Raw genomic sequence first — 43,235 nt, 5'->3', positions numbered from 1 at the left:
ATGGACAATGCCGATAAGAAATTGGAAATCGGCCTTGAATCGATTTATGATCGAATTCGAAGACCGATTAAAAGATGTTATTTAAAACTGGCAGTTACACAAAATGTGTTACAGGGTCCTCCGACTTCATTATTACCAATAACAACCCGCGCGGGCTAATTACTTTGCGCCCTTTCGATTACAGGCAAATTTTCTTTCAGCCATCCATTCATATCACCATCTAGGTGAACGAGCTTAAAACCATCTTTTTTAAGTGCGTCGATAAACAGCCCTGCTCTGCGCCCTGAGCGGCAGTACACCACAAGATGCTGTTCTTTAAGGGTGTTTAGCAGTGATGAATGTTCAGAAATCGCATTATGTGGAATATTAATTGCGCCTTTTAGGTGACCGGCATTATATTCTTCTTCACTTCTTACATCGATAATCGTATAAGAATTCGCAGACATCTGGTTTATTAACAACTCGTTTGGCGTGATAGATTGCTGTGCAAAGGTATCTACTGATATAAAAATCAAAGCAATTATTAAGTATCTCAGCCACATAGTAGCCTCCTTTTTAGTTACAATACGTTGATACTAGATCAGCAGCTTTAATCTTTACAACGGCCTTGCTTTTTCAACCCTGGTAGACATTTTTTAGAGGAACTTGGGCTATCTGCATCAGTGCTATCTTTTGTACTGACTTGCACTTCTAGTCTTGTACTTCACCTTCTACACGAGTGAGCTTACAACCACTCATTAAAAACACTAACCCCAGCACTAAAAAAACAGTTTTCATTTGCTCTACCTTTTCTAAAATTTATGACCATTGTCTGATACTAGCAGACAAGATTTTTTTCGCTCAATATTATGTAGATAGAACTGAACCAACTATTAAGTTTATGTATTTAATTAGACTTTCGACAGCCTACGAGAGGAGTAGTGTTTTAAAAGCCAGCAGTATTAACACAACACCACCAAAGAACTCTGCTTTATTTTCTAACCAAGTGCCACTTTTGTGACCTATTAGTACGCCTAACCAACTAAACCCAAACGTTACAACGCCAATTATTGCACAAGCAAAAAATGGGTTTTGATTAGACAGTGTTAATGAAAAACCTGCAGCCATCGCATCAATACTTGTTGCTATTGCAAGCATTAACATCACTCTATCGGTAATGTTTTTGATATCATCCTCTATTCCTTCAGATACCGACTCGTAAATCATCTTCGCGCCTATCAGCAGCAATAATACAAATGCTATCCAATGCGCATATCCATCAACGAAACCAAGCGCTCCTTTACCACCTAAATAGCCGATAAGAGGCATCAGCCCCTGAAAAACACCAAAGTAAATGGCAGCTTTTAGCGCTAAACCGGTAATATGCTGTTTTTCCTTCGAGCCAAGCCCGATAGAGACAGCAAATGCATCCATACTCAGCGCAATTGCCAATACTAATACTTCTAACATCAACCTAACTCTCTGTTGTTCAAATTATGACTCATCGCCAAATATGCAGTGATCATAGCAATATTTATAAAGTATCAGTAACGCATACAGTTCAATTAACAAAGAAAGCGGTTTAATAGCGCCTTAAACCACTTTGTTTCATTATTCACAAAAGCTGTAACGCCTTTTTATCTCAACAACTTCGACTATGTATGATGTGTACCATTTGTCTCTACCCATTTGCTGGGCAACACTGTGTTGACTATCCTGATGCCACCTTTGAATGTCTTCTTGCGAATTCCAATAAGAAATTGCAATTTCTTGCTCCCCTTCAGTCACCGCGATAAAGTCTTGGCAGTTGTATTTACTAAATGCCAAATCACGCATCAGTCCCACCGTTTTTGAATATTCAGCATCTTGCACACCCGTTTTAGCCTTAAATATCACTGCAAACATCAAATTTCTCCTATCATTAATAAAAATTCCCACTACTACGCGCGATGACAATTTATCAACGAGTTAATGTCGCAATGTAATAGTAATCAACACAACTAACCCGACGTTCAAACTCAAAGCACGTTTGCATATGAACTCCCACAATAATGGCACCAATGGACTTTGTGAAACTCGGTTTAGCCTGTTTAGAGAAAGAAACTAAACGACCATGTTTCTTGTATCAGTGGTGACAAAAAGTTTTGTGCGCCAACATATAAGGTTAATCAAGTAGTGATTTTGGCTATTACTGCTCCGTTGTAAATATGGACGTTGATCTACCAGCATTTTACATAACATAAGTGTTTTTGATAGCAGCGTTATGATTTATATGGATTAAACGTAACTTTTTGAAAAAAAGATAAAGCATAATTGAGCAGTTATTAAAGATCTGCTGACGTTGATGGCGACGGCTTTAGGGCCAAAATGGTGGTCATCAACACACCGTGAGGTAGCACGATTTGACTTCGAAGGCGCTAAAGGTGGTTCTGTTTCTTTAAACAACGCCTATGACGTTTAAAAGAGCGCCTCTAATACAGTAATTAAAGCGCACTGCGTTACACTAGCTTAACCACCGTTGTTTCGTAATATTCTATCTTGTCACTTACACTTATCTGGTTTTGTTCAATAACAATATCCCAATGTAAGCTTCTACTTAACGCCTCGCTGAGGGAATCAACAAAGTCAGCCTCCAATTGGAAAATACTCATATTATCAACATAGCTTAAGCGTTCACGTACAGAATCAAACCATTGAGGACTCTCTTTGATAAGTAATACAAGCTTTTGAGATTGCTTAGCAATGCGAACAATGTCATCTAAATCCATCTCGCCTGCGTACAAAGCAACGGTAATATAACCATGCTCATCTTCTAGCCAAACATCGGGTTTTTGCTTTTCAGCAAAGCTATTTAGATGTGCGTTTTGTTCATATGATAAGGCGCAATAACCCAAAAGCTTTAACACAAAATGCTCTAAGGTTTCTGCTTTTTGCAATGCTGTTGTAAACACTTCTTGATGATTTGCATGGTGAAACAAGTCAGCCACATTCAATCGTGCTTTAAAAACAAACGGTTTGCTCATAATAAGTACCCAAGTTTACGTTCCCTCTAACTATAGGAGTTATGATCGCATTATCAAAAAAAATTAAAGTTATAATATAACATTATTGAAAGCGAAGTTTAGTGGTGTTATATTATAACAACACTTAACAATAACTCTTTACTAGAAGTCGAAAATTATGATCAAGCAGTCCCTTTTAAGTAGTGCCATTATTTCCGCTTTATTTTCCTCGTACGCAATTGCTGGCGAGATAAAAGGCAAAGTGGTTGATCACAATAACCAACCCGTAAGCGGTGCAAAACTTCATTTGCACGGTAAGTCTCAATCTATCAGTACAGATAAAAACGGCCTTTTTTCAATTTCTGTTGATACCGATTCTCAACTTCATATATCAAAAAATAATTACCTAGATGAGCGTATTCAAATAAGCGAAGACAGTGGTTTTGTTAGCGTTACACTAAAGCCGAGCGCCGTTGAGAGCATTGTTGTATTTGCCTCGGCACTGCACAAAAACAATGTTGAAATGGCAGCCCCAGTCTCAGTACTAGGTGGTGATGAGTTAAAGAACTCAGCTAAGCCTACCTTAGGAGAAACCCTAAAAGGCTTGCCAGGTATTAACGCCAGTTACTTTGGACCGGTCGCATCAAGCCCAATTATTCGAGGCTTGGACGGTCCTCGCGTAAAGGTTATGCAAAATGGTTTAGATAGCAGCGATGCATCGCGTGTTGGCCCAGATCACGCAAACAGCAACGACAGTTTATCGGCTCAACAAATTGAGGTGTTACGTGGTCCTGCAACTTTACTATATGGTTCGGGTGCTATTGGTGGTGTGGTAAACGTTGTTGATAACCGCATTCCAAGCGATATTTTAGAGTCAATCAATGGCGCCGCCGAGTATAGTCATGACAGTGTATCTAATACTAATACTTATGCCGCTTTACTAGAGACGGGCAACAACGGTTTTAATTTCCATTTTGATGGTGTCAGCCGCAAAGGTGGAGATTACGACACGCCTAACTTCACTTTACCCAGCGATGAACATCACGAAGATGAAAGCGCCGAAGAGCATGAGGAACATGCTGAAATTGCAAGCAAGGTCGACAACACCTTTATCGACTCACAACAATTTAATTTAGGCACCAGTTTTGTAAATGAACATTTAACTGTAGGCCTTTCTTACGGTCGCATAGATACCGACTATGGCGTGCCTGCTCACAGTCACGCCCATCACGAAGATGAACACGATGAGCATGAGGAAGAAGCGCATGATGAGCATGACGAGGCTCATCATGAACACGCTGACGAAGGCAGCGTCTTTGCACGAGTAAAGCAAGACCGCTGGCAAGCTTTGTTTAACTACGCTCTCCATAACCAATGGGTCGAATCAGTAAGCGTACGTGCAGGTTTTACCGACTATCAACACAGTGAGATAGAAGGCGATATTGTTGGTACAACATTTAGCAATGAGTCAAAAGAGCTTCGAGCAAGCCTTGAACATAAGCTAGGACAGTGGCACGGCATTTTTGGCTACCACTATAGCAATAGCGATTACAAAGCGCAGGGCGAAGAAGCATTCACGCCAGCAACCAAAACCACCTCTCACGCCCTTTATTTACTAGAAGAGCGTGCTTTTGGTGACTTTACATTAGAGTTAGGTGCTCGCATCGAAGACTACCAGCTCAGTAGCAAGGTTACAGAGCAAGCGCATCATCATGGTCATGATGAAGACCACGCTGAGGATGAACATGAACAGACTGAGTCTGAAATCGCCTACCAACTTGATATGACCAACATCAGCGCCTCTATCGGTGGGGTCTATCAGTTTACCGATGGTCACAATGTCGCTTTAAACGTATCTCGTTCAGAGCGCGCACCACTGACAGCTGAATTGCTCTCAAATGGTGTGCACATTGCTACAGGTACTTATGAGCTTGGCTTAGGATATCACTTTGAAGACGGTGAAGTGCATTTTGAACCTAATGACATAAAGCAAGAGACCGCGACTAACATTGATTTGAGCCTTCGCCGCTTTATTGGAGATTTTGGCTACACAATCAACGTATTTTATAACGATATCGAAAATTACTATTATCAAAAAAATACCGGTTTGATGTTTAGTGAAGCGCACGGTATCGAGGTGTCTGATCATGACCATGAAGGTGCTCTCCCCGTGTTTCAGTTTACGAGTCAAGATGCACGACTCTATGGTTTTGAGTTAGATGCGCACTACAGCATTAACGACAAAAATCGCGTGAAGGTTTTTGCCGACACACTAACCGCTGAGCTAAAAAACAATGCTGCGCTACCACGCATTCCAAGCAATAAGCTTGGTGTTAAATATGAGTATTCACACAACGGTTTCACTAGCAACTTTACCGTTACTCGCTACAACAAACAAAGCGATATCACCAGTTTCGAGACTACAACTGCTGGGTATACCTTGGTAGACGCAAGTATGCAGTATGACTTTACACAAAGTGATATCGATTTTGTTGCTTACCTCAATCTTGATAATCTAACAGATGAACTTGGTTTTGTTCACAGCTCCTTCATTAAAGAGCAAGCTCCACTACCGGGTCGTAACATCAAGTTGGGTATTCGCGCTTACTTCTAACGCTCCAATGCAATACTAGGAAGCTTGTTGTTTTTCCTAGTATTGCATTTTCCTCTTTCTGTAATTCTTTGTAATAGCATTTGTAACAATTAATAACTATTATTTTACATTTATTATTGCAAGGAAAACCAATGAGCAAGTTACGTCTAGCGGCTGCGTTAAGCGCTGTCGGCCTTATCACCGTTGTCGGCTGCAGCACAAATCAGCATAACGCCCAACCAGATCCCATTTCTATTACGCCGGAGCAAGGCGAAGTACCTAAACGAACATGGTTAGATCAAGGATGGAGCCAGCAAATCAGTGAAAGCTTTTGGTTTACCAACCAAGGCTCGCAAATTATTCCTTATAATTGGTTTGTTTGGCTTGAACAAGCCGATAGCACGCAGCTATTTCGCCACACGGAACATATGGAGTCTCTACGCTACTTGCCAAGCAAAGCAAGCGAAAAGAATCCAGGAGGCCTTCCTATTGGGTTTGCTTTGCACAGCAACCAGACGACCGGCGAAAACTGGGTAGGTATGACGTGCGCGGCTTGCCATACAAATCAGCTAGACTACAAAGGCACAAAAATACTCATTGATGGTGCCCCTACTTTAGCAAACTTTGTGTTGTTTTTTGACCGCCTCGTAGCTGCACTCAATAAAACGCTAAACGACGATGATAAGTTTGAACGTTTCGCAAAAAATGTATTAGGATCAAGCTACAACACCACAAGCAAAAATGATTTAAAAGCGCGATTGCAGAGCGTTGCATTACAAACAGCACAACGCCAAGTAGTTAACTCCCTACCCAATGACTATCCACAAGATTTCACCAGCTATGCGCGACTAGATGCATTTGGCAACATACAAAACGCGGGTACCGCATTTGCACTCAATGATTTAAGCAATAAAAATACTCCTACGGGTCCTGTGTCATACCCATTTCTTTGGGGTACCCACCAATCTGATGTGGTGCAATGGAATGCATCTGCACCAAATACGCCTATCATAGGGCCATTGGTACGAAATATTGGTGAAGTGGTAGGTGTATTTGGTGAGTTAGAAATAAAAGAGGCGCCATTTTGGCAGCGCCTTTGGGGTAAACACTTTAGATATAGCTCAACGGTGGACATGATTGGCCTTGGCAACTTAGAGTCATGGGTTAAAACACTTAAGTCTCCGCAGTGGCCAATTCAATACTTTCCGGCTATCGATACTGAAAAAGCGGCCAAGGGAGAACTTATCTACCAACAACAATGCGCTAGCTGCCACCAAGTCATTCCGCGCGATAAAGAACATTTAGATTATGTCGCAAACCAAACGCTCATTAGTGAACTTGGTACAGATCCCACCACCGCCTATAACGCGTCATGTCATATGGCAAAAACACTGATTTTAGAGGGCACAAAAGAGCGCATTCTAATCGGCTCAACCTTTCAAGAAGTAGATAATGCAATAGATATCCCAGTAAATGGCGTTGTAGGGCTGGTATTAAAAGACCTCCCTCTAGCGCTCAAAGCCGGTAATATTCCTGAGCGAACTGACGCTAACGGCAATAAGATAAGCGTGGTCAAAGAGCTAGAGACTTTGATAGTACAACACCTCAAAAAACGCGGAGAAAAAGCGGATGAAGCAGAAACCGACTGTGTTGACGGCACACTAGACGGCGGCGTTTATAAAGGCAGACCACTTAACGGTATTTGGGCAACAGCCCCCTACTTACACAATGGCTCAGTGCCCAACTTATATGAGTTGATGAAAAAACCAGAGCAACGCGTTAAGGAGTTTTGGGTTGGAAGCCGTGAGTTTGATCCAGTCAACGTCGGATTTAATACTGCGCAAGGTCTCAATAAGTTCAGAGTCAACGCGAGCAACGGTAAAATTATGGCAGGTAATTCCAACTTAGGCCACGCTTATGGTACTGACTTGAGTGAAGAGCAAAAATGGCAAGTGATTGAGTATATGAAAACACTTTAGTAATTGGATTGAGGGCACCTAAGTGGGTGCCCTTTATAATCGCTTGTTATTGCACTCGATAAATCTCTAAATCGTCAAAATGTATCTCTGCATCAACTTTCCAATTAGAAGAGTACAAGTAAATTTGAAGCGTATGATCAGCACTTTGTGGTGCGTCAAATTTTAGTGTCACATGCTGCCAATCAGTTGCAGAAAAGACGGAATTAGCAATCACCTTTTTAGCTGTAGCATCGTAAATCATCACTCTGCCGTTCGCTTGCCCTGAAAATACGCGCCCCATCACAGATAATCTATATTTCGCGTTGGGCTCATAAGCAAATTCTTTTAGCGCTACTTGCCAGCCATAACTAGGGTCGTTCTTTACGATTAGACCCATGCTACCTGAATGTGCCGCTTGATTGCTCAAAAGTGCCGTCTTCGGGTTTGACTGCCAATAACGCCAACCTGATGGCAACGTTTGTTCCGCCGGGTTATCAAACTCCTGTGCATATACGATATAGCCTTTGAGCAGTTGTGCAATTGCGCCCATATAATAACGTTGGCTTACACCGACAATACTATCAAAGTCGCCTTCCAAGATGGTACGAGCTGAATGATGAATATACGGGCTGAACTGAGCTAATTGCATCCACCATCGCAAAGAGTTATTCGGTGCTTTGCTATAACAGTTATTCACACGCAGGCTAAACGAACCGCAATCGCTGATCATAAATTTCGCCGTATTGGCAAAATAACCCATCTCCTGCTCATCAAATCCAATCCCAGCATGATAACTACTAACAGCCGCTGCTATATCAAGATTACCATGGCTAGTGTCTTCACTTGAGGTCCAATCAAAGCCATCGGCAATCGTATCGTTTGCCATCAACATATTCCAATAGCTCCATTGATAACGGTAACTAGGATTGCCATTCGCATCTGTATAAGGTGCTTGTTTAAGCTGGCTTTTAAAACTCAAGATTAGATCACGCGCTAAACCGACATATTCTTGGTCAATATTCGGGATTTGGGATAGTTCCGCATAAGCACGCTGTATAGCAAGATATTGATTGTGTGGTAAAGACTGAGCCGGTTTGCGGCTTGAAGAATCATCGGCAAAACGGTAAACACGATATCCACTAAGCGTGGGTTTTAAATCTTTTTGCCACTTAGGGAATAACTGAGCTGTCAGAAAGTCATAATATGTAAGCGCATCATTATAGTAGCGCTCAGGCATTTTATTTAGTCGCGCTAGCTTTACAAACTTCGCCAAGGGCGCTGCTATCATACCGTCATGTACAACATACTCAGCAGCGGCCTTTACATTAATGTCATCAAAATGAACTGTACATTGTTTTATATGTTCCGACGCGTAAAGGCGAACCTGCACATCATGCGCGTTGTTTACCGGCGTTACAAACTCCCCTTGATATGTGTGATATTGCGTTGAGTCAACATCAGTAGTTGCGAGTATCTTCTTTGTCGTAAAATCATAAACTTGAAATTGCCCTTTCACAGCTGAATCACAGTTTTCGATTTTCGCAGTAAAAGAATAGTGATAGCGCCGATTAGAATCATACTCTTTGCTTGCTTTATAAAGATTAACAAGGGGTGTTTGCAAAACTTGCCAACCTCCTGAAGGTGGCGCTGTTTTTACTGTGAACCCAGCTTGGCCAGATACCTTTTCCGCAGTATTTCTATAAGCAGTTAATGAACTGGATTGCCATCTATGCCAGCCCTTTGGCAACGTTGCGTCACCGCTATCTACCAGCTCTGCGCCAATGTTTTCTACACCATCGTTAGAATACCTATTGGTGCTCCAGCCTTTATAGCCATCAAGCCCGAGACCTGCGTCATCTTTAGAGTTATTTATGACCATCGAAGCTCGTTGATTAAACACATCAAGATATTGACTATCACCTGTGGCTTGGTACATCTCGATCAAAGCGTCCAAATAGTAGCTTTCTGCCCATGCTAAACTAGCCGAGTCTATGAAGCCTTTTGAATATTGCGCCTGATACTGGTTGCTTATCAAATCAAACTTTGCGTTCCATTGCTGCGAATCATAGTGAGCAGATACGTAGCTCGAGGCAACGAAACAAGCAGGTAACAAGCCGAGTTTAAATATGCATTTCATAGCATTCCTTTTATATGTTTACATAGACGTACAGCAATTATCCTAGCTGCACGCTAGCACTTATTGTGGATATCGGTTTAATTAATAAAATGGGTACATGATAAGTTGAATCCATAATAAATACAACACCTTGCAATTTAAACTAAATCTGTGTCATTTAAGAAATTATTGATGATTATATAATATCCCGACCTTGAATAATCTGTAACAAAATCAGTTTATGATTAGCTTGATGGTGTTGATACTAAAGCCTCAAATCATAACAAAAATGGCACCCTCCCACTTTGATCATACCTATCTGCTTCTTACTAGTGACCAAAGTAAAGCTTGAGTATATATTGCATGACTTCTTCTTAAAACTAACTAATCAATGCACCAAAATTATACTTTCGACGTGTAGCTGCGGCTTCAGCACCTGTTATATCAAAAATAACTTAGTTGCTCTGCTCTTTTTGAGTAATGTTACTATCTGTACCTAGTGCAAATTTATTAACAACACTGCTGATGCCAAATGAGTTTAAAGCTATTCATGTGTGGGCTGTCAATTACAGAAAGCTTATATAACTCAAATAGTTTATTGGTTAAATAAAACAAAAAAAGCCGCGGCCTTTCGGCACACGGCTTTAACAACCAGAATTTTGTTGCTCTTATTATAATGCAGCTTCTAGCTCTGGTAGCACATCGAATAAATCAGCTACTAGGCCATAATCGGCAACTTGGAAAATTGGCGCATCTGGGTCTTTATTGATGGCCACAATCACTTTGGAATCTTTCATACCCGCTAGGTGTTGGATCGCGCCACTAATACCTACGGCAATATACAAATCCGGAGCAACGATTTTACCCGTTTGACCCACTTGCATATCGTTTGGAACGAAGCCAGCATCCACAGCGGCACGCGACGCACCAATTGCAGCGCCTAACTTATCTGCAATACCGTTAAGTAATGCGAAGTTTTCGCCGTTTTGCATACCACGACCACCAGAAATAACCACTGGTGCGGCGTTAAGTTCTGGACGCTCTGATTCTGTTTGCTCAACGCTTACAAAAGCACTTAACGCGTTGTCCATGCTCAGAGACAAGTTTTCAACTTCACATGCGCCCTGCTCGACTTGTGCGTCAAATGCGCTTGCTCGAACCGTGATCACTTTTTGCGACTCATTAGATTTAACCGTTGCAATGGCATTACCTGCATAAATCGGGCGCTTAAACGTGTCGGCGTCAACTACGCCCACAATCTCAGAAACTTGTGATTTATCTAACAATGCACTCACGCGTGGCAACGTATTTTTACCCGTTGTTGAAGCACTCGCTAAAATGTGACTGTAGCTTGATGCTAACTCGACGATTAAGTCGGCGGTGTTTTCTGCTAGTTGGTGCTCAAACGCAGCGCTATCAGCAACACGTACTTTATTAACGCCGGCAATCAATGCCGCGCTGTTGGCAACATCAGCCACATTATGGCCCGCTACTAATACTTCTACATCACCACCGATAGCAACGGCAGCATTGACAACTTTTGCGGTCTCAGGCTTTAGTTGACCATGTTCATGCTCTGCAATAACTAATACGCTCATGAGATCACCTTTGCTTCAGTTTTTAATTTGGTTACTAGCTCTTCAACACTCTCAACAATGACACCCGCTTCACGCTTAGCTGGCTCTTCAACTTTAACCAGTTCGATGCGCGGCGCAAGATCAACACCTAGGCTGTCTGCTGCAATCACATCTAGTGGTTTGCGCTTGGCTTTCATGATGTTTGGTAGCGATGCGTAACGTGGCTCATTTAAACGTAAGTCGGTTGTAACAATGGCTGGTAGAGTTAACGATACCGTTTGCAAACCACCATCTACTTCACGAGTTACTTGCGCTTTACCAGCTTCAATAACCACTTTTGACGCAAATGTACCTTGGCTGCGTTTTGTAAGTGCCGCCAACATTTGACCTGTTTGGTTGTTATCTGAATCAATTGACTGTTTACCTAGAATAACCAGCTCAGGCTGCTCTTGCTCAACTAATTTGGCAAGCAGTTTAGCAACATGCAAAGACTCAAGTTTAGCGTCAGTTTCAATATGAATGGCTCTGTCAGCACCCAGTGCTAATGCGGTACGAAGCTGCTCTTGGCATGCTTTATCACCGATAGATACGGCTATCACTTCACTGGCTGTACCCGCTTCTTTTAAACGGATAGCCTCTTCAACAGCAATTTCGCAAAATGGGTTCATTGCCATTTTAACGTTCGTTAAATCAACATCACTGTTGTCTGGCTTAACTCTTGCCTTGACGTTGTAGTCAATCACACGTTTGATTGGCACAAGTACTTTCATGGTTACTCCATCATCTGGTTATTCTTAAAGCTAACGTCTACGTCAACATATTTATTTTATAGAATCAGACTACTTCCTGTTGACGTAAACGTCAACCTAAAATAACCTTACTTTAACGTAATAAAAACTAAAACCTCTTTTTAGTTAATACACCGTCAAATATAGTGAGGTTAAAATGGTTGAACGCGAAACCATGGAATTCGATGTTGTGGTTGTTGGCGCTGGCCCTGCTGGGCTGTCATGCGCAATCCGACTAGCACAACAGGCACAGCAACAAGAAAAAGAACTCATGATCTGTGTCGTTGAAAAAGGCTCTGAAGTTGGCGCACATATTTTATCTGGTGCTGTTTTTGAAACCAAAGCATTAGATGAACTACTACCCGATTGGCAAGAAAAAGGCGCACCAATCACCACGCAAGTTACGCAAGACGACATTTATCTATTTAAAAGTAACGATAAAGCCACCAGCATTCCACATATCGCGGTGCCAAAAACATTTAAAAACCATGGCAACTACATTGTCTCGATGGGCAACGTATGTCGCTGGCTAGCCGAGCAAGCAGAACAATTAGGCGTAGAGATATTCCCAGGCTTTAGTGCTCATTCACTGATTGTGGAAGATAACGAAGTTAAGGGGATTATCACCGGCGATATGGGCGTTGATAAAGACGGCCAACCTAAAGATAGCTATATGCCAGGAATGGAGCTGCGTGCTAAGTACACGGTATTTGCAGAGGGCTGTCGTGGTCACTTAGGCAAACAACTTATTAAACAGTTTGCGCTTGATAAAGACGCAACACCGCAGCATTACGGCATTGGCTTTAAAGAAATTTGGCAAATCGACCCTGCCAAACACAAAGAAGGCACTGTGGTACATGGTACAGGCTGGCCACTTGAAAACGATACCCATGGTGGGTCGTTTATGTATCACGCCGAAAACAATCAGGTGGTGGTTGGCCTTATCATCGACTTAAATTACAGCAACCCGTATTTGAGCCCCTTTGATGAGTTTCAACGCATGAAGCATCACCCCGTGTTTGCTCAAGTGTTAGAGGGCGGTGAACGTATCGCTTATGGCGCTCGTGCAATTGCCAAAGGTGGGTTCCACAGTTTACCTAAAATGCATTTCCCAGGTGGCCTATTGGTAGGCTGTGATGCAGGTACGCTTAATTTTGCCAAAATCAAAGGTAATCACACTGCGATGAAGTCAGGCATGTTAGCTGCTGACTGCATTATAGAAGCGTTGAGTTCAGAACAACCTGCTGCGGATTTAACCAGCTTTGCTGATAAATTTAAATCAAGCTGGCTATACGATGAGCTGTATCAGTCTCGTAATTTTGGCCCTGCCATTCACAAGTTTGGCCGAATTTTAGGTGGCGCATACAACACCCTAGATCAAAATATCTTTTCTGGGTCTTTGCCATTTACGTTCAAAGACGAGCACCATGATTATGCGACGTTAAAGCCGGCTTCTGAATGCCAAACCATCGGCTACCCAAAACCTGATGGCAAATTGAGCTTCGACAAGCTGTCGTCGGTGTTTTTATCTAATACCAACCACGAAGAATCGCAGCCGTGCCATTTGCAATTGGCCGATGCCAGTATTCCTATTAACGTCAACCTTGAAAAATACGCCGAGCCTGCCCTGCGCTACTGCCCTGCTGGCGTGTATGAGGTGAACGAGAACGAGCAAGGTGAAAAGCAGTTTGTGATTAACGCACAAAACTGCGTTCACTGTAAAACCTGTGATATTAAAGATCCAAGCCAAAACATTACTTGGGTAACACCAGAAGGTGCCGGCGGTCCTAATTATCCAAATATGTAACTTTACTAAAGTGTATCCAACCTAAATTGCAGGGGCCTATGGCCCCTTTTTACTCTGCCTATCCGAAGACCAGCAAAAATCTAAATATTGCATATACTTAATCAAAAGTCGCAAATAAAGAGCACTAAGCTATGAGTGGACACTCAGAAGTGGTATTTAGATTTTTAGCAGAGCCCACCGATGTAAACTTTGGCGGTAAAGTACACGGTGGCATTGTTATGAAATGGATAGATCAGGCGGGTTATGCCTGTGCCGCTGGTTGGAGTGGCAGCTACTGCGTCACCGTTTCTGTAGCTGGCGTAAGATTCAAACGCCCTATTCTAGTTGGCCAAATCGTTGAAGTATCAGCGCAAATTGCCCATACAGGCAAAACCAGCATGCAGATATTTATTCGTGTACGCTGCGGTGACCCACAAAAGCAATCCTTAGTTGAAAGTAACCACTGTATTATCAGCTTTATTGCTATGGATAAAGCCGGCTACCCAGTACCTGTGCCGCAATTTAAACCAAAAACAGAAGAGCAAAAAAAACTTGAGTTATACGCGATAAAAATGAAAGAAATCGCCATTGAAACCGAGTCTTTATTGCAGCGCACGATTGAAGATTAAACCTTAGGTTAACTTCACACCGCCTATAACCCGTTGAGCGTAGATAAACAGGCCCATACGCGCTACAATCGCGGCCGCCTTTATTTAAAGTAGTGACATAACAACAGTGCAAAGCTATCAAATTCAACCTATTGGCTATATCCAATCGCCTTATAAACAAAAATTTGCTATTCCACGCCAACCTAGGCTTGTACCACAAGCAAAAGCAAAGCTGGTATTTTGCGAAGACTTTAGTCGAGAAGAATTTGTTCGTGGTATTGAAGAATTTAGTCACCTATGGCTGTTGTTTCGTTTTCACGAAACAGCAGATAAAGGTTACTCAGCACTGGTTCGCCCACCTCGCTTGGGCGGTAACGAACGCAAAGGGGTATTTGCCACCCGCGCCACATTTCGCCCAAACGCTATAGGTATGAGTGCAGTAAAACTTGAAGGGGTAGAATATAAAAATGGCCAATTGGCCCTGTTGCTCTCTGGCATAGACTTGCTAGATGGCACGCCAATTGTTGATATCAAACCATATTTACCCTACTCCGACGCAATGACGGATGCCAGTGCAGGTTTTGCAGATACACGTCCCCAAACGCCTATGACTGTTGAGTTTAGTGAACAAGCAAATGATTTCATTGCAAAGCAAACGCAATATCCGGATCTGCAAGAATTCATCACCAATGTGCTCAAGCAAGACCCGCGTCCTGCCTATAAAAAACAAAAGCAACAAACCCAGTTTTACGGCATGAGCTTGTACGAATTCAATATTCGTTGGCAAGTTGACGAACAACACAATAAAGTGATTGAGATAACCCACGAATAAACACTTTGTGTAGCGCCCTAGCGCTGATAAACTACGCGCTAGACTTTTGAAAAACAATTACATTACGAACGGAACCATCATGCGTACCAGTCAATATATTTTGGCGACATTAAAAGAAACGCCATCAGATGCTGAAATTATCAGCCACCAGTTAATGTTACGTGCGGGTATGATCCGCAAACTGGCTTCAGGTTTATACACTTGGCTGCCATCTGGATTAAAAGTGCTACGCAAAGTAGAGCAAGTTGTGCGTGAAGAAATGGACAAAGCAGGTGCAATTGAAATGCTCATGCCTGTTATCCAACCTGCCGATCTTTGGCAAGAATCTGGCCGTTGGGAACAGTTTGGTCCTGAGCTGCTTCGCATCACCGATAGACACAACCGACCGTTCGCTCTTGGCCCAACACACGAAGAAGTTATCACCGACTTAGTACGCAAAGAGATCAGCAGCTATAAGCAGTTACCTTTAACGTTGTACCAAGTACAAACAAAAGTACGTGACGAAGTACGCCCACGTTTTGGTGTAATGCGCGCACGTGAATTCACCATGAAAGATGCTTATTCTTTCCATATGACTGAAGCGTGTTTAGCCGAAACTTATCAGCGCATGCACAAAGCGTATTGTAATGTGTTTGAGCGTTTGGGACTTGATTATCGCCCAGTTATCGCTGACACAGGTTCAATTGGTGGCAGCGTGTCACACGAATTCCACGTATTAGCAGAGTCTGGTGAAGATGCAATCGCGTTTAGCACTGAAAGTGATTACGCTGCAAACATCGAAAAAGCGGAAGCACTCGCACCGACTGAAGCACGCCCTGAGCCAAGTAAAGAGTTAAACACTTTTGCAACTCCAGACGCTAAAACCATTGCAGACCTAAAAGCCAAACACGGTGTTAAACCACACCGCGGCGTTAAAACACTTATTGTTTATGGTACGCCAGATGAAAACGAACAACGCGGTTTAGTTGCTTTGATCCTACGTGGTGACCATGAACTTAACGAGTTAAAAGCAGAAAAGCACCCACTGGTAGACTCACCGCTTGAAATGGCCAAAGAAGAAGATATTTTTGCAGCCATTGGTGCTCACCCAGGCTCGCTTGGCCCTGTTGGCCTTAACATGCCTATTATCGTGGATAGAAGCGCTGCGGTTATGGCTGACTTTGTTGCAGGTGCAAACAAAGACGGCGAACACTACAGCGGCATCAACTGGGACAGAGATGTTAGCAACTATGAAGTATTTGACCTGCGCAACGTGGTTGAAGGCGATCCAAGTCCTTGTGGTAAAGGCACGCTACAAATCAAACGCGGTATTGAAGTGGGCCATATTTTCCAATTAGGCACTAAATACTCGCAAGCAATGAATGCCGGGGTGCTTGGCGAAAACGGTAAAAACCAAATTATGACCATGGGGTGTTATGGTATTGGTGTATCTCGTATAGTCGCGGCAGCAATTGAGCAAAACAACGATGACCACGGTATCAAGTGGACTACTGCACTTGCACCATTTGAGCTTGCGATAGTGCCAATGAACATGCACAAGTCTCATCGTATTCCTGACATTGCAGAGCGCTTGTACAGCGAATTTAAGCAAGCTGGTATCGACGTGTTGTTTGATGACCGTAAAGAGCGCCCTGGTGTTATGTTCAACGACATGGAGCTGCTTGGTGTACCGTACACACTTGTTATCGGTGAACGCAACTTAGATAACAACCAAGTAGAGCTTAAAAACCGCCGTACAGGTGAACAGCTGATGCTTGATATCGATGAAGCTGTAGCAGTAATTACAGCTCAGATCCGTGGCTAATTAAATAATACAACTTGATAGCGTTAAGTTCGATCGTACAGATCGCTTAACGCTATTTTCGTTGCCCTTCATTCCAGTCCTTTAGTAAAAACCCCCAAAGAAACTTGTCGCCATGTACAATATTGTTTTGCTCATTGTTTTAATAATCACGTACCTTTTTTATAAATACAAAAGCCTGAGTTATCACAAACATTTCGAGAAAAAGTTTAAGGCCTCTAACCTATCAATTGAAAAAGATACCATATCAACTAGAACTCGCCGCTCAGAAGGGTTCGAACCAGCGCGCTTAGAAGTAGACAACGACGGTATTCACTTGGAAGTGTTTGAACAGGATAAGCGTAGTTTTGCCCATTTGAGTTACGACCTTTATTTTCACTTCCAAAGTGAAGAAATCCATATTGAACATAGTTTTACACTATCGGGGGTGATACCTTCATTAGGGGATGGTTTGACCTGCGTAGATTCAAATAACCTACTTAGTCTAATACCGATCACACCCACAGCTATCCGACACTATATTTCATTCAAATTACTAAAAGAATGGCTCCTGATATTTTCCGACTACAAGCAACTCGAAGAATCGGGTTTATTTGTAGCGACACAACAATTACTCGAAAACGTGGGTGAGATTTACGATATTGAATACTACGATTGATATCCGCTCCCTATCAATAGCTTAATCTAATCATTGGCGTGTAATCTCTCGTAATTGTCAAGGGCAACAATTTGGTCCATCTTTTCTAAACGTTTACCCTTCGATTCTTCAGTCAATTCTATTGGAAATGATACTTCTCTTTTAGACATGACTGAATAGCGTTAGTGGTAATTTAGCAAAGAAAATAAGGAGCATATCATGTCAAGCGAATTACAAAAGTCGTCAGTCAGACCCTATCCAGAGTGGCGCGAGGGTGAACCTAAGAAAGCACAATTTGGTGTATTGCAAAAACTTCACGGCACATGGGTGAACTGGAAAGATGGACCAACCGGATTACACACCACTTGTATGCCCTCTCCAGGCACCTCTTCAGAAACTATTTTCGGTGTGTTTCACTTTAAGTCCCAAGAATATCGTGAACAGCTCACCTTCACACAAGTTAACGCCCCCGTTCGTAATCGCGCAGGATCTAACGAGCAGTTTAACGGTCCAGTTAAATATGAAACGGCCATTATTGATAATGATGGCGAACTACAACATTTTGAGAATGGCATGTATCTTTGGCTAGGTGACAACACTATGCCTTGGGAAGATAACGGCCAGTATCAAAACCCCCACTCTTTGTTCCAACATCCTTCTAGCTTAGAGTCAGTCGAAGAAGATGGCGGCGCACCAGTCATTGGGCCAAATGAGTTAGGCCCACAGTTTGTGCCTCCGCATTCCATATCTCGCTCTGGCGTGATCCCACACGGTACAACAATCCACATAACAGGAGGTGTGACCGAAAGTTGCTCTAAAGCAAAAGCCCCAAAAATTGCTGACCTTTGGGAACCACAATACCTTTCTATATCTCCCACAATGGGGCTAGACCCACAAAGAGATTTCAAGGATGCGACACTTAAAAACAAACCTGAGTGGACAAACGAAACACGCGAAGAACTTGGTCTTAATAGCGCTCAAGCCTATTTTTTGCGTATCTTTAACTACAATAAGTTCGGCGCACAATACCCTTACACTGTACAACCTAACCTGAAGTTAAGTGAATTTAACAAAACCGTTAAGTTTAAATCGTACGACCTAATTGAACTAGACTCACGCCATGATACAGGTGTTCAAGGTGCCACTGTTAATAACGTGATGATTGAGCGGTATTGTCGAGTTGTAAGAATGCGTTATCGCATGTGGCTTGAAGACGTTGAAATAGACGATTGGGAAAACGAAGGCAAGACCAAAACAATTCAACAGTTACAATATGAACAAATTGTCGACTTTGAATTTATGTTTGGCTCAAGCGGTGAAACAACATTGTGGCCCCATATTCAGGTAAATACGCTTCGCCGTATTGAAGATATAAAACCAGATGAGCGTCTTCCAGCAATTAAACTACCTGAAGAATCTGATAAAAAAGTCTCAGATAAACCTAGATCAAAAGTATACAAAATGAATCATAAACGCGATTAGGCAACTTGCCTGAAAATTATGCCAGTTTAATTGTGAACTGGCATATTATTATTGTCTGTACTTTTCCTTTATTGTTATTTGAGACTATACGAATCATATTCGCTAAGCAGACAAGCTCAATTTAATGCTTGATGTACTATTTTTATCTCCCACATACCAAACACTATTCTGATCGCCATAATAGGCACGCTGTTTAGTCTTATTTGCCATGTGCCAAAAAATAATGCCGATAACACCTGCACATAACTCTAGTACTACGGAAGAAAACTCATTAGCTGGCCAAATAGATAGACTTGGCAAGCACAGTGCGAAGAGTGAAGTTGCGGGTAGCGACAAACAGAGCACCGCTATCAGTCTTTGTGATACGACAGCCGTTTGACTCATCCCGAATAGAAATGAGGCAAGTAAAGTCAAAATAAAGCAACTGTAATACACCCACATATAAATTTGGTTGATGTTTAGGCTTGTAAGAACAATCCACTTAGTGAGCGCAAATGAGGTAGCAACACCGAGTATCGACCCCATCGCAACACCTACCGTTAACTTACCCATAAAGCGACTGGATTTTGATTGTACTGGCAGTGTTTGTTGACGACGTTTTTCGATCCAAAGTAAATTCCCAGTATAAAACAACACTGCGCCCAAAATACCCATAATAAAATATGCCCAGCGCCCTAGTTCTCCACCGTAACTTCCAAAATGCAAACCAAACATAGTGGTAACTATGTCACCCCAAATACCCTGATCGCCGTTTGTGATACTGCTTGTCGTTACTTCAAAGGTATATGGGTTCATAAACAAGAAATCAGACTTAGGGCCACGCAACATATGTTGATCGCTGACTAACTGGATTGATGCTGAAGGCATTTTACTGTTCAATCGGCTAAGATTTATCTCTGTGATTTGATGATCGGGTGCGTAAACCTTAGCTCTAGCCATAATCTCATTTAAGCTAGGTAAGTTATCAACTTTAAACTCAACTGTGGCGGGCATTTGGCGAGCAAATAATGGCTTATCACCATAAATTTTAACTAACCCGGCATAAAAAAAGTCATGAAACGCGAACACAATCACCGTGACCGCAATAACAATGTGAAATGGTAGGCTTGTTATACCGATAAGGTTATGTGTATCCAACCAAAAGCGAGAAGCGCCTTTATTCGTCCTCAATGCGAAAAAACTTTTCGTCAAACTCGGTAACAAAAGTATTAGTCCTGATACCAAAGCAAGAAAATATAAAATTGCCGCTACCCCTAGCACGTATACACCAAAATGATCGTGCCCAACTTCGCCAACTAGGCCGGCGCTGCGATGCAGGTAATCAACCAAAGACGATAACTCATTGATACCTCTAGTATGTGAGATAAGTTCTTCAGTGCTGTTAAAGCTAGCATGCCACAGCTGATCGTCTAAGCGCAGCTCTCTAGGATTACCTTGTTGATACCAAGTGACTGGTGAATGCCCCTGTTCAAAACTTATCTTAACGTCATTTTGAGATTCGGGATACTTTGCAAATACAGCTCGTATTAACGCATCATATTGCTCACTTTGAACTTGAGGTAAATGGACTGTCGGTGGGGTTGCCCACTTATCAATGTGAGGCGCAAACATAGTGATAGCCCCAGCAAAAAAGCCAATAAATAGCAGTAAACCTGCGGTGATCCCTGTCCAAGTATGAATATATTGGTAAGCTCGCAATATATCAGAACGAATTTTCATGATATTCCCCTTGCAACTATCAGCATGATAAAAACCACCAGTGTGGCACTTCCCAACCAAAGTACAGCCTGTTTAGCACTATTAAACATATAAACAAAACTAAATATCAGTAACCAAATTGGTGTGATAAGCCACATGCTAAACTGAGTGCGCCATAACAACCGCTCATTACTAAGAGATTGGCTTAAGCTATCAGCTCCTATCCAAGCGAAAAGACCTACTAGAGCAAAACTTAACCCCAGACCTAACACTAAGCCAGTTATGGTCTTGCCCAGCCACTGTGACTTAAATTTTTTTTGCTTAAAAACACTGTTCATTGAGATTTACCAAAAAGAAGTAACGCTGTTAAGGGAATTAAAGCAGTGAGCACCATCACAGATATCAAGTATGAAAAAACAACAGCTGAGCCTACAAACAACAAGAACGCGCATAACGCAGCCAGTAACAAGAAAACGTAGCCAATTTTTTTTGCATTAGAAGACAAAGGTTTGTTCAGCAAATGTTGATGTTTATTAGCGCAGTACAAAATAGCTAATCCTGCGACTAGCAGAACAATAAATAGCAAAGCTAACACGATAAAAACTCCATTTCTCAATCAATTACAAATTAAAAATGCAGCCTAGATTATAACGAATGTTTTCGTTACAGCAACACAAAAAGAAATTGATATGATAATCGCTTTTATTTACATTGTGTGAATATTTTAATTCCTCGCTTTTTTAACCAACAAACAAGGACTAACATGGTAAACAAGCTTTATACCAAAAAGTCATTATTAACAATCTGTATCAGTTGCGCCTTTTCCTCTTCCCTTAGCTACGCAGACGTTAGTAAGAAAAACCTCGAATCTATCGAAACCATCGTTGTAATGGGTGAGAAAACACATCGTTCTCTAAAAGATACGGCCTCTTCCGTTGCTGTTATTGACGAATCCCAGTTACAAGACCTAACGCACTTAAGCTTAAGCAGTGCGGTCGCAGAAATAGCCAACGTTGTTGTTTTGCCAGGCGCAAAACCCGACATTCGCGGTGTTTCGGGTAATGGTTCAGCGTCGGGCTTCAATGGCGTATCGGGTGGTGCTAAAGCACGTGTATCAACCCTGATTGATGGCATCTCTGAACCTTTTATGGCCGATCTAACTGGTGATACAGGTATGTGGGATATTGAGCAAATTGAGGTTCTCCGAGGCCCACAATCAACCAGCCACGGTAAAAACAGTATAGGCGGCACTATGTTTATCAAAACCAAAGACCCCTCCTTTGATTGGCAAGGCGCGGGACGAGTTGCATATCGTAACCAAGATCGCTATGTCGATACATCGGTTATGGCATCGGGACCTTTGATTGATAATGAACTGGCTTTTAGAGTAACTGTACAACGTGTTGATGGTGATGATTATGACAACAGTGTTGAGTACGATAGTAATCCGGCTCGCTTTGACTTAAACGAATTGAACACTCAAAAAACGCGTTTTAAGCTGTTGTGGCAACCTAGCCAATATAGTGGCTTCAAAGCGTTGCTCAGCCACGCTGTCAGCAAGGAAAAAGGTAATACTGGGCGCACATACTATATCGCTGATGATCCTTGGGCATTTGTGCCAGTGTGGGAGCGTTACATGAATACCGATTCCCATACGACTAGCCTTAAACTAAATTATCAGTTAAATAACAAGCTAGACTACGAAGTACTGATGTCTACAATGGACTACGATTGGGGCTTTGATTCCTATGAAGCTAATCCAGCTCGTGACCAAGTCATGAAAATGTCTGAAGACAATAGCAGTGTTGATTTAAAACTAAATTATACAGATAACACTGTGTCAGGTTTTGTCGGTCTCGCTTACTTTGATCGGGAACAAAACTATCACAGCGAGAGTTCATTTTCATATTTTGGTGATGATAGTAGTGAGTCTAAATCAATTTATGGGGAACTAAGCTACCGCCCCTACTCGCCTTTTACGGTGACCGTCGGTGGCCGTATTGAGAAAGAATCTCAGCAACGTAGTTTTAACCGACAAGTTAAACAAGAATTGAGTAAATCAGATCTGGATAGAGATAAAACCATTCGTTTACCAAAGTTTGTGTTGCAGTACCATATCAACGAAAACAGTACAGCATCAATAAGCGCACGACGTGGCTATAATTCTGGTGGTGGTGCCCTAATATGGGAAACGGGTGAATATTACTACTACGACTCAGAGACAGTAAACACCTATGAGCTTGGTATTCGCTCGGCGATTAATAAAGATATTAATTTAAGCGCTAACGTTTTCTATAACAATTACAGCAATTACCAAGCTGTTGGTGTACTTAGAAAAATCTCAAACATGGACAAAGTGATCACCTACGGCACGGAGTTTGAGCTGTCTGCAATGCTAACCAACGACCTGCAAATAAAAACAGGGTTGGGCTTATTACGTAGTGAAATAAAAGACAACTCTGTCCAGTACGCTGCTTATAACTGTAAAGAGCTTAGCTCGGCTCCTGGTTATACCGCGAATGTCGCTTTGACTTATTGGGTTACAGATCAGTTGAACATGCGTTTTAGTACCGTCAAAGTAGACGAATACTTCACAGAGATAGGAAACACTCAAGAGCGTGTAGCGGGTAATTACACGATATCACGTATCCAAGCCGAATATGAGATAGACAATTGGCTGTTTTCAGCATTTATCAATAATGTTTTTGATGAAAAAGCTTTTAATTACGTTGAACCTGCTGGACGCCATTACGAGCATGGTTACGTTGGCGTCATCGACCCGAAAAACATGGGTGCATCCATCACCTACCGTTATTAAATGCCAAGGGTAAACGTCACGTTTACCCTCTTTTTAAACGTTTAATCTCCCATCAACTAGCGTACATCGCAACACATAGCTGAAAAACCTAGTTAAGGGCGCAACATCCACCTCATCACGCACTTCTGGCTCATGCTTAATAACACCGGAATTAGCTCATATTAATGCTCGTAGTGTTACACTAAATGCCCTTTGTTAATGTAGTTACATAAAACAAAATTGTAACATGATGACAATAAAGACATGCAATGCTACTCATCAATAGACAAAATCAAATCTGACATTTCGCTTTCATCAATTTTTAAATAATCGAGGATATCCTCTTGTACCGCTTGCCACTCTGGGTCTTCTTTGTCAGGGTTAGCTTTTAAAAAAGCAACATGCCTCGCTACTTTCAAAATGCTCAATAACCCCAACCCAGTACTATCGAGTTCTCCAGAACTAAAAATCCCCTCCACGTCATGCATATAATAGATCACATAGACCATGACCTTGGGTAAGCCCCACTGAGCTGCCAATAACGAACCTATGGTTGCATGGTTGGTTTTGTACTGTGCCATTTCTTGTGTAGCAGCATGATCCCAGCCACTTTCATCAGCTAAAGCAATGATATTTTCATAATCATCAAAATGCTGATTAAGGATTGGCACGCCAACAAAATGGAATAAACCGAGCATATAAGCATGGTTAGCCAATGATGGTTTTTGCAGCGCATTGGCGAGCACTGAGGCATATTGGGCTATTTCAGTTTGTTCCTCCCAGAAGTTGCTCATCGCACTGTTGTGTCCAACCGTTGATTTCAATGCGACCGCTTTGACCAGTGGCACGAGTCTCTTCAAACCAAGAGTCATAATTGCTTGATCAATAGACTCAATTTCTCTATTACGACGAAATGCTGCAGAATTTACAACTTGCAGCACCGCCGCAGAAATCCCAACGTCTGCATGCAAGATATTAGCGATCGCACTTATATTAGGCTCTGGTTTTTTGGTCTCTTGAGAGAATTGGATCAGCACTTCAGGACGAGGCGGGATCGACACATTCTTCAGTATGCTTTTTTCTTCTTTAGTTAAAGTGATCGCCATTGACAGATACCGTCACAACGAAAAAAAACACCATAAATAATGTATAGCCAACACTGGTTAAACCGTCACTCTTTATTTTCGACATTTCGTTTGGGCCACATGAACACATTCAAAATAGCCAGACAATAAAGCAGCTAATCAAACATGCTCAAGTCTATAGATTGTTTATTGAGCTTCATAATTACAAAAAACGCAACTATTGTATCATATCAATTAAGGATAAAGCATACTGAAAATCGAATTCGAGCAAATCAAGTTCATCACTAAAATGTGATTAAACAATGCAAATAGCAAAACATAAAGCCTCGAAATGCGATTATTGTTTCGCACATATCCAGTATTGATAGAGCAGTGTCTGACTCTTATCTGCAATTAAGTCGATATAGTATGCAGGTGCATTGTTTTGAATCTGTGTTGTGTTACTTGTCGCGCAGGCAACTACTAAAAGGCTTAATAGTGATACAGGTATTGTTTTACGCATGCTAAATCCTTGCTGCTTTGTTGCAAGTAGATATCGTTATTCTAACTTAAGCGTTAACTTAGCTAAAATGATGTACAACATACAGCATAAGGTAAGAGAGTAATTTCAGTGCTAACTGTTGCTGGATTCATTTTAAATAATAACCTTCTCTAATATGTCGTATAAATGTAATGGTTTGTTCATCTAAGCGCATTAGTTTAGTTTTTATTACGCTTGAGGCCACGGACTATGACTACAACGTACTACCCGAGTATTTGGATCTCGGATGTTCATCTAGGCTACAAGGATTGCAAAGCCGACTACTTGCTAGATTTTTTAAACAGCACACGCTGTGATGTACTCTATCTGGTGGGCGACATTGTTGATTTGTGGTCAATGAAGCGTCAATTTTATTGGCAACCTTCCCATTACAAAGTGCTTGAATGTATCCAAGCTAAAGCCGAATCAGGTACACGTGTTGTGTACATTCCTGGTAACCACGATGAAACGTTTCGCAGCTACGTAGGTAAAAGCCTCTTTAACGTAGAAGTGCACAAAACCTTTATTCATACCACCTCACTGGGTAAGAAGTTTTTGCTGCTGCATGGCGATGATTTTGATTCAGCTACGCGCTATAACAAACTAATAAGTATTGCAGGCGATGCAGCTTACGACTTTTTGCTATTTTTAAATCGCTGGACGAACCGTATACGCCGCCTGTATGGGGGCCACTATTGGTCATTAGCATCTTGGCTTAAAAATCGTGTACACAAAGCCCGTGAAGCCATTAGTGCATTTGAGTCTGCGGCAATTCATGAAGCGAAAAAGCAAGGAGTAGATGGCATCATTTGTGGCCATATTCACCAACCTGCCATCAAAGTGCAAGATGGCATCGTATATTGCAATGATGGTGACTGGATTGAGAATTGTACCGCGCTGGTCGAAGGTCAAAACGGCCGAATTGAGTTATTGCATTGGTCAGACATTCAGCACGTTATCAATGTGGTTGAGCTTGATAAAATAAAAACCACAGGCAAAGCTAAAGCGGCATAATAGTTCGCGCATATTTTCAGTAAATATAATAAAAGCGCGATACTTTAAAAATCACATCGCGCTTTTTATCTACCATCTAAGCTATCTAAATAACACGGTTTCTTTAGAAAACCACCTAACACAAAATGCTAGCAATAGCGCAGCAAGGCCAATCGAGGTTAACACAATCATAGTTAGCAAGCCGTAATCTACCGTGCCTTTAACAATTTCTTTAATTGCCAATGCAACATTAGTCACTGGAATGAGTGCTGTTTTTGCGTTGAGTACCATATTTGGCATCAATGAAATAACGATTGGCAAAAACACCCCCATACTCAAAGGAGCCATATAGTTTTGCGCCTCTTTGAAAGTACGAGCGTAGATAGAAATCGCCAAAACCAAAGACGAAAAGATAGCCGCTATGGGCACCAACAGCGCAAATATCAACATAAAATCAACGCTCGTCACGCTCGAAAACGCTGACTTTATGGTATCAAGCTCCACAAAACTAATCGCAACCGATACCCAAATAGCCATACTCAGCACAGTGACTGTGGCACAGGCTAAAGAACTGAGCAATACCGTTAAAAACTTGCCCAACACCAATTGCGTGCGTGTAACTGGCGTTAATAATAACGTCTCTAACGTGCCTCGCTCTTTTTCGCCCGCGCCAAGGTCAATAGCTGGATAGCTCGCGCCCATAAGCACAAGAGGGATCAATAAATAGGGAATAAAGGCTCCAAGTTTTTCGCCAAGGTTTTCTCGCCTATCTGCCGTATCTACTTTGCTAACCAAGATCGGCTGCAACATTGCCGCTTGCTTTTGTTTGTCTACCCCCAATGCAATCAAGGCTTGTTCACGCAACGAGTCGGATAATTCATTCGCTATTGATTTAAGTCTGTCGTATATAAAGTTAATACTTTGCGCATCATTAAAGACCACTTGCCAACTTGCTTGCTCACCGCGCTCTAGCGTTTGAGTCGGATCTGCATCTAAAAATATCCCCACATCAATCGCACCACTTTGCACCGCTTGCTTTAATTCATCGATAGTCGAAAACTGTTGTTCTCCATCATATTTTTTAAAGCTTTTATGGTAAAAAACCCGCTCAGCAAATTGTGCGCTATGTTGCTCATTGACGATGTAATAGGTATGCACTTTTTGCTCGGCTTTGAGCGCAGCCTGCGAACCTAAAAATGCAACTAGCCCCATGAGCACAGGAAATATCAGCATAGGGAGGGCTAACACAAAAAACAGCGTTTTTCGGTCTCTAACAAGCTCTAATAGCTCCTTCTTAAATACCTCAAACATGCGCAGCTCCTTGTAACAGATTCATAAAGGCTTGGTTTAGCTCATCGCTCTTCCCTTGTGTTTTGAACTGCGCCACGCTGTCGTCAAAACAACTCACCCCTTTATCAATCACACAAATTCTATCGCACAGCAGTGCAACTTCGTCCAAGTGATGGGTTGAGAAAATCACCGGTGTGCCGTTATTTTTGAGCTCACGAATAAAGTTGATCACCGTTTGCGTGGTCATAATATCCAAACCCGTTGTCGGTTCATCTAGCACCACAACGTCTGGCTGATGGATAACCGCTCGTGCGATATTGGTTTTTTGTTTCATTCCCGTTGAAAGGTGCTCAGCGCGTTTATCTAAAAACTCAGTCATATCGAGCTTTTCAAAAAGAGCATCACATCGAGACTTAAGCTCCCGCCCTTTTAAGCCATGCAATTTGGCAAAATACTCTACGTTTTCACGCGCACTTAAGCGACCATATAACCCTGTTGAGCCCGACAAAAAGCCAATAGAGCGTCGCCCAATTAGCGGCTTTTTGATAATGTCTTGGCCATTTATGGTGATTTGTCCGCTATCAGGCTTCAATGCAGTTGAGAGCATACGTAGCGTTGTGGTTTTACCCGCACCATTTGGGCCTAGTAACCCTAACACTTCACCTTGAGCACACGAAAAACTGACATTTTTTACCGAATGAAAATAGCCGTCGTGCTCTCTTATGTCTTTAGACTTACCCTTTTGCTGATGTTCTTTGGTCAATTTAAAGCGCTTTTGTAGCGCCTTGACTTCTATCATGCGTATTCCTTCGTTTTGGTCTGAAATAGTCAGTATTATCATAATATTCAGGATGTTGATTGTCGTCGCACCAAGTGGGCACGCCTAACAAGGGGAGTGGCGACAATGCCGAGTTATCATCAAGCACACCATCGCTTTGTATCATGTTGACTAATTGAGCGTCTAACATCTCATATTGCTTTGTAAGGTCCAAGCTGAAAAAGTGCTTATCTACCACCATGCATAACGCTTTACCGGTTAGACCAACAAAAGGCTGTGTCAGCATTTCATAATTAGCATGACCGAATATAAATGGCTTAATATCATTGCCCCACCGCGCACGACTATGCACAAAAACGTCATGCCACTGATGTTCTTTAAGCTTGGCAGCAAACGTTTCATCGGTCATCGCGATAATAACGCCACATTCATCAAAAAGCGTCAATGCATTACGTTGCTTACTGCGATGTTTTAAACCATGAACATTAATTTCATCAATATGGCGTTTATTAAGTAAAGATTTGCTTTTAGGAAACAAGCTCCAGATCATTGCGCCAAACAAGTCATGCCAGTTTTGCTCCCTGGTAGGTACCTGCCCTGTTTCAAAAATGATTTGCTCATAATAACGCGTTTCATCTTGCAGCTTGGCATCACTGACAAATTCAATGGGCTTGGCTTGATGATTCTTTGTATCAACTAAACTGTTGAGCCACTCAAAGCTGGGCCAATCAATTTGCTCTTGGAGTTTAAAAATGTCATTTAAATGTTCGAATGCGCCGCCAACTAATCTGTGCGACTCAAATTTTTCTGGTGGCGTGAATTTTTTCATTACTGGCTATATAAAATTCTTTGCGCCATTTTACCCTAAGTTGCTCCAAGCGCCAATGGCCTCTGAGCGCAGCAAAGCGCTACCTACCGCAGTTGCTCGAATATTTGCAAATTTTATGTTTATACTTAGCCGTCTTAAATAACAAAAGAACTGCTATGAAATTAAAAATGACTCTTAGCGCTTTAACTATCGCGGTGCTTAGCGGCTGTGCAACGACAGCTTCTAACACCAGCGCAGATGTGCAAGCCGCTTACAACAGTATTAATGCCGAGCAACTCGCACAGCATGTAAAAACACTGGCATCAGATGAATTTGGTGGCCGTGCGCCTTCATCAAAGGGTGAAGAGCTGACGCTGGCTTATTTGAGCGAACAATTTACAGCACTTGGTTATCAGCCAGGCAATGGCGATAGCTTCTTTCAAGAAGTGCCTTTGGTGTCTATCGAAGCTGACTCAAACATGACTTTGGATATTGGCGGCAAAGCATACCAATACAAAAAAGACATGGTGATGGGTACTAGCCGGATCAGTGCACTTGAGTCAATTAAAGACTCTGAGCTGGTATTCGTAGGCTATGGCGTAAACGCACCAGAGTATAACTGGAACGACTATGAAGGGTTGGACGTCAAAGGCAAAACGGTTGTAATGCTCGTGAACGACCCAGGCTTTGCTACCAAAGACAAAAGTATGTTTACTGGCGAAGCAATGACCTACTACGGCCGTTGGACATACAAATTTGAAGAGGCAAGTCGTCAAGGCGCCGCGGGAGCAATTATCGTGCACGAAACAGCGCCGGCTTCATATCCTTGGAGTGTGGTTGAAAACTCTTGGAGCGGTGAGCAATTTGGTTTTCAAAAGGCCAACAACAACATGGACCGCGTTGCCGTTGAAGGCTGGGTAACCGTTGATGTTGCCAAAGAGCTATTTGAAAAGGCAGGTTTGAACTTTGATACCGCCAAAGCCAATGCAGCTAAAGGCGCGTACCATGTAGACATGGGTGATTTAACTGCATCTGTGACGATAAAAAGTAAAATTAAAACCTCAAAGTCTTATAACTTTATCGCAACCCTTCCTGGTAGCGAAAAGCCTGATGAGCACGTGATTTATTCGGCGCACTGGGACCATTTAGGAACTGATAAAAACCGCCAAGGCGATCAGATTTATAATGGTGCGCATGATAACGCTACGGGTACTGGTGGTATGATTGAAGTAGCTGAAGCCTTTGCTAAGTTGCCAAACCGCCCTAAACGCTCAATCACATTTTTAGCTGTTACGGCAGAAGAGCAAGGGTTACTGGGTTCTAAGTTTTACGCTGCAAACCCTGTGATCCCTGCAAACAAAACCGTTGCTAACATCAATATGGATAGCTTAAATCTGTTAGGCAAAGTAAAAGATATCAGTGTGGTAGGTATCGGTAAGTCATCATTAGATACCATGCTAGAGAATGCCGCTAAAGCCCAAGGTCGTGTAGTATCTGGCGATCCAAAACCTGCATCAGGTGGTTACTACCGCTCAGATCACTTTGCATTTGCTAACATGGGGGTACCTGCAATGTACGCAGGTGGCGGTACTGAAGCATTCGATGAGCAAACTGCAGATTATCGCAAACGTATGAGCCTAGTACTACGTGGTTGTTACCATCAGCCATGTGACCGCTACCGTGATGAGTGGGACTTAAGTGGTGCCGTACAAGACTTACAGCTGTTTTACCGAGTAGGTTACGATATTTCACAGCAAACACAATGGCCAACTTGGAACGAAACGTCAGAGTTCCAACGCAAATAATTGTGCAATATAAACTAAAAAGCCAACGTTCATCGTTGGCTTTTTGTTTCTCCATACCAATCCGCTTAACTAAATAGTCTATTTTGAGGCAAAAAAACCTATTGATAGCACCGCTACCGCGTCCTGCTATCGCCAAGGTACCTACATCCATGTAGGCAAGGCAGAAATTTTGTGATTTAGTTGTTCTAAATGAGAAATTTTTAACGCAGCTAGCGTCAGGTTTAATCCCTAAAAATGATTAAGTGTTATTGCGGATTGGTATTAGTCATCGCATTGATTAACAATACATTCGGCTTAGCTCTTTAAACCATTCGGAGGTAAACCCACCTCCTGCGATTTGGCGCGTAGCTTTATCATCTAACGGTGTTTTTTGGTCTTGCTTGAGTGTTTTAATGGTTTTTTTGTTTAACTTGATTTTCATTGCCAGTCTCCTTTGACTCATTATTGAGTCAATCGACTATGAGACAAATAACAACCAATGTAAACACATTGTTATCAAGTTCTAACGTTTACCATTCAAACAAATACGCCATTTTACTGATGGTTCTAAGCGCTACACCATGCGTGTTACGCTTTGCATATAAATGCTGCAGTGATTTATCTTTTACTTCACCAACGATCACTTCTTTAACCTGATAACCCATCGCAGTCGCCGCGGCACTATATGCCACAAACTCCCATTTTTTTATATTGGTATTGTCTAAAATGACCAACGGAATGCCTTCACTTAGGCCATTGATAAAGCGCGCTAAATTCAAGTTATGGTATTCGGATAGTTTAAACTTTTCGAAATGATAGTCACCCGCATCGTTATAAAAGTAATCATCTGTAGAACAGATCAAATATTGGGTTTCGTCACCAGCGACCATTTCGTCCGCTAGTGTTTGCGCATAATGACTCTTACCGCAGCCGGGTAAGCCTCTCAAAATAAAAACTTGTTTCATCGACAATAACGTTACCTACAGTCAGAAATATCATTTAATAAAATAAACGACTATCATGCCATAACTTTACAATATAATCATGGTTTACCGCTCTGGCGCGTGCCATTATTCAAAAACACCGCCAAATAGAGTAAAAAACAACCTAAACGCTAGGCTAATTCCATTGCAAACGGATTAACTTGTAAAAGAGTTGCAATTGAGTGTTTTTTTATTGCTTTATCAAAGGTAATATACGGTTCACGTGCCTGCACTGTTTTTCAGGTACAATCGAATAATTATTAGGTAACTTATATCATTGGAGTGAAGATGAGCCACATAGCGATAACGGAGCTACTAAAAGGCACCGTTGCGGTCGACAGCCAAGTAACAGTAAAAGGCTGGATCCGTACACGCCGCGATTCAAAAGCAGGTATTTCTTTCTTAGCCGTTCATGACGGTTCTTGTTTTGATCCTATCCAAGCAGTTGTTCCTAATTCGCTCAATAATTATGATGAAGTTACCCGCTTAACAGCTGGTTGCTCTATAAAAGTAACAGGCGTGTTAGTAAAATCTGAAGGTCAAGGTCAAGCATTCGAAATTCAAGCAAACTCAGTTGAAGTGCTTGGTTGGGTAGAAAACCCAGACACCTACCCTATGGCGGCAAAACGTCACAGTATCGAATATCTACGTGAACACGCTCACCTTCGCCCACGCACTAACGTGATTGGCGCAGTAACGCGTGTACGTAACTGTTTAGCACAAGCAATTCACCGTTTCTTCCACGAACAAGGCTACATGTGGATCAGCACTCCCATTATCACGGCAAGTGACTGTGAAGGTGCTGGCGAAATGTTCCGTGTATCAACGCTTGATATGAACAACTTACCGCGCACAGATAAAGGTGATGTGGATTACTCTGAAGATTTCTTCGGTAAAGAAGCATTTCTAACCGTATCAGGCCAGCTAAATGGTGAGACTTACGCCAGCGCCATGTCAAAAATATACACTTTTGGCCCTACATTCCGCGCAGAGAACTCAAATACGTCTCGTCACTTAGCGGAGTTTTGGATGGTTGAACCTGAGGTGGCATTTGCTGATTTAGAAGACATCGCAAAACTTGCTGAAAACATGCTTAAGTATGTATTTAAAGCGGTATTAGAAGAGCGTCGTGACGATATGGAGTTTTTTGCACAGCGCATCGAAAAAAGTGCAATTTCACGTCTAGAAGAGTTTGTAGAAAAAGACTTTGCGCAAGTTGATTACACTGATGCAATTGAAATTCTTAAAGGCTGTGGCAAACAGTTTGAATTCCCTGTTGAGTGGGGTGTTGACTTGCAGTCTGAGCATGAACGCTATTTAGCTGAAGAACACTTTAAAGCACCGGTAGTTATTAAAAACTACCCACGTGACATTAAAGCCTTCTACATGCGTCAAAACGAAGACGGCAAAACTGTTGCAGCTATGGATGTGGTAGCGCCTGGCATCGGTGAGATCATTGGTGGCTCGCAACGTGAAGAACGCTTAGATGTACTAGACCAACGTTTAGAAGAAATGGGTCTAAACAAAGAAGATTATAGCTGGTACCGCGATTTACGCCGCTATGGCACCGTGCCTCACTCAGGCTTTGGTCTTGGCTTTGAACGTTTAGTTGCATATGTAACCGGTATGGGTAACGTACGTGACGTAATCGCCTTCCCTCGTACTAAGGGCAGTGCTACGTACTAAAGTCGGCCATTAAATTACACAAAAAAACCTAGGGGCTTGCCTAGGTTTTTTTATGCCTAAATTTTATAAGACAGTAAATTGTTTCACTTTTGGTGGTCAAAAAATACCCAGCTGATTGCCGGGTATTTATAACTTATCTAAGTTAATTTACTAAAGATTAGAAGCGGCCAGTCCATTCTAATGAGAACGTACGTCCCATAACAGCGGTTGTTACTGGGTATCTTTCACTATTAAACCATGGTTTACCGTAGACGTAACTTTCGTCATTACGTGCTTTAGAGTCACGTAAGTTATTCACACCTAACTTAACAAAATGATTATCGTTAATGGAATATGTCACCCCTAGGTTATAAATTAACCATGGCTTCATACGCTTAGCATACGCTCGACGTTTATCTGATGGGTTACGTATTGGATCTGGGTCTTCATCGTTCCAGCTTGAACCATAACGTGTTTGCTGAAGTGAGATACTCCAGTCGTCATTGTTCCAACCAAAGCGGTTATCCCAACGTGAACGGAAGTCATTGTTTAAGTAACTATCACGATACTCTTTATCGATTTTGTCACCTGGGAATTTTTGATCAACCACTTCTAGTACATGCGTGTATTTAAGGTCTAAATTAAATTCACCGTATGCGCCAAGGTCAAAGCCGGCCTTATAGTTAACGTCTATACCAGTTTGCTCATTCAAAGACTGGTTAATATATGTAGAGCGAGCCTTATCCACGGTCATCGCTACATCGGGGGCACCCACCGCATGTCTGTCGATACGGCTCAATACATCATCACATAATGCTTGGTTTTGTTCTTGACCGTTACGACATTTAGCTTCAGTTGTGAAGAAGTGACTGGTATCCCAGCTTTCTACCTGATCTTCGATACGAATGCGGTATAAATCCGTCGTCAGGTCCATTTTGTCTGTAATACTCCAAACAAAACCGATGGTTGCCGAGTAACCAGTTTCTTCTTTTAGGTTTTTATTACCCGTTCTTTCACCTTGGAACTCTTGTGATTCACGTAGCTTACCGGCATTGTTTGCATCACACTGGTAAGCAACGGCTTCGTGCTCTGCTGCAGACAAGCCAGTGGCTTGCTGGCCAGCAATTTGTGCACACTTACTTTCTAACCAGTAGTCAGTAAATGGTTGATAAAAACCTGAAGGACCAGCATACACTTGGTGAATATCTGGCGCTCTAAAGGTTGTACCATAGTTAGCTCGAACAAGTAGCGCTTCAAGCGGACGGTATTCTAGACCTAACTGATACGTGAACGCGCCATCTACCGCGGTTTCATCGTCGTAGTAATCGTAACGACCTGCAATACTCGCTTGTAATTCATCGGTTACAGGTACTCTGAATTCAACCGCCATACCATAGCGGTCGCGGTCGCCTTTACCTTCTGTACCCGTTAAACCGTTACCCCAACCTTTGCTTTTATCCAAGGTTCTTGGGTCAACATTTATTTCATAGTCTTCTGTAGACCACTCAACTGCCATTGCAAATGCAACAGGGCCTGCATCTAGTTCGAAAAGGTCACCTGTTAATGATGCGTTTACTGTAGTAACAGATGCATCAGCGCTTGAATCATTCACTTCAACGATTGCGTCACGACCCGCTTTATCTAGCGGCTTCCAGAAGCGCTCAAAGTTAGGGTTAAACTCACTCGTTGTCCCCTCTAACGGGCTACCTAAGAAGTACACCATTGCTTTATCAGATGCGATGAGGTTTTCATATTCAAAGCTCTCAGATGCACTATGTGCAATTGACACTTCATAGCCCCACTCGCCAAGTACTGTGCCTCTAAAGCCTGCTGCGGTATACAACATTTCATCTTCGAAGTGACTTTTTACATCGCCTATCTCTTGTGGTGTAAAGGTACGACCTAAGTATAGGTAACGGTCATTTGTTGCATCCCAAACCCATTGACCACCTAATGCAACCCCTTCTGGTAATGTGTTTGTACCCCAGTCAACTCCAAACCCACCGCGGTTCGCCGCTTCACTGTCCCAGTAGAGCGCTTCTGCAAAAAACTCATGCTCGTTATTAATCTGGTACGTCAGGTTAGTATATAGCGATAGTTGCTCTCTATCATTGATGTATGAGTTATCGCCCGTCGTGTCTTTACCACAATAAAAGCCGCGTGTAGGACGTTCTGACAGTTCATATTCATCCCATTGGTCACAAAGATTAGTACCAAACTCTTGTGGGTGGATATATTTAAAGCCGCCATCAATCGTGCCAGCCATAATGCTGCGCGAGTTTACAATTTGATATTCTGCTTCTTTGTTCGTAGCAGGGCCATCATTAAAGTCATTCAGCCAATCACGCTCGCTACCTAACAGCATATCTTGCTTTGAGTATTCAACTGCATAGCTTACATTTAAGTCGCCTTTACCAAAGCCACCTGCAATTGAAAATTTATTGCTATCGCCACCGCCTTGATCGGTTGTTGCATGGCGAAGACGCACAGTAATGTCATCTACATCTGTTTTAGTAATGATGTTGATTACACCCGCAATTGCATCAGAACCATAGACCGCTGAGCTACCGCCTGTCAGTACTTCAATGCGAGAAATTGCTGCAGCGCTGATCGTTGATAAGTTAAATACGTTGTTTTGGCCATTGAATGCGCGTGGATAGTTAGCAACACGGCGACCGTTTAATAGTACCAACGTACGGTTTGCACCCATACCACGTAGGTTGACCGTTTCAGCATTGGGCGTAAAACTGTTTGTAATACCTTGACCTTGAGTAGAACCCGTTGCCGATGACAGTGACTGAAGCGCCTCGAATACGTTATTGAAACCTTTAGCATCAATGTCTTCTGCTGTAAGTACAACGATTGGCGATGGGCCTTCTACATCCGCGCGACTAATACGAGAACCTGTCGTTACAATGCGCTCGATTTGTTTATCGGCACCTTGCTCATCAGTGTTCGCCACTGCATTGTGACCTGACAATGCAATTCCGCCAATTAGGACAGCCTTAATAGAAAGGCTGAGTTTAGACCTAATCATTATTTTCTCCCTTGTTTGATGTACATCTATAGCTATGAGTTGTAGCGTTTTATTGTATTTTGTGGAGCGCATATGGAAACACATTAACAACACGCTGTAAATGTAAAACAGCTTGTTTTTGCACAAAACTACATAATATTCAAAAGTCTCTTAGATACTGTTTTCTATCCGTATTTCTAAAACCAATCCGCTTAACTAAGTGCTCTATTTTTGATGTAAAAATCATTGTCGATAACAATGGAAAATTTTTAACGTTGCAAGTCAGGTTTAACCCCTCAAAATGATTAAGTGTTATTGCGGATTAATGGTATAAAATTGTCTCGCGGCTAACTTTTCAAGCAGAAGGTTATAGTGTTGAGTTGACAGAATCAGATAACTTACTCCGCGCACTTGAAATAGCACTCCCTGTTATCGTCATTTGGCCTTTTAACGACGATATCTCTTCATGTGCTAGTTCATAAGACAAGAAGCTTTGTACTAATAGCTGTACATCTAGCGTATGCTTGAAGCGCCCCATTAGCAGACCTATTGGGCCAATAATCGATATTATCGGCGTATGTGATACTAAGGGTCTGTCTTTATCAAGCGCAACCTTATGCCTAACTCCCAGGCTTTGAGCTAAGCTGAGCAACTGTGATGGCTCACCCGTCAGACCTATAAATGAATGATTAAAGTACTGAGCATACCGTTTAACCTCTTGCACTTGTTGTGGTTTGTAGTCGATAGAAACAAATACAAATTGCACTTTATCCGAAATAGGTTCTCCCGATATGTGACTTGCAAATTGCGACAACAACGCCAAGCTCATGGGACATATATCTGGACAATCTAGGTAACCGAACAAAACAAAGGTCCAGTGATTTTTTAGTGACTGATTATTAAACACTCCCTCGCCCGTTATCAGGCTAAATGCATTTATTTTTCTGGGCGTACTCAGCCAGTCTATAGAATGTTGCAGGGGTGATCGGTTATCGGAATATGTAGTAATCGCACTTACACCCCATCCAAGGGTGACTCCTATCAATAACAACATGCTGATAAGCTTTGCTTTACTCATCAGCCATCCCCTTATAACTCATACACACTAAGCAAACACTGAGAAAAGCTGGCAGCGTCACGCCAGCAAAATCAATGACAAAAAACTCAGGTCCACAAATACCAACCCAAATCTCCCAAATATGAAATATGCCATGGCTGACTAACCAAGCCGCTGGAATAAGCCAAAGTTGAAGTCTATAGCGCACGTAAAAGGCACCATATATAAATGCCGTGCCTATTAACGCATAAATAAAACCGAGATCGCGGACTAAATGTTGGTTAAATGGGCCCCTATCGGCCACACCTGGCACTAACCAATACCAAGTCTCTGGCGCAATAAGCATAAAAACACCGTTCGCCAAAGAGAGCATACCAAGCACAGAGGCAAGTATGGTCGCAATCTGCTTAGTCATTTCGATCCCCTACTACAAGCTCAAACTTTCGGGTAGGAACCAAAGGGGCACCTTTAACGTTGATCCGTGTACATGCCTTTGCATACCCTAATGCATATTTCAAAGTTGGATAAACACGCATAGAGCTAATAGCCAGAGCGATGCTAATTAATCCTACTTCTCCCCATGCTTGTTTTAGCTTTGCTCTTAGTTCATCGGCTTTAGGGTTGTGAGTAAGCACTAAGTCAGTAAATTCCATCACTAAAATGATATCATTGCTCAGTGTGCTGACATCCCAATTGATTATTCCTGCTATTGTTTTGGCACTCACGTTGTCTTCTAGCGCCATGTTTGTGACCAATTGCGTACAAGGTCCACAATCTTCCCAGATAATAGCCCTAAGCCTTGCCGCATATATCACCTCAGCGGGTACATTTTTGCAATGTGCAGACAGACTTTGAAAACCCATAAACTTAATAAATGCAATGAGATCAGCATTGAGTACATCCTGCATATAGCCAATGTCGTAGTCATATTTATGCTTCATCGCTAGCAGCATTTTATTTAAAAAATATCGGATCATGTTTTTTCCTTAAATAACAATTAGATTCTTACTATCGCGTGATACGCCTTACTCTGTTGCTTGAGAAGGTTCACTGCGACTGACGGGGCTTATTAATGAGATTAAACTTAAGAAAAACAGCGCGGCGCAGACATAGAGCATACTATTAAAACTGCCCGCTTCTAGCAGACTCGCTGCCAACATAGGCCCTGTTGCCAGCCCAAAGTAAGAGAGCGCTGCTGCGATAGCACTCAATTGTCCACTGCTATCTAATTGCGCACTCACCGCCAATAAATAAGAATGCACAGCAGGCCAAGCCATAAATAACAGTGCCATAGCACCTATGTAGATAAGTGGTATATGCGAAAAACTAAATAAAATGGCAGATACAAGCGACATAACCACACCGGCTATAACCCAATTTAATCGACCATAACGACTGGCGTGAATAACTGGCCACAGTGCGCCTAGCAATCCGAGTAATCCAGTACAAGCGATATACGTATTTACACGCACTTCATCAAGCAATGTTTGCTGACCTATAAGTGCAACATATGCCCAGATAGCATTCGCTGCAATAAGATACAAAACAATTGTCAACAACAATAAATATGCGTCTTTTTTATGAGGTTTTATTCGCGGATCAGAAGAAAATTTAGGGTTTTTAAGCGCTAGTAAAGGCAAAAAACAAGTAAATATTAGTGCTAATAATGCACACCCCGCCATCACAAAAAACACTGCATTATTGCCCAGTGTCTCTTGAGCATAGGGCATCAAATAGATAACCAGTGAGCCACAAGCAAACTGTAAAAATAACAACATGCCAAAAGCGCGGTCTGGGTCATTCAATCGAGCAATAACCGAAAAACTGATACCCACTACCAGACCGCCAAATAGGCCAGACACAAATCGCCATGTCAGCATGAGGTTATAGCTGTCTAACCAAGCAGAACCCAAGTCAATAATCACCATGAAAAACAGTGAAAGCAACACTGCAGGTCGCCACGCAAGTCGCTTGATAAGTAATACCGCTAATATACTCCCAGTAAGACTCCCATAACCATTCACTGCAACGATTTGCCCAGCTTGCACGTGATCAAAACTCAAAGTACTGACTAACGCACTTACCACGCTGGGTAAAAAATTGACGTAAAAAATCCCTGACATAGCAATAAATGCGAGAATAAAACACACTATTATTTGTTGATGTACGGGTGTATCTTCATGACCACTTACAATTGAGTGCTCCACTATTTGCTCCTTAGCCAAAAATAAGTTTATTCCTTGCACTAAATTCTAAGGACATGAAAAATTTAAAAAATAGGCTGATCTCCCATAGAGTCATGAATACTATTCAGGAATATATTTGTTATAGTGAAGCAAAGGGATCTAGAGGTAGATTAAGGTATGGACAAACTACGTTCTTTAGAGTTATTTCTCGCTACCTGTGATGAGGGTAGCTTTGCAGGTGCTGCGAGGGTCTGCAATACCGATCCATCTACGGTCAGTAAAGCAATAAACCGTTTGGAAACACAATTGGGTTTAACACTCTTTCAACGCTCGACTCGGCAACTAAATATCACCCAAGCTGGCAGCAGATATGCCAGTACCGTTCGAGAAATGTTTGTTAATTTAAGCTGTTGTGAAGAAGAACTAAAACACCTTAATGACGCACCCTGCGGCACACTTAAAATTAGCTCAGCAGTATGCTATGGGCATTTGTATATTCGACCTCTTTTACATGCCTTTTGCAAACAGTATCCAGATATTTCTTTAGACTTAGAAGTAACCGACTATCATGTTGATATGATTGAACAAGGAGTCGATGTTGCGATACGCACCGGGCACGTAAAAGACAGTAGATTAGTAGCCAGAAGGCTCAGTCCAATGGACTTTTTAACTTGTGCTTCCCCTTCTTATTTGGCTGAACACGGCACACCAACCCATCGAGAAGCATTTCAAACTCATCAATGGATTGGATTTCGCATCAAAGAAACCAATGCCTTACAGCCGATATTTTTACCCGATAAAGGCGGAGTCTACGGCCTGTATGATCTAAAACGCAGTTATATCACCGACGATGGTGAAGCGATGGCTTATATGTGTGCCGATGGACTAGGTATTGCACAATTGCCTCACTTTCTTGCTAAAAAGGGCTTGGAGCGCGGTGAGCTTGTGTCGATTTTTCCTCACTTTAGACCGCCACAGTATGAAAATGGCGTTTTTGCAATTTATCCAAAGCGTGACTACTTATCGGCCAAAGTCAGGGTATTTATAGATTTTATTGTTCAAGCTCTAAATGAAATAAACGAAAGTAGCAATCACACATGGGCAGAAGACATCCCCCCACTCGTGCCATTTAAGCGCAGCTTAGAGGTTGAATGATTAACCTCTAAGCTACTTGCACATACTTAGGTCGTTTCCTAGGCGAAAGTCAGGATCTCTTAAGTTAATTGCTTTACTGATACTGAGGTTCTAGTCAACTTTGTTCACTCACCCACTGCTGTTTTGCTAACTGCATCGCCTTGCCAATTAATACAATCGCAACCGCACCGATCAATACCGGAGTTAATAAAAACCCCCAGCCCTGTCCAGAGAGCATTATCAGTAACGGGTTTGCACCAGCAGGTGGATGTGTTGTTTTTGTGATCAGCATAGCACTAACTGCTACACCCGTTGCTAATGCCAGTGTCAAAGGTGTAACACCAATATATTGCGTGAAAAAAACGCCAACAAACGCAGTTATTAGGTGACCTAAAATCACATTCTTCGGCTGCGCAAGAGGGCTATCAGGTAAACCAAAAACTAATACCGTTGTCGCGCCAAAAGGCGCCATAAGCAACGCGATATGGCTGTATGTGGCGTCAAAAAAAGACAAAACACCAATTGCCAAACTTGCGCCTAAGCCCGCAAATAGAGCCAAAATTAAATTACGCATATTCCCTCTCAAAAAGTAGACCGAATTGTCTACATACAAATGTAGACAATTCGGTCTACTTTTGTCAAGATGTGTTTAAGGAGAAATATATGAGCAAAAAACGTCAACTGCTAATAGATACAGCATTAACGCTGTTTTATAGCCATGGTATTCATGGCATTGGGATCAACGAAATACTGAAGGTGTCTGGGGTGGCAAAGCGAACGCTTTACAGCCACTTTACTAGTAAAGAGGAATTATTACTTGCCGCGTTAGAAGCTCGCCACCATGTATTTATCCAATGGCTAGAAAGCAAGCTATCTAACGCTAAAAACGACCTTGAAGTAGCAACACAGCTCTTTGAGTCATTAGCAGATTGGTTTGATAACAATGAGCCGCTATTAGGAGAATTTAGAGGCTGCTTTTTTATTAATACTTGTGGAGAATACAGTGATGTATCTTGCGAGATCCGTCAATTGTGTGAACAACACAAATCAAAAGTGAGGCAAGTTATTGCTGATAAAATTAGCAGTGACAATCAAACTTGTGTAGCTACGCTGAGTATTTTGATGGAAGGTGCCATTGTCACAGCGCAAGTATCTGGCAAAAAAGCACTTCTAATAGAAGATTGCATCAACGCATCACAGGCCATGTTGCACTGATGCAATAAAAACATGGCGTTATTTCGCCTCGGTGATCACGGTATCAATTAAATGCACCATGCCATTACTGGCTTGAATGTTTGTTACTGTGACATTGCTTCCAGCGATTTGGAGTGAGGTAGTCGGTAGGCTTACTTGCCACCAAAGATTATTAAACCCTTGCCCCTTATTATCACCGACAACACTATCACCGCTGTAGGTGTAAAGAGGACGGCCTAAATAGGCAACTTGTGTTGTACTGTCAGTGCGAGTGATGAGTGACAAACCGGGTATGTTTTTTATGCCATCCACTGTTGCTATAACTGGCATCCAAGTTTGCGCACACGCATCAACACAGGTGCTACTGGCATTCTCTAGATCATTATCGAATACATACACTGTCATACCTGGCATTGCAGAGCCATTACCAGTCACTAAACGCTGATTTTGTGAACTATAGGCAATCACATCCGTGTTGGTATTGGTGGTCGATGAAAAGTCTACAACGTTGATGCTTAGTGCTTTGCCCGCAAGCGTATTAACTTGCTTACCATTTGCCGAAAACGCCCCAATACTGTTAATACTCGCGTCTGCAACAACATGCTGAGTCAGCACCCCAGTTAAGGCTGTTTGATCAGTCAGTAAAGCGCTCAACGTATCACTTGGAATCTTTTTAAATGCATTATTGGTTGGTGCAAATACGGTGAACGTTTTGCTGGTATCGTTGAATGTATCGACCAAATTCGCTGCTTGCAAAGCACTAACAAGCGTTGACAACTCAGCGGTATCTATGGCTGTTTGTGCAATAGTTTTGCTTGAAGCCTGTTGCTCAATAGGCGGCATAATCACTTTATTTAAAACGTGAATAACGCCGTTATCAGCATTAACGTTAGCTGTCGTTACAACAGCATCGTTAACAAATAATGTCATATCGGTATAAGACAACGCCGCTTTTTTACCATTTGCCATCTAAGGTATCCCCAAAACTAGTGTTTATATATCAATAAGATGGAGATTTTAGAAATTTTGGAAAATGTGGGGAACATTCATGATGTTTAGTGATCTTATGAATCGCTAAATAAAAAAAG

37 protein-coding genes are annotated in these 43,235 nt (G+C 42.1%); 14 read left to right on the top strand and 23 right to left on the bottom strand.

What is annotated here, in order from left to right; all coding sequences use genetic code 11:
* Positions 1–155: 155 nt before the first annotated feature.
* The 4 genes from HC733_RS15920 to HC733_RS15905 all read right to left on the bottom strand — a co-directional run bounded on the left by HC733_RS15920 (position 156) and on the right by HC733_RS15905 (position 3,002).
* Positions 156–542 carry a rhodanese-like domain-containing protein gene (locus HC733_RS15920; RefSeq protein ID WP_238937580.1) on the bottom strand — a complete coding sequence of 129 codons (387 nt, stop codon included), beginning with the start codon at positions 540–542 and terminating at the stop codon, positions 156–158.
* Between the two features lie 364 nt (positions 543–906).
* Positions 907–1,449, bottom strand: coding sequence for a manganese efflux pump MntP (locus tag HC733_RS15915; RefSeq protein WP_190366002.1), 543 nt, complete (start codon positions 1,447–1,449; stop codon positions 907–909).
* Positions 1,450–1,590: 141 nt separating this feature from the next.
* On the bottom strand, positions 1,591–1,884 hold the full coding sequence (locus tag HC733_RS15910) for an antibiotic biosynthesis monooxygenase family protein (protein ID WP_190366001.1): 294 nt from the start codon (positions 1,882–1,884) through the stop codon (positions 1,591–1,593).
* 593 nt (positions 1,885–2,477) lie between these two features.
* A complete protein-coding gene (locus tag HC733_RS15905) occupies positions 2,478–3,002 on the bottom strand; it encodes a YaeQ family protein (protein ID WP_190366000.1) in 525 nt (174 codons plus the stop codon).
* 157 nt (positions 3,003–3,159) lie between these two features.
* Here HC733_RS15905 and HC733_RS15900 point away from each other — a divergent pair, with 157 nt between their 5' ends.
* Both HC733_RS15900 and HC733_RS15895 read left to right on the top strand, forming a co-directional pair.
* On the top strand, positions 3,160–5,595 hold the full coding sequence (locus HC733_RS15900; RefSeq protein WP_190365999.1) for a TonB-dependent receptor: 2,436 nt from the start codon (positions 3,160–3,162) through the stop codon (positions 5,593–5,595).
* A gap of 131 nt (positions 5,596–5,726) precedes the next feature.
* The gene (locus HC733_RS15895; protein ID WP_190365998.1) at positions 5,727–7,553 is read left to right on the top strand and encodes a di-heme-cytochrome C peroxidase; all 1,827 of its coding nucleotides are present in this window, start codon (positions 5,727–5,729) and stop codon (positions 7,551–7,553) included.
* A gap of 46 nt (positions 7,554–7,599) precedes the next feature.
* On the opposite strand, the gene HC733_RS15890 is transcribed toward HC733_RS15895, so the two are convergent.
* The 3 genes from HC733_RS15890 to HC733_RS15880 form a co-directional block, all read right to left on the bottom strand.
* Positions 7,600–9,669: a carbohydrate binding domain-containing protein gene (locus tag HC733_RS15890; protein WP_190365997.1), complete on the bottom strand. Its 2,070-nt coding sequence runs from the start codon at positions 9,667–9,669 to the stop codon at positions 7,600–7,602.
* 650 nt (positions 9,670–10,319) lie between these two features.
* On the bottom strand, positions 10,320–11,246 hold the full coding sequence (locus HC733_RS15885; RefSeq protein ID WP_190365996.1) for an electron transfer flavoprotein subunit alpha/FixB family protein: 927 nt from the start codon (positions 11,244–11,246) through the stop codon (positions 10,320–10,322).
* Positions 11,243–11,995, bottom strand: coding sequence for an electron transfer flavoprotein subunit beta/FixA family protein (locus HC733_RS15880; RefSeq protein WP_190365995.1), 753 nt, complete (start codon positions 11,993–11,995; stop codon positions 11,243–11,245). Before HC733_RS15880 ends, HC733_RS15885 begins: the two co-directional genes overlap by 4 nt.
* A 175-nt stretch (positions 11,996–12,170) precedes the next feature.
* On the opposite strand from HC733_RS15880, the gene HC733_RS15875 reads away from it, so the two are divergent.
* The 6 genes from HC733_RS15875 to HC733_RS15850 all read left to right on the top strand — a co-directional run bounded on the left by HC733_RS15875 (position 12,171) and on the right by HC733_RS15850 (position 19,159).
* Positions 12,171–13,820, top strand: coding sequence for an electron transfer flavoprotein-ubiquinone oxidoreductase (locus tag HC733_RS15875; RefSeq protein WP_190365994.1), 1,650 nt, complete (start codon positions 12,171–12,173; stop codon positions 13,818–13,820).
* Between the two features lie 131 nt (positions 13,821–13,951).
* Positions 13,952–14,428, top strand: coding sequence for an acyl-CoA thioesterase (locus HC733_RS15870; RefSeq protein WP_152085857.1), 477 nt, complete (start codon positions 13,952–13,954; stop codon positions 14,426–14,428).
* A 106-nt stretch (positions 14,429–14,534) separates the two neighbouring features.
* On the top strand, positions 14,535–15,239 hold the full coding sequence (gene tsaA, locus HC733_RS15865; protein ID WP_190365993.1) for a tRNA (N6-threonylcarbamoyladenosine(37)-N6)-methyltransferase TrmO: 705 nt from the start codon (positions 14,535–14,537) through the stop codon (positions 15,237–15,239).
* A 79-nt stretch (positions 15,240–15,318) separates the two neighbouring features.
* Entirely contained in the window at positions 15,319–17,043 is a 1,725-nt protein-coding gene (locus HC733_RS15860) for a proline--tRNA ligase (RefSeq protein ID WP_190365992.1), read from the top strand.
* 112 nt (positions 17,044–17,155) lie between these two features.
* A complete protein-coding gene (locus HC733_RS15855) occupies positions 17,156–17,698 on the top strand; it encodes a hypothetical protein (protein WP_190365991.1) in 543 nt (180 codons plus the stop codon).
* A gap of 198 nt (positions 17,699–17,896) precedes the next feature.
* Positions 17,897–19,159 carry a peroxidase, FMP-type gene (locus HC733_RS15850; RefSeq protein WP_190365990.1) on the top strand — a complete coding sequence of 421 codons (1,263 nt, stop codon included), beginning with the start codon at positions 17,897–17,899 and terminating at the stop codon, positions 19,157–19,159.
* A gap of 102 nt (positions 19,160–19,261) precedes the next feature.
* Here the strand turns inward: HC733_RS15850 and HC733_RS15845 are convergent, their stop codons facing one another.
* Both HC733_RS15845 and HC733_RS15840 read right to left on the bottom strand, forming a co-directional pair.
* The gene (locus tag HC733_RS15845) at positions 19,262–20,878 is read right to left on the bottom strand and encodes a PepSY-associated TM helix domain-containing protein (protein WP_190365989.1); all 1,617 of its coding nucleotides are present in this window, start codon (positions 20,876–20,878) and stop codon (positions 19,262–19,264) included.
* A complete protein-coding gene (locus tag HC733_RS15840; protein WP_190365988.1) occupies positions 20,875–21,195 on the bottom strand; it encodes a hypothetical protein in 321 nt (106 codons plus the stop codon). Before HC733_RS15840 ends, HC733_RS15845 begins: the two co-directional genes overlap by 4 nt.
* A gap of 425 nt (positions 21,196–21,620) precedes the next feature.
* Here HC733_RS15840 and HC733_RS15835 point away from each other — a divergent pair, with 425 nt between their 5' ends.
* Entirely contained in the window at positions 21,621–23,675 is a 2,055-nt protein-coding gene (locus HC733_RS15835; RefSeq protein ID WP_190365987.1) for a TonB-dependent receptor, read from the top strand.
* Between the two features lie 251 nt (positions 23,676–23,926).
* On the opposite strand, the gene HC733_RS15830 is transcribed toward HC733_RS15835, so the two are convergent.
* Both HC733_RS15830 and HC733_RS15825 read right to left on the bottom strand, forming a co-directional pair.
* On the bottom strand, positions 23,927–24,760 hold the full coding sequence (locus tag HC733_RS15830; RefSeq protein ID WP_190365986.1) for an HDOD domain-containing protein: 834 nt from the start codon (positions 24,758–24,760) through the stop codon (positions 23,927–23,929).
* 316 nt (positions 24,761–25,076) lie between these two features.
* Positions 25,077–25,241: a hypothetical protein gene (locus tag HC733_RS15825; protein WP_190365985.1), complete on the bottom strand. Its 165-nt coding sequence runs from the start codon at positions 25,239–25,241 to the stop codon at positions 25,077–25,079.
* Between the two features lie 228 nt (positions 25,242–25,469).
* Between HC733_RS15825 and HC733_RS15820 the strand changes: the two genes are divergently transcribed.
* Complete coding sequence (locus HC733_RS15820; protein ID WP_190365984.1) at positions 25,470–26,273, top strand: UDP-2,3-diacylglucosamine diphosphatase; 804 nt, start codon at positions 25,470–25,472, stop codon at positions 26,271–26,273.
* 81 nt (positions 26,274–26,354) lie between these two features.
* Here the strand turns inward: HC733_RS15820 and HC733_RS15815 are convergent, their stop codons facing one another.
* From HC733_RS15815 to HC733_RS15805, 3 genes are read right to left on the bottom strand one after another with little or no spacing between them, the layout of a single operon-like run.
* Positions 26,355–27,563: an ABC transporter permease gene (locus HC733_RS15815; protein WP_190365983.1), complete on the bottom strand. Its 1,209-nt coding sequence runs from the start codon at positions 27,561–27,563 to the stop codon at positions 26,355–26,357.
* The gene (locus HC733_RS15810; RefSeq protein WP_190365982.1) at positions 27,556–28,341 is read right to left on the bottom strand and encodes an ABC transporter ATP-binding protein; all 786 of its coding nucleotides are present in this window, start codon (positions 28,339–28,341) and stop codon (positions 27,556–27,558) included. Before HC733_RS15810 ends, HC733_RS15815 begins: the two co-directional genes overlap by 8 nt.
* The gene (locus HC733_RS15805; protein WP_190365981.1) at positions 28,307–29,149 is read right to left on the bottom strand and encodes a DUF3025 domain-containing protein; all 843 of its coding nucleotides are present in this window, start codon (positions 29,147–29,149) and stop codon (positions 28,307–28,309) included. The genes HC733_RS15810 and HC733_RS15805 overlap by 35 nt, the downstream gene beginning before the upstream one ends.
* 155 nt (positions 29,150–29,304) lie before the next feature.
* Between HC733_RS15805 and HC733_RS15800 the strand changes: the two genes are divergently transcribed.
* Positions 29,305–30,933 carry a M28 family metallopeptidase gene (locus tag HC733_RS15800; RefSeq protein ID WP_190365980.1) on the top strand — a complete coding sequence of 543 codons (1,629 nt, stop codon included), beginning with the start codon at positions 29,305–29,307 and terminating at the stop codon, positions 30,931–30,933.
* 277 nt (positions 30,934–31,210) lie between these two features.
* Here the strand turns inward: HC733_RS15800 and HC733_RS15795 are convergent, their stop codons facing one another.
* A complete protein-coding gene (locus HC733_RS15795) occupies positions 31,211–31,354 on the bottom strand; it encodes a hypothetical protein (RefSeq protein ID WP_190365979.1) in 144 nt (47 codons plus the stop codon).
* Positions 31,355–31,442: 88 nt separating this feature from the next.
* Positions 31,443–31,877 (bottom strand): AAA family ATPase, encoded by a 435-nt coding sequence (locus HC733_RS15790; RefSeq protein ID WP_190365978.1) that lies wholly within the window; start codon positions 31,875–31,877, stop codon positions 31,443–31,445.
* Positions 31,878–32,183: 306 nt separating this feature from the next.
* Between HC733_RS15790 and asnS the strand changes: the two genes are divergently transcribed.
* On the top strand, positions 32,184–33,581 hold the full coding sequence (gene asnS, locus HC733_RS15785) for an asparagine--tRNA ligase (RefSeq protein ID WP_190365977.1): 1,398 nt from the start codon (positions 32,184–32,186) through the stop codon (positions 33,579–33,581).
* 157 nt (positions 33,582–33,738) lie between these two features.
* Here asnS and HC733_RS15780 read toward each other — a convergent pair whose 3' ends face one another.
* From HC733_RS15780 to HC733_RS15760, 5 genes are all read right to left on the bottom strand, one after another.
* Positions 33,739–36,597 (bottom strand): TonB-dependent receptor plug domain-containing protein, encoded by a 2,859-nt coding sequence (locus HC733_RS15780; protein ID WP_190365976.1) that lies wholly within the window; start codon positions 36,595–36,597, stop codon positions 33,739–33,741.
* 346 nt (positions 36,598–36,943) lie between these two features.
* Positions 36,944–37,654, bottom strand: a complete 711-nt coding sequence (locus tag HC733_RS15775) for an SCO family protein (RefSeq protein ID WP_190365975.1) — start codon at positions 37,652–37,654, stop codon at positions 36,944–36,946.
* Positions 37,647–38,048, bottom strand: a complete 402-nt coding sequence (locus HC733_RS15770; RefSeq protein WP_190365974.1) for a hypothetical protein — start codon at positions 38,046–38,048, stop codon at positions 37,647–37,649. Before HC733_RS15770 ends, HC733_RS15775 begins: the two co-directional genes overlap by 8 nt.
* On the bottom strand, positions 38,041–38,610 hold the full coding sequence (locus HC733_RS15765; protein ID WP_190365973.1) for a hypothetical protein: 570 nt from the start codon (positions 38,608–38,610) through the stop codon (positions 38,041–38,043). Before HC733_RS15765 ends, HC733_RS15770 begins: the two co-directional genes overlap by 8 nt.
* 48 nt (positions 38,611–38,658) lie before the next feature.
* A complete protein-coding gene (locus HC733_RS15760) occupies positions 38,659–39,840 on the bottom strand; it encodes an MFS transporter (RefSeq protein WP_190365972.1) in 1,182 nt (393 codons plus the stop codon).
* Between the two features lie 156 nt (positions 39,841–39,996).
* Between HC733_RS15760 and HC733_RS15755 the strand changes: the two genes are divergently transcribed.
* A complete protein-coding gene (locus HC733_RS15755) occupies positions 39,997–40,974 on the top strand; it encodes a LysR family transcriptional regulator (RefSeq protein WP_190365971.1) in 978 nt (325 codons plus the stop codon).
* A 94-nt stretch (positions 40,975–41,068) separates the two neighbouring features.
* Here the strand turns inward: HC733_RS15755 and HC733_RS15750 are convergent, their stop codons facing one another.
* Positions 41,069–41,527, bottom strand: a complete 459-nt coding sequence (locus HC733_RS15750; RefSeq protein ID WP_190365970.1) for an HPP family protein — start codon at positions 41,525–41,527, stop codon at positions 41,069–41,071.
* Positions 41,528–41,616: 89 nt separating this feature from the next.
* Here HC733_RS15750 and HC733_RS15745 point away from each other — a divergent pair, with 89 nt between their 5' ends.
* Positions 41,617–42,168 carry a TetR/AcrR family transcriptional regulator gene (locus HC733_RS15745; protein WP_190365969.1) on the top strand — a complete coding sequence of 184 codons (552 nt, stop codon included), beginning with the start codon at positions 41,617–41,619 and terminating at the stop codon, positions 42,166–42,168.
* An 18-nt stretch (positions 42,169–42,186) separates the two neighbouring features.
* On the opposite strand, the gene HC733_RS15740 is transcribed toward HC733_RS15745, so the two are convergent.
* Positions 42,187–43,116 carry a fasciclin domain-containing protein gene (locus HC733_RS15740; RefSeq protein ID WP_238937579.1) on the bottom strand — a complete coding sequence of 310 codons (930 nt, stop codon included), beginning with the start codon at positions 43,114–43,116 and terminating at the stop codon, positions 42,187–42,189.
* Positions 43,117–43,235: the final 119 nt, after the last annotated feature.

The sequence above is a fragment of the Pseudoalteromonas sp. S16_S37 genome, from assembly GCF_014694405.1.
In the GTDB taxonomy this organism is placed as follows: Bacteria; Pseudomonadota; Gammaproteobacteria; order Enterobacterales; family Alteromonadaceae; genus Pseudoalteromonas.
The sequence above is the reverse complement of the archived record's forward strand: the minus strand, read 5'-3'. Positions and strand labels throughout refer to the sequence as shown.

Coding starts and splice junctions, on each gene's coding strand:
- HC733_RS15920 (WP_238937580.1), bottom strand. CDS start 542: ATGTGGCTGAGATACTTAATAATTGCTTTGATTTTTATATCAGTAGAT.
- HC733_RS15915 (WP_190366002.1), bottom strand. CDS start 1,449: ATGTTAGAAGTATTAGTATTGGCAATTGCGCTGAGTATGGATGCATTT.
- HC733_RS15910 (WP_190366001.1), bottom strand. CDS start 1,884: ATGTTTGCAGTGATATTTAAGGCTAAAACGGGTGTGCAAGATGCTGAA.
- HC733_RS15905 (WP_190366000.1), bottom strand. CDS start 3,002: ATGAGCAAACCGTTTGTTTTTAAAGCACGATTGAATGTGGCTGACTTG.
- HC733_RS15900 (WP_190365999.1), top strand. CDS start 3,160: ATGATCAAGCAGTCCCTTTTAAGTAGTGCCATTATTTCCGCTTTATTT.
- HC733_RS15895 (WP_190365998.1), top strand. CDS start 5,727: ATGAGCAAGTTACGTCTAGCGGCTGCGTTAAGCGCTGTCGGCCTTATC.
- HC733_RS15890 (WP_190365997.1), bottom strand. CDS start 9,669: ATGAAATGCATATTTAAACTCGGCTTGTTACCTGCTTGTTTCGTTGCC.
- HC733_RS15885 (WP_190365996.1), bottom strand. CDS start 11,246: ATGAGCGTATTAGTTATTGCAGAGCATGAACATGGTCAACTAAAGCCT.
- HC733_RS15880 (WP_190365995.1), bottom strand. CDS start 11,995: ATGAAAGTACTTGTGCCAATCAAACGTGTGATTGACTACAACGTCAAG.
- HC733_RS15875 (WP_190365994.1), top strand. CDS start 12,171: ATGGTTGAACGCGAAACCATGGAATTCGATGTTGTGGTTGTTGGCGCT.
- HC733_RS15870 (WP_152085857.1), top strand. CDS start 13,952: ATGAGTGGACACTCAGAAGTGGTATTTAGATTTTTAGCAGAGCCCACC.
- HC733_RS15860 (WP_190365992.1), top strand. CDS start 15,319: ATGCGTACCAGTCAATATATTTTGGCGACATTAAAAGAAACGCCATCA.
- HC733_RS15855 (WP_190365991.1), top strand. CDS start 17,156: ATGTACAATATTGTTTTGCTCATTGTTTTAATAATCACGTACCTTTTT.
- HC733_RS15850 (WP_190365990.1), top strand. CDS start 17,897: ATGTCAAGCGAATTACAAAAGTCGTCAGTCAGACCCTATCCAGAGTGG.
- HC733_RS15845 (WP_190365989.1), bottom strand. CDS start 20,878: ATGAAAATTCGTTCTGATATATTGCGAGCTTACCAATATATTCATACT.
- HC733_RS15840 (WP_190365988.1), bottom strand. CDS start 21,195: ATGAACAGTGTTTTTAAGCAAAAAAAATTTAAGTCACAGTGGCTGGGC.
- HC733_RS15835 (WP_190365987.1), top strand. CDS start 21,621: ATGGTAAACAAGCTTTATACCAAAAAGTCATTATTAACAATCTGTATC.
- HC733_RS15830 (WP_190365986.1), bottom strand. CDS start 24,760: ATGGCGATCACTTTAACTAAAGAAGAAAAAAGCATACTGAAGAATGTG.
- HC733_RS15825 (WP_190365985.1), bottom strand. CDS start 25,241: ATGCGTAAAACAATACCTGTATCACTATTAAGCCTTTTAGTAGTTGCC.
- HC733_RS15820 (WP_190365984.1), top strand. CDS start 25,470: ATGACTACAACGTACTACCCGAGTATTTGGATCTCGGATGTTCATCTA.
- HC733_RS15815 (WP_190365983.1), bottom strand. CDS start 27,563: ATGTTTGAGGTATTTAAGAAGGAGCTATTAGAGCTTGTTAGAGACCGA.
- HC733_RS15810 (WP_190365982.1), bottom strand. CDS start 28,341: ATGATAGAAGTCAAGGCGCTACAAAAGCGCTTTAAATTGACCAAAGAA.
- HC733_RS15805 (WP_190365981.1), bottom strand. CDS start 29,149: ATGAAAAAATTCACGCCACCAGAAAAATTTGAGTCGCACAGATTAGTT.
- HC733_RS15800 (WP_190365980.1), top strand. CDS start 29,305: ATGAAATTAAAAATGACTCTTAGCGCTTTAACTATCGCGGTGCTTAGC.
- HC733_RS15795 (WP_190365979.1), bottom strand. CDS start 31,354: ATGAAAATCAAGTTAAACAAAAAAACCATTAAAACACTCAAGCAAGAC.
- HC733_RS15790 (WP_190365978.1), bottom strand. CDS start 31,877: ATGAAACAAGTTTTTATTTTGAGAGGCTTACCCGGCTGCGGTAAGAGT.
- asnS (WP_190365977.1), top strand. CDS start 32,184: ATGAGCCACATAGCGATAACGGAGCTACTAAAAGGCACCGTTGCGGTC.
- HC733_RS15780 (WP_190365976.1), bottom strand. CDS start 36,597: ATGATTAGGTCTAAACTCAGCCTTTCTATTAAGGCTGTCCTAATTGGC.
- HC733_RS15775 (WP_190365975.1), bottom strand. CDS start 37,654: ATGAGTAAAGCAAAGCTTATCAGCATGTTGTTATTGATAGGAGTCACC.
- HC733_RS15770 (WP_190365974.1), bottom strand. CDS start 38,048: ATGACTAAGCAGATTGCGACCATACTTGCCTCTGTGCTTGGTATGCTC.
- HC733_RS15765 (WP_190365973.1), bottom strand. CDS start 38,610: ATGATCCGATATTTTTTAAATAAAATGCTGCTAGCGATGAAGCATAAA.
- HC733_RS15755 (WP_190365971.1), top strand. CDS start 39,997: ATGGACAAACTACGTTCTTTAGAGTTATTTCTCGCTACCTGTGATGAG.
- HC733_RS15750 (WP_190365970.1), bottom strand. CDS start 41,527: ATGCGTAATTTAATTTTGGCTCTATTTGCGGGCTTAGGCGCAAGTTTG.
- HC733_RS15745 (WP_190365969.1), top strand. CDS start 41,617: ATGAGCAAAAAACGTCAACTGCTAATAGATACAGCATTAACGCTGTTT.
- HC733_RS15740 (WP_238937579.1), bottom strand. CDS start 43,116: ATGGCAAATGGTAAAAAAGCGGCGTTGTCTTATACCGATATGACATTA.